This is a genomic window from Oxalicibacterium sp., assembly GCF_035565035.1.
Classification (GTDB): Bacteria; Pseudomonadota; Gammaproteobacteria; order Burkholderiales; family Burkholderiaceae_D; genus Oxalicibacterium.
The window spans coordinates 1-40,846 of sequence record NZ_DATMTD010000091.1 but is presented as its reverse complement, the minus strand read 5'-3'; the positions used below and the strand labels follow the sequence as shown (position 1 = coordinate 40,846).

Here is a 40,846-nt window from a genome sequence, read left to right as displayed (position 1 = left end):
ATCGGCTAGCGCTAATTTTTCCGAGGATACCAAAACTGAAGTGCTAGAGTTGATTGAAGCCAGCAAGGATGAAGCCACACAAACATCGCCTCGGTCGACAATTCTGAAAACTTTTCTGGGCGGGTTGTGCTCAACGTTGTCGTTTGCTGCTGATGTTTTGCCAGCTATTGAATCCCTTAAGGCTGCGGCTGTTTTATTAGGGATAAAGCTAGCTTAATTCAAGAGCGCGCGAAGTCGGTACGATGATGAAGAGCCGCTTCCATGGGCAAATCGTAGTTCGCGGACAAGGCATTTGATAAAATCCTCCAAATAAGAATATTCGGGGAGTGGCTGAATGAAGGTCTTAGCGTTCGCTTTGTTTTTCGCAGCTGCTTCTGCGTCGGCGCAAGTGAAGGTATGTATCGGCGCTGACGGTAAAAAAGTCTATACCGATTATCAGTGCGAAAAAATCGGCATGAAGTCAGCCGATGTTATTCAAGACATCAACATCACGCCGAAGCAATGTCCGGCCATTATCGATTCAATTGATAACTCGAAACGGGCGCTAGCTCGGCATGATGCTGAAGTCGTTAATCATGTTTTTCCGGGTGCTGCGATCATGCGTAACGCCTTGGTTCAAGGTCTGGAAGCGAATCAGACTCGCTATTATCGGGAATGCGTTCGATAGGTTGCTTTTTGTCGAACTGAATAAGAGTGCCTTTTACGGTGCCTAGTCGTTCCCGATATCCATCAATTCCATTTGTCGGAACTTCAATTGTGCTTCCATGTGACGTAGGCGAACAATTCTGGTACCCAAAACGGAATTTTTCTGCCGCCGTTCATCCATTCAGACACGGATTTTTCAGACCGTCGAAGCTGCTTGGCGACTTCCTTAACCATCAATCCTTGGTGTAATAATGCAATTCAGTGCGGTTGCCGTAACGAGTATTCGGATAACGCATTTTTCTGTTTCTCTGAAAGAAAAAGGCCCCGAAGCGTGTACCGAGCCTCTTAGTTTTGCCTCTCATGTCAACAATCGTTTGCGGTCATTAATTCGTATAATTTATATTATGTCAAATGCGATTGAGAAGAATGTGGCGCACATGCAAGGCATGGCTGGCCTCGTTTTGGGACCCGACACCCCCGCCTGCAACACACATGCTAGATAGTCGAGAACCTCTCTTTTCGAAACACCTGTCATTTGCAGGCTTTTTCTATGTTCGCTACCGATAGACTTGCTCACGTTCGCGAACCATCATTCGGCCGACAAGTCACACAAGCACTACGTCGTGGGCCCATCGTGATATTTCTACAAGCGCATCGATTCCCAGACGCAATTCAATGAGGAGACTGACATGCTGAACAGCAAGGAAGCGATCACGATGGTCGCAGTCAAGGACGTAAAGGTTGCCGCGACGTTTTACGAAGCCACACTCGGCTTGCAGAAGGAATCGGTTGAAGGCGATGAAGTGGTTACCTATCGCAGCGGCAACACGAAAATCACCGTTTACCAGTCCCAATATGCCGGCACCAATAAGGCGACGACACTGATGTGGAATGTTGGCGACGAGATAGACATCATTGCCCGCACGCTAAAGGACAAGGGTGTCGTCTTCGAGCATTACGATCTGCCGGGATTGACGCTCGAAGGAGATATTCATGTCGGTGGCGACATGAAGGTCGCGTGGTTCAAGGATCCGGATGGAAACATACTTAGCCTCGTTTCCGGCTAATTCGTATTGGGAACGACAGGTCTGCCCGACAATCACGTCCGTCTGAAGGCCTCGCATTTGGGGCATCGTCCCCCCGCTTTGCTATTCAAATCGGAGCGTCATCGGTCCGCTGAGCTCTTGCAGCAAAACCGTATTGCCGTTTTGCCGAACCTGGCTTTCGCCTGCGCTGCTCGAAGCAAGATGCCAGCCGTTTGGAATCTGCAGAACGAGCCCGTTTATTTTTTGCTTGGCATTCAGCTCCACAACGAATCGCTGCCCTTCTTTTTTTACATCCAGTGAAACAGCATCACGTGCCGTCCACCAACTCCCAAGCTGGCTCAGGGTACCGAACCACGCGTTCATGGCTTTCGCCCGTGTGACGAACTCTTTCAGAAAAGCCATTTTGTCATCGAATACGTCGGGGTGAATCAGTACGACGCATACGCCGCCATACGTTTTCAGTTGCTGAAGAATGCGAACCGCCTGGTCTAGCCGACCGGTCATGGGGCGTTGCAGCTCGTCTTCAATCGTGATCGGGAATTCAAAAATACCGGTTTCGGCGTGATTCTCGCGACGGTAGTTGAGCTTGAACGGCAGATGCGTGAGCGCCGTACCGCTGCTGATCGACGAGCTGAATCGATATCCGGTCGACTGCATCGCTTCCGGCAGGGAGAACGGATATTCCAGATGACCGGGACGGAAGCTGACAACCGACGCGCCGGGAACCGCTTTCTCAAGCAGGTAACGACTGACCCGCAGCTCGCCAAGAATGGTGCCGTCTTTGGTTTCGGTTTTGCTTTTCACGAACGGGACATAATCCGGGTAATGCTCCTTGCCGGACCCTATCGGAAACCGCGCAAAGGAGAGCGAATGAGAGACAGAATGGCTGGCAATTTCCATCCCTTTGTCGGCAAGCTTGCGCATCAGCGCCGTACCCTGCTCATTGAAGAAAATGTCGTCATTCCAGTCGCGTACATACTTGGTTTGCACGAAGTACGTCGCGGCGATGCCTTGCGACTGTTCGTAGTCGGCATATTCGACAGCATTGACAATGGAGCGTGTGTAGTCGATATCGTGCGTGATCACAACCGATACGGACTTCCCGTCCGGCACGGTCCCCAATGTCACCGCCAGTGGCTCGGACGATCGATAGATATGGCGAATCAACCTCAGCAAGGTGTCGACAGCGGGCTCATAAGCGTTGACATAGCTGCGGCCCAGTTGCTGCCTGCCGTTGTAGGCTTTTGCGATATAGGCGCCGATATCGATACCAATCGCGTAGGTGGTGCCGGCGCCGACACTGCGGCGTACGATGGCGGTCTGGCCATTTTCATAGTGCGCCACGGCTTGGCCGGTGCTGGACATGAATGACTGGGCCGGGACGTTGCCGGATGAACCGGCCAGCGGAATGCTCGCTTCGATGGATGGCTCGGACAGAAATGTCTTTGCAAGTTCGTCATCCAGTTTGAGCAATGCGTGCTCCCTGGTTGCGCTTGTTTCGGTGAATCCGAATGTCTCGTTCAACCCTCCCCCCAGCACCTCGAAACCGATCAGAGTTCCCCCATTGCGAGGATGAGCCGCCAGTGCCTGCAGCGCTTCCTTGTTCAGAAGACGCCCGGAAATAGTCGGATAAACCATGGCGACCTTGTGTTCGAGTGCTTCCTCATAATGCTCTGTGATGACAAACGGTACGCCGATGGTTTTGAGTCCGTGTGCCAAACCGAGCCAGTCGGAATCGGGATCGGTGACCAGAATCGCCAGCCGGCTTGCGCCGCCCTGCGCATAGGAAGCGATGGAAGTTCGGCTGTTTGCAGGCAATATGCTTGCTTCGCTTGGCCCCTCCCATCCGTCAAAGCGATAGATCGACTTATGTGTGGAGGCGGTATAAATGCCGGCAATCACAAGCAAAATCAGGAAAACAGGGAGGGCACGGCGAAGGAAAGATTTCATCGGCAACTTTTTGGAAGCATCAATATGGTTTGAACGGTTTTTCCCATGAATACGCTTTTGTTGCAACCGTTTGATGTGTCATTACAGAGATAGCGCATTCTTTTTTGCAGTCCGGTCGCGTTAAGCAACACGTTAAGCAACATGATCATGTTTGAACTGACGGATACGTCGCAGCCATTCAATGGAGCGCAAAGTCTCGGAAAGGTACAATGGCTCCCTCCGGGGCAAGCCGGCTTGATGCCGATCCTGCTCCAATAACGATGGAAAAAGAAGATGATCGACTCCGGGAACTTGATCGGCTGATATTTTCCTCGGCAGCGCCCGGATTGCCGAACAGCGTCCAGATCCATCCGCTTCCAAGTCACGATATAGTTTCGGCTTGCCTTCTCGTGAACATGCATAGCCGATGACTTCTCCCATTGATCCTGCGTTCTTTGATCTGCTGTCCGCCAGTTACCAACACTTCTTTAACCAACGACTTGTCCCCTTCCCGGTCGAGGATTCCGTCGACGCTGCTCGCTGGCTTTATGCAGATGCACCTTTCGCCGTGCTTGCGCACAATACGAATGCCGACCCGATGTTCGTGTACGGGAATCTGGCGGCACAGCGACGTTTCGGCTATTCATGGGACGAGATTACGAACCTGCATTCGCGTCTTTCGGCTGAGTTGCCGAATCGCGAAGAACGCCAGCAGTTGCTCGATCGTGTAAAACGGGATGGCTTTGCAAGGGATTATCGCGGGGTACGCATCTCGAAATCCGGGGAGAAATTCCTGATCGAAGACGCAGTCCTCTGGCAGTTGATCGATGCGCAAGGCAGCGTGCGAGGACAGGCGGTCAAGATCATGAAGACGCGCGACTATCCGTAAAATTGGCGTGAGTACGTGCAGGCTGCCAATATAATCAACAGCATCAATGTCCCGCATACAACCTCGTCAGGAAGACCATGAAAACCACGATGGCCACGATGATCGCGGCCTTTCTCCTGTGTGCACAAACGGCGAAGGCTGGCGATCAAATCAGGAAATGCCTCGCTAACGGGAAAACGACCTTCACGAATGTCGATTGTGGCGATATTGACAAGGTGATGGTCCCACCTACCGAAGCCGTTATTCCAACCGAAATAAAGCGTGTCGGGAAAAACGGAGAAGTTCTGGCTCCCGAAAAACGGGAAACAAGCGTCGAAACATCCCGCCGGCTTTGAATCGACTCGATGATTCCGGTCCCATGGATTTGACGGTAATGCAGTTCTGCCAGCAGAAAAATGCAATTATCGGGGATAATGCATCCCCATGAAGTACCCCGCCATACTCCCCTTTTCCGATCTCCTGCCTCAGCTCGAACAGTTCGATGCCATCATCGATGTTCGCAGCCCGTCGGAATTTGCCGAAGACCATCTTCCCGGCGCGATCAATTGCCCGGTGCTGGACGATACACAACGCGTACAGGTTGGTACGCTCTACAAGACCGTCAGTGCGTTCGAGGCGAAGAAAGTAGGCGCGGCACTGGTTGCCAAAAATATCGCGCAGCACATCGAAAGCAGGTTTCTCGATCGACCGCATGACTGGAAGCCGCTGGTTTACTGCTGGCGTGGCGGCAATCGCAGCGGTGCGATGGCACATATTTTTGCCAGAATCGGCTGGCCGGTCTCGCAACTCGATGGCGGCTACAAGTCGTTTCGCACACATGTAAATAACGATCTGGCCGTGCTGCCGCAGACATTGCGTTATCACGTATTGTGCGGTCCGACCGGCAGCGGCAAGAGCCGTCTGCTGCAAACATTGGCGACACAAGGCGCGCAGGTCCTGGATCTGGAAAAACTCGCCGCTCACCGCGGCTCGGTGCTGGGCGACCTGCCTGCTGCGCCGCAGCCTTCGCAGAAAATGTTCGAGAGCAGCGTATGGCAATTGCTGCGCCACTTCGATCCGGCGCAACCGGTTTTTGTCGAGGCAGAAAGCAAGAAGGTCGGCAAGCTGCGCGTGCCGGATGCGCTGATGGACGCAATGCGTGCGTCGCCCTGCACGACGGTCGAATTATCGATGCCGAACCGTGTGCAATTGCTGATGGATGAATATGCGCACTTTGTCACCGATCCGGAAAGTCTGAATGCACAACTCGGCTTTCTGACCCAATTGCATGGGCGCGAAAAAATCGCGCACTGGCATCAGCTTGCGCGCGACGGGCGCATGAGTGAACTGGTGGAGGAGCTGCTGCAAAAGCATTACGACCCGGCCTATCTGCAATCGATTCGGCGCAATTTCGGGCAGTTCGATCAGGCACGAATCGAGGCATTGCCGGACATTTCGGACGACGCTTTTCATCGAGCGGCTTTGCAGCTGCGGGGTTGTGCCACACACCACGCATCAGTTTGATGCTCTACCCTATACATATTGCATCTACAAAAGAGAACTTTTCAATGACCGAATCCTCATCACTCAGGCTGACCAGCTTTTCGCACGGCGGCGGCTGCGGCTGCAAGATCGCGCCGGGCGTGCTGTCTCAGATTCTGAAAAACGGCGGCGGTTTTCCATTGCCGAAGGAACTGTTGGTCGGTATCGAAACATCCGACGACGCTGCCGTCTACAAGTTGAATGACGAACAGGCATTGATCGCGACGACAGACTTCTTCATGCCGATCGTCGACGATCCGTTCGATTTCGGCCGCATTGCCGCGACCAATGCGATTTCCGATGTCTACGCGATGGGTGGCACGCCGATCATGGCGCTGGCATTGGTCGGCATGCCGGTCGGCAAACTGCCGCTGGATGTCATCGCGAAGATTCTGCAAGGCGGAGAATCGGTATGCGCAAAAGCCGGCATCCCGATTGCCGGTGGCCACACGATCGATTCGGTGGAGCCGATTTACGGACTGGTTGCGCTGGGTCTGGTGCATCCGTCGAAGATCAAGCGCAATGCCGATGCACGCGCCGGCGACAAACTGATTCTCGGCAAACCGCTGGGTGTCGGCATTCTGTCTGCGGCATTGAAAAAGAACGTGCTGGATGCCGCCGGCTATGCATCGATGATCGACAACACGACACGGCTCAATACGCCGGGCAAGAAGCTGGCATTGCTGGACGGGGTTCATGCGCTGACCGATGTCACCGGTTTCGGCCTGCTCGGCCATCTGCTGGAAATCGCGCGTGGCTCCGGACTGACTGCACGTCTGGATGCCGCATCGATTCCCTTGCTGCCGCAAGTACAGCAACTGGCGGCGCAGGGTTGCATCACTGGCGCGTCCGGCCGCAACTGGGAAGGCTACGGCCACGAAGTCACACTGGCGCCGTCGATCGATCCCGTGCAACGCGCATTGCTGACAGATCCGCAAACGTCAGGCGGCCTGCTGGTGTCGTGCGCTCCAGATGCGGTCGAACAGGTGCTCGCCGTATTCCGGGAAGAAGGTTTTGCCGATGCGGCGGTCATCGGCGAGATGCAGGCCGGTTCGTCGGGCGTGAGCGTGGCCTAATTTCGGCACTTTTCCAGTGTTATTCGATGTCAATCGGCATCGTCTTTCCTGATTTCAGCACATACAGTAGTAAGATGCAGCCTGTCCGAATCGGACAGGCAATTCCTTCCATATTCCCCATTTTCACCGACAAGCGAGTGCACATGATTCGTTCTTCCCTATTGAAACTCCCTGCCCTGGCGGCAACCCTTCTGGCCACACTGGTCATGACCATGCCGGTGCATGCGCAGCAGGTATTGCGCGTTTCCGCGATTCCTGACGAAGCGCCGACCGAGCTGCAGCGCAAGTTCAAGCCGCTGGGTGAATATCTGGAGAAGAAATTGGGCATGAAGGTCGAGTTCACGCCCGTGACCGACTACGCGGCGTCGGTCGAAGGCCTGATCAATCACAAGTTGGACATGGTGTGGTTTGGCGGATTCACGTTTGTGCAGGCGAACGTGCGCAGCGGCGGCAAGATCATTCCGCTGGTGCAGCGCGAAGAGGATGAAAAATTCCAGTCCGTCTTCATCACCACCGACAAATCCATCAACTCGCTGGCCGACCTGAAGGGCAAGACCTTCACCTTCGGTTCCGAATCGTCGACCTCCGGCCATCTGATGCCGCGCTCCTATCTATTGGCAGCGAAGATCAATCCGGATACCGACATGAAGCGCGTGGCGTTCTCCGGCGCACATGATGCGACTGTGGCAGCCGTTTCCGGCGGCAAGGTCGATGCCGGTGCACTGAACATCTCCGTCTGGGAAAAACTGGTCGCGGCCGACAAGGTCGATACGAAAACGGTACGCGTGTTCTACACGACGCCTGGTTATTTCGATTACAACTGGAGCGTGCGTTCCGACATGAATCCTGTCGTGCGCAAGAAACTCAGCGATGCGTTCCTGGCATTGAACAAGGATAATCCGCAGGACAAGGAAATCCTCGACCTGCAGCGCGCAACGCGCTTCATCCCGACCAAGCCTGAGAACTACGCAGCCATCGAATCAGCCGCGCGCAATGCCGGTCTGCTGAAATAAGTCCGGCCGGCGTCTCTCCATTACAAACGAGAGACGCCGATCGAAACGATCATCGATTCATCCGAATGACCTTTCTTCTCCAACATCTTCATGCGCGGCACAACGGTGCAGCTGCGTCCTCGTTCGCCCTGCGAGATGTGTCGCTGTCGATTGCGCAGGGTGAACAGATCGCATTGATCGGTCCTTCCGGCGCCGGCAAGACCAGCCTGCTGCATACGCTAGCCTGCGCATTGAAACCGGATTCCGGCAGCATCGATGTGTTCGGCAACGATCCGTGGCAACGCACGACGGCCGAACGTCATGCGATGCGCGCACGGTTGTTCCTCGCGCCCCAAACGCCGCCATTGCCGCCGCGTCAACGTGTCGTCAACGCCGTGCTGGCCGGTCGCTTGCCGCAATGGAGCGTGTGGCAGGCCGTGCGTTCGCTGATTTATCCATCCGATCCTGTTGCGGCGTTCGACGCCCTCGCGCGTTTCAACCTGCAGGACAAGCTGTATGCGCGTGTCGATCGCCTGTCGGGCGGTGAACGGCAGCGTTGCGGCATGGCGCGTGCGCTGGTGTCGAATGCAGAAGCTTTCCTCGTCGATGAACCGTTGTCCGCACTGGACCCGACGCTGTCCGTACAAACGCTGACAGTTCTGCAACAGGAAGCGCAAGCGCGCAAGGCGACACTGATCTGCAGTCTGCATCAGGTCGAACTGGCGCGTGCCTGCTTCCCGCGCATCATCGCCCTGCGCGATGGCCAGGTCGTGTTCGATGCCGCGTCCGCCGACATCAGTGACGCGATGATCGATGTGCTATACCGCAACAGCGACCATGCGGAACAGCCAACAACGCACTCCGCACCGATCGACCACGTGGTCGTGCCGCGCTGCTGATTATACGAACGATGTTGTCCTCTTCCTTCCACGACCGTCGTCTGGCGCAACGCGATCCCGCATGGCGTGGCCGCCTCATTGGAACAATCGTTGTATTGCTGGTCTTGTGGCCGATGCTGGTGCAGGCCGAATTCAAGCCGTGGATTCTGTTCGATGCACAAAGTTTGAAAGCAACCGGCCAGTTTCTGGCGAGCTTTTTCCCGCCTGAACATTCATTCGAATTTCTGAAAATGGTGGCGCAGGCAAGCTGGGAAACCGTCGCGATGGCAACAGCCGGCATGACGCTGGCGATGCTTGGCGCGATTCCGCTGACGCTGCTGGCCAACGAGCGGCTATCGATTTCGCGCGTTGGCAGCGGTCGCGTTTCTCCGCTTTCTGCCGCCTTACGTCGCGTCGTGCGCTGGTTCCTGGTTGTGTTGCGCAGCGTGCCGGAACTGGTATGGGCCTTGCTGCTGGTACGCATCGTCGGCCTCGGCCCGACTGCCGGCGTGATCGCAATTGCGTTGACGTATTGCGGCATGCTCGGCAAGGTGTATGCGGAAATTCTCGAATCGTCGGATGCCTCGGCCTCCAACGCCTTGCTGCAGAACGGCAGCGGTCGTCTCGCCGCATTGCTGTACGGCGCATTGCCGGAAGCTGCTTCCGAACTGGTGTCCTACACCGTCTATCGATGGGAATGCGCAATTCGCGGCTCGGTCGTGATGGGATTCGTCGGCGCCGGCGGACTTGGGCAGCGCATGGACGAGTCGATGAAAATGCTGGCCGGCGGCGAGCTGTCGACGATGCTGATGGTGTTCATCCTGCTGGTTGCTGCTGCTGACGGCGTATCGGCCATGCTGCGCAGGAGGCTTGAATGAAACCTGCGATGACATCCTCATCCATTTCCCAATTGCCGCAACCGCCTCGCGTGCACTGGTCGACGGTCGCGTTGCTGGCCGGGTTGGTCCTTCTGGTGCTGGCAAGCTTCATTTCACTGCCTTTGAAATGGCGCGATTTTTTCACCGCCGACGCGATACGCACCAGCATCGAATTCCTGCGCGGATTTTCTCCGCCTGAACTGGCGCCGGGCTTCCTGAATAAAACGCTCGTCGCCACCTTCGAAACGTTCTCCATGTCGGCAATCGGCACCTTGATTGCCGTCGTGTTCGGCATGGTGCTGGGATTGCCGGCAAGCGGACGTTTCGGTCCGTCCCTACGTTTGCTGACGCGTGCCGCATTGAACGTCTTGCGTTCAATTCCCGAACTGGTGTGGGCATTGATCTTGTTGATTGCAGCCGGACTCGGACCGTTTGCCGGCACGCTGGCGCTGGCGCTGCACACGGTCGGCGTGCTCGGTCGCCTGTTTGCCGATGCGTTCGAAAACTGCCCGCCACTACCGGAAGAAACACTGCGCGGCAACGGCGTACATCCGGTTGCCGCATTCCTTTATTCGACGCTGCCGCAAAGCGGCCCGCAACTGATGTCGTACACGCTGTACCGCTGGGAAAACAATATCCGCGCTGCGGCGATTCTCGGTGTGGTCGGTGCCGGCGGACTCGGACAGATGCTGAAATACCACCTGTCGCTGTTTCAGATGCAGCAAGCCGCAACCGTGATCATTGCGATGCTGCTGATGGTGGGCGCAGTCGATGCGTTGAGCTATCTGCTGCGGCGCATGATGACGAAGTAAAACCTTATCTGGCAATCAGCCAGGTCAAGCCGCACAGGATGGAAGATGCTGCGGCAAACTTGCCGCCGACCATGACGCGGTGCGGTGCGTAACTCAACAGCAGCACAAACAGCAACGCGCCCGCCGTCATGATTCCCAGACAAAGAACCGTGCCGATGGTCCAGCCTTCCAGCGCCACGCTGATGGCAAACACCGCCAGCAACGCCAGCGAACCGGCAATTCGAAACAGTCGACGCGTGCCGGCATCAGGTTCCTTGCCACGTCCGTGCACATCGGCGTAATGTCGATCCATCGCCAGACTCAATGCAATCCATCCGCTGCAAGCCAGCATCAATGCAGTCATGAAGCCGAACGCGCTCATGTGGCCTCCGGCATGGCTTGCTTGTCATTGTTGGACGCAACGCTTTGCGCCGCAGTTTTCGCAACCATTGCCTTGATGGCGGGAGATTTTCCTCTCATTTTCCACGAAGTATAGGCAAGGCAGCACCCCAGCGATAACACAATCAGATCGAATCCGGCGTACACCAATGGCCCATTGAACAGCGTGACGCCCAGATGCGTGTCGGTAGTCAATGCATTCAGTATCGGCAACGCCATGAACAGAAATCCACCAACGCCCAGTTGCCACTGCCACATGCGGCGGGTCGGGCGAACATGCGCCACGATCATCGCGATTGCCCATGCAATGAAGAAGTAACGGATCTCGGTCTCCGGACGATTCTCCATGACGACCGGCAGCAGACGATTGGCCCAGAAGTACGTCGCAAATGCGATAGGCAAGCCGGCAATCGTGCCGATGTTCATGCCATCCACCAGCCGCAGACCGAAACCGATACGGCCGCCGTTTGCCAGTACCTTCGCATAATTCTGGCGCTTCTTGACCGCCCACAGCAGTGCGCCGGTCGCCACCATCGCGCATCCCGCCAGGCCGCAGATGAAGAACAGCATGCGCAATAACGGATTGGAAAAATGCCCCATGTGCAAGCCGTACAGGACGCCGCGCGTTTCTGCCGCGCCATTGACTTCGTCGCCCGAACTCGAGATCAATGCACCATTCACACCATTGAATCGCATCGATGGCCGCAGATAAGACAAGCGTTTTTCATACTGACGCGTGACGACGATGGTCGCGTTGGCATCGCCCGGATGATTGACCGTGATGCGATCTGCCTGGCCGCCATTCCAGTGTTGCGCGGCTTGCGCCAGCAACGGTGCAATTGCTGTCAGCGACGCGGGTTTTCCAGCAGCTGGAGTTTCTTTCGATGAAGGGAACACATCGGCGATGAGCGCCTTCTGGTCGCCGTTATAGACCGCCTGATAACCGGCCGGCATGTACAAAAACATCAGTGTGATCAAACCGGTATAGGTGATCATCAGGTGATACGGCAATGCCAGCACAGCCAATGCGTTGTGCGCATCCAGCCACGAACGCTGCCCTTTCTTGCGACGGAACGTGAAGAAGTCCTTGAAGATGCGCTTGTGCGTAATTACGCCGCTGATGATTGCCACCAGCATAAACATCGCGCAGAAACCGACGATCCAGCGCGCCCACAAGGCCGGCATGTAATGCAGGTCGTAATGCAATCGATACAGAAATTCGCCACCGCGCGTTTCGCGCACGGTCGCCATTTTCTCACCGGTTGCCGAATCGAGAATTTCATTCTGGAAGCGAGCAGCTTTTTCTCCCGGCGCTTTCGGCGGCTGCCATGCAATGCGCATCGTCGGCGCACGATCATCCGGCAAGGTGACAAACCAGCGTGTGGCGTCAGGCGCCTTCTGCTGCAAGGCGCGCAGCGCGTTTTCTGCAGCCCGCGTCGGCGTGACATTGGCCGCAATCGTTGCGTGCAACTCCGGCTTCATCCACAGCGAAATCTCGTCGCGAAAATAGGAGGCGGTGCCGCCTGCAAAAACCAGAAACAAGACCCAGCAAACCAGCAGGCCGGACCAGGTATGCAACCACGCCATCGACTGGCGAAATCCGTCCTTCATGCGGCTCCCCTGGAAGCGAGCAGGCCGAAACCGAGTAATACGCCAGGCATTACAAGACCGATCCACGCATGCCATGCCGTACGAGCGGCGAATACCCAGATCACGGCACAGGTGTACACGGCGAACGACAGCATCGTTGCACTCATGACGGCATCAGCAGGTGCCATTGGTAATAGCGACGCCAGTAACGCCGTCGACAGTGCCGCCACGACATAGCCGCCACCGATCGCAGCAACTGCACGTGAAAAGACACTCAATCGATATTTCATTTCCATCGTTCAGGTCATTTGTTCGGCGTTTTGGCAGAAGGAGCCGGAAAAGCCTTTACGCCTTCTGGCTGCACCATCGACAGCGTGGTCACGAAACTCGCAATATCGTACGGCTTGCCATCGCGTTCACCTGGTGTTTTATCCGTGTGATGTACTTCCAATACGTACGTCCCCTGCCACGGCAGGTCGAAGGAGACCAAGCCCTGTTCATCCGAGGTCGCCTCTTTCATCCAGCCTGACTGGACGATGATGCCGACCTTGGCTTTTTGCAGCGGCTGGTTCTTGTAGAAAACCTTGAACTCGCCTGTGTTACCAGTCGGAACGACATCGAGTGTCAGTTTCGGATCCTGCGCCGCATTCGAAACGATCAGGCGCGCAGCCGGGGTCCGGACGGTGCGTGTGACGGTTTCGCCATTCTTGCGCTCGATTGGTAGAAAGTTCACTTCTTCTGCAACGATCGATTCATTTTTTTTTGCAATGGATGACAATACGAACGCATTGCTGGTTTTTTCCAGCGTCAATGCCTGTTCGTTCTTGTTATTTACCAGCATTGCCGTCGGCTTGATGAACTTGTCCAGCAAACCAGGTGATGTTTCACGCAGGTTTTCGCCAAATTCACCGAAATACAATTGCGCCGCCTTCGGCGTCTGTTCCAGCCATATTTGGTGCGCATTGGCTGCGCCGACGAACATCAATGCAGACACGAAAGGAAGGGCAAAACGGTAATTCATGACATCACCTTGCAATAATGAGAATGGTTATCGTTTTCATTGTAATAAAAAATAGCGCAGTCAGCAATGAAAAGCTGATTTGCATGACTGTCGTCCTCTTTGATCATCTATTCCGTCCATAACAGAGAAAAAAACGGCTGCATCGCTGCAGCCGTTCCTTATTTAGATCAATAATTCAACGCCTTGACCGGCCTCCTCCGATAGCACTTTCCATTTTCGAATGATCAGTAGCCTTTTTGGATCAGGTTTTGATAAACCGTCGCCAGCGTCGTCGTCCCCTTCCGCGATCCGGCCTGGCCCGACTCGAACTCGATCCAGCCTTCGTTGAAGCCGTCGATCATCTGGATGCGCGGCATCGGATTCTCCATTCCCTGCGATTCGAACAAACCTTGCCATGTCTCACGCGGCACGATTTCCATGCGAACGGGCTTGCCGAGCAGTTTTGAAAAAGTGGCGCCGATTTCCTTTGGCGTCACGCGCCACGGTCCTTCCAGATCGACGATGCGCACGCCCTCTCCTGCCTGCTGTAACAATTCCGCCGCGACACGACCGACATCAGCGGTGGCGACCATCGGTACCGGCTTGTCCAGTGGTTGCAAAAAGGTGTGGATTACGCCGGTTTCTCGTGCGGAAGCGACATCCCACGCGGCGTTTTCCATGAACCAGCCCGGACGCAGGAACGTGACCGGCATCGGCAGCGTGCGCAATTCCTTTTCCAGCATGCCGAGTTGATTCAGCAAATTGGGCTGCGTTGCATTGGCACCGATCGTGGACAGACAAACGACACGCGCCGGCCGGGCCGCTTCCAGTGCGTTGCGGATACTAGCGATGGTGCGACGCGCTTCGGCAAAATCCGGCGATGGATCGAAGGTCGGCGGCAGCAGGATGAATACCGCTTCCGCACCGGTAAATGCTTTCTGCAAGGCGACGGTATCGTCCATTTCCGCCAGCGCCACTTCACATCCCTGAGCGGCCCAGGCCTTGCCTTTTTCCGCATTGCGAACAATCGCGCGCACTTCCTTGCCGTCTGCAAGTAATGTGCGGGCGACAACGCCACCGACCTGACCCGTCACGGCAGTAATTGCATACATGAAAATCTCCTCAAAAAGTACGGCGAGTGCCGCGTTGGGAGAATTTTCTGCGCAATCGATACATTTCGCGATAGCATGACAGTCATTTCATAAATGACGTAATGGCATGAATCATGAATTTCGATGAACGCATTCTGAATGGCATGGGCGTGCTGTCGGCCATCATCGACAGCGGCAGCTTTGCCGGTGCCGGTGAAATACTCGACATGTCTCAATCCGGTGTCAGCCGCGCGGTTGCACGACTGGAGGCGCGACTCGGCATCCGCTTGTTCGACCGCACTACGCGTTCGGTCACGCTGACCGATGAAGGTCGTCGCTTCTATGAACAGATCGCACCCTTGCTGGCCGGTCTGGAAGAAGCCGCCACCAACGCGGCGCAGGGAACGGTTGCCGTACGCGGGAGATTACGCGTCAACGTCGATCCCTTCTTTTCACGCATCGTGCTGGGGCCGCGTCTGGGTGCTTTTCTCGATGCGCATCCGGATCTGCAACTGGAACTGCAAACGCGCGACCAGCTTGGCGACATGATTGCGGACGGTTTCGATCTTGCGGTACGTTTCGGCCAGCCACCGTCTTCCACGCTGGTGGCGCGCAAGCTATTGGAAACGCGCGTGCTGACCGTCGCCACGCCGTCCTACATCAAGCGCAACCGCAAGCCCGCTACACCCCAGGAACTGGCGGACAGCCACCACACCTGCCTGCAGTTCCGCAATCCGCAAAACGGTCGCGCATTCGAGTGGGAATTCCATCGTGGCAGAAAGAAGATCACGATCGAGCCGAAAGGTCGCATGCTGGTCAACGACGCAGGCACCTTGCTCAGTGTCTGCCTGTCGGGTCATGCGATTGCGCAGATTTTCGAACTCGGCAGCGAACATCTGGTGGCAGACAAGCGGCTGGTCGATCTCTTTCCCGACTGGCCGGATGAGCGCTATCCGCTGTACGCGCTCTATCCGTCCCGCCATCATGTGCCCGCGAAGACGCGCGCCTTTCTCGATTTCATCTCGTCACTCAGCGCGCAAACATAAACGTCACATTTGAGGCGCATCGTTCCTGTCGCGATAGGCGAGCTGATACAGCAGCGGCAACACCAGCAACGTCAACGCGGTCGATGACAAAATGCCGCCGATCACCACCGTCGCCAATGGCCGCTGCACTTCCGCACCGGTACCGACCGCCAGTGCCATCGGGATGAAACCGAGCGAAGCCACCAACGCGGTCATCAATACCGGCCGCAAACGCGTCAACGCGCCTTCATTGATCGCATCGTCCAGCGAGCGTCCTTCTTCGCGCAACGTTCGGATGAAGGAAATCATGACCAGCCCGTTCAGTACCGCCACGCCGGATAGCGCAATGAAACCGACGCCGGCCGAAATCGATAACGGAATATCGCGCAGCCACAACGCGATGACGCCGCCGGTCAATGCAAACGGGATGCCGCTGAACACCAGCATGCCGTCCTTCACATTGCCGAACATGGCGAACAGCAGCATGAATACCAGCAGCAACGCCACCGGCACCACGATCTGCAGACGCTGCGCTGCGGATTTCAATTGCTCGAACTGGCCGCCCCATGCAATCCAGTAACCGGATGGAATCTGCACCTGCTGCCGGATTTTTCGTTCAGCTTCGCCGACGAAAGAGCCGATATCGCGATCACGTACGTTGGCGCTGACAACGATGCGACGCTTGCCGTCTTCGCGGCTGACCTGATTCGGCCCCGGAGCAAGATCGAGCGTCGCGACCTCGCCCAGCGGGATGTAACTGGTGCGCGCTTCACTGAACGATGCACCGGAAGATGTGCGCGGCAATGCAATCGGCAATCGGCGAATCGCGTCCGGATCGCTGCGGATTGCCTCCGGCAGGCGCACGACAATATCGAAACGCCGGTCGCCATCGAACAGGGTGCCGGCTACGGTGCCGCCGATCGCAGTCGCAATCGCCTGCTGCACGTCGGCGATGTTCAAGCCGTGACGCGCCGCCTTCTCGCGATCAATGTTGACCGTCAGCATTGGCAGGCCGGTGGTCTGTTCGATCTTGACCTCTTCCGCCCCATCGATGGTTTTCATGGCGTCTGCAATTCTTTCAGCCGTGCGATTCAGCGTGTCCATATCGTCGCCAAACAGTTTGACCGCGACATCGCTGCGCACACCGGAAATCAATTCATTGAAACGCAACTGGATCGGCTGCGAAAATTCGTAATTGCTGCCTGGCAGTGCCTCCACGGTTTTCCGCACTGTGGCCAGAAGTTCGTCGCGTGTCTTGCGTGGCTCCGGCCATTCCGCCAACGGCTTCAGCATGATGTACCCGTCGGAGATATTCGGCGGCATCGGGTCGGAGGCAATTTCTGCCGTGCCGGTCCGCGCGAAGACGCGCTCGATTTCCGGATGCTTCTGCATTAACGTGCTTTCCAGTTGCTTCTGCATTGCAACCGATTGTGTCAGGCTGGTGCCGGGAATGCGCAGGGCCTGAATCGCAAAATCACCCTCGTTCAGACTCGGCACGAATTCACTGCCCATGCGTGTGGCAAGCAGGCCGGACAATACGACCAGCACGGCGGCAAAGGTCAGCACGACCGGCTTGTTTTCCATTGCCGCATTCAATGCGGGAGCGTACCAGCCGCGCATCTTTTGCATCAGCCTGTTTTCCTTCTCCGCCACCTTGGCGCCGATGAACAGCGCAACTGCCGCGGGGACGAATGTGACCGACAGAATCATTGCGCCAAGCAAGGCGAACACGACGGTGAACGCCATCGGATGAAACATCTTTCCTTCAACGCCGGTCAGCGCAAAGATTGGCAAATAGACGGCCATGATGATCAACTGACCGTAGATCAACGGGCGCCGCGCCTCTTTCGCTGCGGCGAATACTTCATGGAAACGCTCCTTGCGTGTCAATGTCCGGCCATGATGCGCATGTGCGTGAGAAAGCCGCCGCACACAGTTTTCCACAATCACGACAGCGCCATCGACAATGATGCCGAAATCCAGTGCGCCCAGGCTCATCAGGTTGGCGCTGACGCGGTATGTCGCCATGCCGGTGAAAGTGAACAGCATCGACAGTGGAATCACCATTGCCGTAATCAGTGCTGCACGAAAATTACCAAGAAACAGGAACAGCACGGCAATCACCAGCATCGCACCTTCGAGCAGATTCTTTTTCACGGTCGCGATTGCCTTGTCGACCAGTACGGTGCGGTCATAGACAGTCACGGCCTTGACGCCCGACGGCAGGCTGCGGTTGATTTCCACCATCTTTGCATCGACTGCCTGCGATACCGCGCGGCTGTTCTGCCCGATCAGCATGAAGACAGTGCCGAGCACGACCTCTCGTCCGTTCTCGGTCGCAGCGCCGGTACGCAGTTCGCGGCCGATCAGGACATCACCTACATCGCGTATCCTGATTGGCACGCCATTGACGTTGCCGAGAATGACATCGCGCAAGTCATCCATCGATCTGACCTGCCCCGGCGCGCGGATCAGCAATTGTTCACCGCGCTTTTCGATATATCCGGCCCCGACATTGCCGTTGTTGCGTTCAAGTGCGTTGACGACGTCCTGCAGCGTCAGGCCGTAGGAGGCCAGCTTTTCCGGAACAGGGGCGACCTGGTATTCGCGCGCAAAGCCGCCGATCGAATTGATTTCCGTTACGCCGGCGACGTTGCGCAATTGCGGCTTGATGATCCAGTCCTGGATTTCGCGCAGATCGGTCGGCGTGTAGGGCGAACCATCCGACTTCCTTGCACCCTCTTCCGTTTCCACCGTCCATAGATAAATTTCGCCTAGACCGGTTGAGATCGGTCCCATCGCCGGCGTCACGCCCGGCGGCAGATTCTGCCGCGCTTCCTGAATGCGTTCGCTGACCAACTGGCGTGCAAAATAGAGATCGGTGCCATCCTTGAAGATCACCGTCACCTGTGACAGTCCGTAACGCGACAGCGAGCGCGTCTGTTCCAGGTTCGGCAGGCCTGCCATGACCGTTTCAATGGGATAGGTAATGCGCTGTTCGGTTTCCAGCGGTGAATAGCCGGCAGCGGATGTGTTGATCTGTACCTGAACATTGGTGATGTCCGGCACGGCGTCGATCGGCAGCTTTTGATAGTGATAAATGCCGACGGCTGCCATGAAGGCGACCGCGATCATGACAAGCCAGCGCTGCTCGATCGCAAAACGTATCAGACGTTCAAACATGATTGCCTTTCGCTTCTTTCATTTTCTCGATCAGTGGCTGTGTTCGGCACCGGCCTTGCCGAGTTCCGACTTGATGATGAAGCTGCCGGTCGCGGCATAGGAATCGCCCGCTTTCAGGCCATCAAGAATTTCAATGAAGCGGCCATCGCTGCGGCCGGTCCTGACAGCCCGTGCCGTGAATCCCTTGTCGGTGCGAACAAAGACGATCGTTTTGCCGTCGATTTCCTGCACGGCGTCGGTGACGACTGCGACCGGTACTTGTGCTTCGTGCGTGGCGATATCGATGTTGACAATCAGACCCGGGCGCCAGCTTCCCTGCGGATTGGGCAGGACCACGCGCGCCAGCGCAGTTCGCGTCTGTTCGCCCAGCAACGCGCCGACATAAGAGATCGTGCCGGTCGCCGAGGCATCGAATGCCGATGCACGCACCATCACCTGTTCTCCGACGCGCACGGCATTCAGGTCCTTTGCCGTGACCGCGATCTCCGCCCACACCGATGCCAGGTCAGACACGGTAAACACATTGGCGTCTTCCTTCACCGCCTCGCCCGGTGCGATATGTTTTTCGACGACGATGCCATCGAACGGAGCGCGGATGTCATAACGATTCAAATGCCCTTGCGTGCCGGCATCGGCACCGAGCGCCTGCAGTTTCTGTCGTGCGTTCTGTACGGCGATATCGGCTTCCTGCAAGGTTTGCTGCGCCTGCAGATAATCCTGTTCCGCGGATATTTTCTCTTGCCACAGCTGCTTTTCCCGCTCATAGGTATGACTCGCGAGCGCGCGACGTTTTTGCGCGGCCAGCAACGCGCTTCGCTGCTCGGACAGATCGGTGCTGGCGATTACGGCGAGTACATCGCCCTTCTTTACCTGCTGACCGAGCGCGGCCGGCAATCCCTGCACCACGCCGCCCAGCCGCGGCACGACGTGCGCGGTGCGATCCTGGTTGAAGCGAATTTCGCCGGGCAACGTCAGCGTGTTGCGAATGACGGCAGCATCTGCTACAAGGAGCGCGACGCCGCTTGCGGCGATCTGTTCCTTACTCATGACGACGACGGAAGACTCTTTTTCCACCTTGCGTCCCTCTTGTTTTTCAGCCCGCTCGTCGTGTGCGTGCTCATCCCCGCTCGCCGCTTGGCGGTCGGTCAGCAGGATCAATCCGCCCAGCAGAATGCCGACAACGACGATCGCGATAATGGCTCTGGTTTGCTTTTTGTTCAGGTCGATATGCATGGTGGCATCCGGTTATTTGATGACGACTTGTGATTCGCCGAGGATGCGATCCATCTCGGCAGCGGCACGATGGGCTTCGGAGAGTGTCTGCAGATAGCGCGAGCGCGCTTCAAGCAAGGTGCGTTGCGCGTCCAGCACGTCGATGAAACCGAACTTGCCAAATGCGAATCCTTTGCTGGCCGCGTCGTAGGCGCTTTGTGCGCCGGGAAGAATCTCGCGCTGCAGGACTTCGACCTCCTGCCGCGCATTGGCGAGTTGCTGCCAGGCCTGCGACAGTTCGCCGTCCAGACGTATCTCGGCCGCTGCCAGTTCGTCGCGTGCCTTGTCGGTACGACGCAGGGCTTCCAGCATGTTGCCTTGATTGCGGTCGAAGAATGGAAACGGAATCGATACGCCGATTACCGCTTGATTCCGGCCCGCTTCTTCCTCACGCTTGACGCCCATGCTGACGGTGACGTCCGGTGTACGGCGGCTGGTTTCCACACGGAGCATCGCATCGCGACGCGCCACTTCATGTCGTGCGCGAGTCAATGACGGAGATTGCTGCAGCCGTTGTTCGAGTGTCGGCCAGTCCGGCAAAACAGGAAGCTGTTCCAGCTCACCGACAGCATGCTCGAAACGTGGGTGAGGATTGCCCCAGATTGCGGCGAGACGTTTGCGCGCCTGTGCCAGTTCGCTGTTTGCCTGATTCAATGCAAGCCGGATATTCGCGCTGGCGACACGCGAGCGCGTTTCCTCCACCGGCGAGATCTTGCCGGCGACGACACGTTTGGCGACGGTCTCGGTCGCGTGCTGCGCCAGTGCCAGCGATGCTTCCGCCAGACGGCATTTTTCCTGCGCATTCAGGACATCGAAGAAAACCGCAGTCACGGTTGCGCGCGTTGTGGCACGTACGGCCAGCAGATCCGCACGCGCGGCATCGTGCGCACGACTGGCAGCCTTCACACGCGCATCGCGTTTGCCGCCAAGTTCGATCGGCTGGTTGAACAGGACAGTCGTGGTGCGTGTTTCCCGTCGCGTGTCTTCGACCAGCAGCGAGACGTCCGGATTCGGCAGCACATTCGCCTGCGTGATCGATGCGTTCACCGCATCAGCCTCATTGCGCGCTGCCGACAGTTCGGCATTGGCATCGAGCGCCAAAGCCAGCGCCTGATCAAGCGTGATCGGCCCGGCCGGTTCGATCGCCGCGTTGGTGCGCGTCGTTTGCGCCCATGCAGACGCACATAATCCGCCCGCAAACGCGAGCGCCAGAAAATACCTGTACATCGAATTCTCCTGGAGAAAAGGAAAAAATCCGACGAGACGTCAGGTCAATACTGATTGGAAATAAGCGGTCGTCCCGTCGAGTCAGGCGACGGGATGCCGGTCGGGCCGTCTGGGGCCGTCCGGTATGTGGGATGAAAAGGAAACGGCCTGCGATGCAATCTGCAGCGAACCGGAAGACATTATTGCCGATGACGGCGACGTGAAGAAGAAGGCCGGGCTGGCCGCGTGGCAATAACCGCAATCGTTATGCACCTGCGACAGCTTGTCCTTGTGGTCAGGCTGATCCGCGTTGCCCTGATGCTGATGACCGTGATGGCCGAAGTGCTGCGCCGACACGCCTTGTTCGTGCTGGCAATAGACGGCCGCCGTCGCCCAAGAGAACTGGAACGGCAACACCAGCAGCATCAGAATGATCAGCAGTTTTTTCACGGGGCAAATCTTAACATTGAAATTTCAGTTTGCACGCGATGAACGCAGCAGGCGCAGTCCATTGAACACAACGATCAGGCTGGCACCCATGTCGGCAAACACTGCCATCCACAGCGTTGCTTCACCCGCCAGCGCCAGCACTAGGAATATCGCCTTTATGCCGAGCGCCAGAACGATGTTCTGCGCAAGGATGGCATGTGTACGTTTGCTCAATCGCACGAAAGCGGCGAGCTTGCCGAGTTCGTCATCCATCAGGGCGACGTCAGCCGTTTCCAGCGCGGTATCGGTGCCGGCTGCGCCCATTGCGAAACCGATGTCGGCCTTGGCCAGCGCGGGCGCATCGTTGATGCCATCGCCAACCATGCCAACGTAACAGTAACGTGTTTTCAGTTCATCGACCGCCGTCAGCTTGTCTTCCGGCAGCAGATTGCCGTGCACATCGACCACGCCAACATTGCCGCCGATGGCCGCCGCCGTATGCGCGTTGTCGCCGGTCAGGATCGTTATATTGATCCCCAGCGATTGCAGATCGGCGATTGCCGCAGCACTGCCGGCACGCACGGTATCGGCGACGGCGACGATCAGTAACGGCTTCTGTGCAGTTGCGAACACGACGACTGTCTTGCCGTCTTTTTCCAGGGCATCGAGACGTGCTTCCAGTTCTGCGTCGCATATGCCGAGTTCGTGAATCAACCTGTGATTGCCAAGATAATATGACTCGCCGGCAATACGTCCCTTTACACCGCGACCGGTCAGCGCTTCAAAATCGGCAACGTCGAACAAGGCGTCGGCGCCCTTCGCCCAATGCGCGGCAACGGCGACGGAAACCGGATGATCGGAACGACGTGCGAGACTGGTCGCCCGTTGCAGCAACTGGTCCTCGTCCCCATGCACTGCAATCACATCCGTCACGGCAGGTTTGCCGGATGTGATCGTGCCGGTCTTGTCGATGGCAATCGCCTTCAGCCTGCGGCCCTGTTCCAGATAAATGCCGCCCTTGATCAACATGCCGCTTCGCGCCGCTGCAGCCAGTCCGCTGACAACGGTCACCGGGGTCGAAATGACAAGCGCACATGGACAGGCGATCACCAGCAACACTAGTGCCTTGTACAGCCACGGCTGGAACGGCTGTGACATCAGCAATGGCGGTAATACGGCAACCAGAATCGCGAGAATGACCACGACCGGAATGTAATAACGCGCGAACTGATCGACGAAGCGCTGCGTCGGCGCACGTTCGCCCTGCACCTGTTGCACGCTGCGCACGATGCGTGACAAGGTCGAATCGGACTGCAATGCCGTCACGCGATAATCGAATCCTCCGCGTTCGTTGATGGTGCCGGCAAACACGCTATCGCCAGTCTGCTTGTCGACCGGCATGCTTTCACCAGTGATCGGTGCCTGATTGATCGTGCTCTGGCCGCTGACGATCACGCCGTCCAGCGGTACACGCTCGCCCGGTTTGACTCGCACGACGGTATCGAGCGCAACTCTGGCAGCTGCGACTGATTGCCACACACCGTCGATCAGCACCGTTGCCGTATCCGGCGTCATCGCCATCAGTCCCTTGATCGCATTGCGCGCACGATCGAGCGACAGCGCCTCGATCATTTCCGCCGCGGCGAACAGGAAGATGACAACTGCCGCTTCCGGCCATTGTCCGATGGCGACCGCGCCAATGACCGCCAGCGACATCAGGAAGTTCATGTTCAGCGACAGATGGCGTAGCGCGATCCAGCCCTTCTTCAGCGTATCCAGGCCACCGGTCAGGATGGCGATCAATGCCAGCGCAATAACGGGCCAGGAGTTTTCCACGCCAGTGGTCCATGCGACGAGTTCGGATGCAATGGCGGTCGTGCCGGAAATACCCATCAGCATCCACGTCAATGGCGAGATCCGGTAATCGCCGGACAAATCGTGATGATCGGCAGCATCGGCGCGCGCCATGTCGAGCGAATCGGATTTGACGAGCGGATCGAGGCCGAGTTTTTCCAGTCCCTGCACGATGCCGTCGACCGACATGAGATTGTGCTGCACGGTCAATTCACGTTGCATCAGATTGAATTGCAGACCGAGAATGCCGTCCATGTTCTGGAAACGGTCGCGAATCAGCTTTTCCTCGGTCGGGCAATCCATCTTGCGAATCAACAGCACAAGCCGGGCCGCGCCGTCCGGTACAAGCGCATCCGTCCCAGCCACACTCGATTGCGCAGACGGCGTCACGCCGCCGGCGCAGGGTTTATCCGGGCCACAACAATCCATCGTTATCTCCTTGCTGCCAGATTTGACATCACGCTTGTAATTAGAGACTCTGTAGCCACTATAGAGTCAAGCGTCGCAACGCGTTTTCCTGCAACTTGCCAACAGGTAATCAAATGACATCGTCGTTACTGAAAATCGGCGAACTCGCCAGCCGCACCGGATCGTCGGTCGAGACGATCCGTTATTACGAGCAGCAAAGCCTGCTGCCGCAACCGCAACGTTCATCCGGCAATTACCGCCTGTACGGCGATGCCCACGTCAAACGTCTGCAGTTCATCCGCCATTGCCGTTCGCTGGATATGACGCTGGACGAGATTCGTGCGCTGCTCGATTTTCGCGACCGGCCGGAAGAGGATTGTGCCGGGGTGAACACCTTGCTGGATAAACACATCGGTCACGTGGCGCACCGCATCGAGGAATTGAAGGTGTTGCAAACGCAACTGGAAGAGCTGCGCGGCCGTTGCCGCACCGTACAGTCGACCGAGGCCTGCGGCATCCTGCAAAGCCTTGCCGATGAAGACATTGCCGAACCGGCCAATCTCGGCTCGCATGCGGGCGGTTGCCACTGACAACCTGCATCTTTGTCCCCTGCGCCCCTTTTATCATCAGACACGGCAACTGCCCAACGACAACATGAATCACCACGTTCGCAGGTTGCCGCATGGCGGTGATCTGTTAAAACGATCCGGACAATGCGCGGAACCTCGGGCCGCACTACGGACTCTACCGAGACCTTTACTTATTTCAGGAGTGACTCATGGACCATACGGGATCGGCAGCATGGAGCGGTGGCATCAAGGATGGCATCGGCAGCATTTCTGTACAAACCGGCGTACTGAAAGATGCACCTTACGGATTCAAGGCGCGTTTTGAAGACGGTCCCGGCACCAATCCTGAAGAACTGATTGGTGCGGCTCATGCGAGCTGTTTTACGATGGCTTTATCGGGCGAACTCGGGAAGGCTGGATTGACGGCAGACAGTTTGAAGACAACTGCCACGGTTACCCTAGACAAGGTTCCAGGCGGCTTCGCCATTACGAAAATTCATCTCGATCTGGTTGGCAAGGTGCCCGGTACGGATCAAGCCGGATTCGAAAAAATTGCGAACGATGCCAAGGTCGGTTGCCCGGTTTCCAAACTGTTCAATGGCAATGCGGACATTACGCTGACAGCAAAGCTGCAATCCTGAACTGAATAGTCTGGTAAATTTTTGTCTGAAGCAAAGCCCATCGCAGTTGATGGGCTTTTTCATGACCAGGTGGATATGGCACGGGAAAACGAAATCGATCGCATGAACAAATTCACAATATTGGTCACGTAATGACCAGACTTGCCATCCTTCGTTATCCCGATGAACGACTGCACACGGTTGCGCAACCGGTAACCGAAGTCAATGACGATATCCACAGGCTTGCCGCTGACATGGCGCAGACAATGTACGCCGGCGGCGGCATCGGACTGGCGGCAACGCAAGTCGATGTACACCTGCGCGTGATTGTGGTTGATGTCGAGAAAAAGCGAGACGGGCTGCTGACGCTGATCAATCCGCAAATCATCAAGGCCGGCGGCCGCTCGGATTTCGAGGAAGGTTGCCTGTCCGTTCCCGGCATTCATGAAAAGGTGAAGCGTGCCGGCTGGATACGCGTGCGCGCACTGGACCTGAACGGCAAGCCGTTTGAGCTTTCGGCTGACGGCTGGCTCGCGGTGTGCATCCAGCATGAAATCGATCATCTGCAAGGACTGGTGTTTGTCGAATACCTGTCTTTGGCGCAGCAGGTACGCATCAACCAGACGCTGGCTGCACCCCGCACCCGACACTTCCCGCAGGACAAGAAAAACAGGCTGGCGGGACAGCGCAACGCCAAATCACATCGCTGACACGCTTGCTGTTTTACCCGGACCTATCCCGCCGCTTGTCCGATCCCCGGCTTGCGTGAAGAGCAATCGACAGATTTGCCATTTCGCCAATCAATACGCGCGTCGACACGCGACATTTGTTAAAGAACGTTAATCCTGTGATGTTCGTCCCACACTTCGGCGCGTGTGCTTATTTCGGACCGGCTTTCGCATGTAAGATCGCTGCTGCCTTTCCATGAGGCAATTTCCTTACAGCCTCCGAAGACCGTTATGTCCATCGCTGTCCGACTACCTGTTCGCCTCCGGCTGACCGTCCTATCGCTCGCCACTCTCGTCACGTGCCATGCGCGCGCCGATGCTGACGGCGATTTGCTGACATTGCCGCTCGAAGCGCTGCTGAATCTCGAGGTGTCGACTGCATCCAAATTTTCACAGGATGCAGCGGATGCGCCGTCGGCCGTGACTGTCGCCACTGCCTCCGACATCAAGGCATATGGCTGGCGCACGCTCGCCGATATTCTTGCCAACATGCCGGGACTGTATGTCACCAACGACGGTAACTACAGTTATCTGGGCGGCCGCGGATTTGCACGGCCTGGCGACTACAACACACGTTTTCTGTTACTGGTGGACGGCGTACGCAGCAACGATGCGTTGTACGACCAGGCATCCATCGGACGCGAGTTCATCGTTGACGTCGACATGATCGCACGCGTTGAATATGCGCCGGGATCGGGCTCGTCGATCTATGGGTCGAACGCCTTCTTTGGGGTGATCAATGTCATTACCAAGAGCGCGGCACAAGCCGGGCGTCCGCAGGGCGCGATCGAAATCGGTTCGCAAGGCGAACGCAAGGCCAGCGCCAGTGTTGCGGTACGTGATAAAGGCGGTGCGCAATTGCTGCTGTCCGCCACCCGCTTCACGCGCGGAGGTGAAGATCAGTATTACCCGGAATTCGATACGCCCGGCACCAATGGCGGCGTCGCGCATGATCTCGACTACGAACGCGGGGGCAATGTCTTCGTCAAGGGAACCATGGGACCGTTCACCGTTGCGCTCGCGCACGTTGAACGCGAACGCGGCATCCCGACGGCGTCGTTCGTACAGACTTTCAATGACCCGCGCGCACGGACCAAGGACACGCAAACCAATGCCGCCCTGACCTATCGCACCGATCTTGCCGACCAGACTGCGTTAATGGCACGTGCTTTCTGGGGCGAGCTGCGATACGACGGTGTCTATGCGTACGAAGACCAGCTCAATCTCGACCACAGCCATTCGGCCTGGGTCGGTACCGAGATCAGTCTGTTGACCACACGCTGGAAAAATCACAAGCTGCTCGGCGGGATAGAAATCCAGCGCGACTATCAACGTCAGCAGCAGAATGCCGATGAGTATCCGGCTGGATCCCTTGCGGCGCCGACCTATAGCGATGAGGTCCAGCGCGTTTCATTGCTGGATTCGGATCGACCAGGCAGCCGCGTCGGGATTTATCTGCAGGATGAAATCACGCTCTCCGATACGCTGTTGCTGAACGTTGGAGGCCGGCATGACTACAACAGTGAAGTACCAGGGGCATTCAGCCCGCGGCTGGCGCTGATTTACAAACCACGCAGCGGCACGACACTGAAGGCTATCGCAGGCAGCGCATTTCGCGCACCAAACGCATACGAGATGTACTACAGCGTCGATACCGACGGCGGACAAAAGGCCAATACCGACCTCAAGTCGGAACGCATTCATTCGCGCGAACTGGTGCTGGAGCATCAATTCAATCACGACACGCGCGTTGTGATGTCGGCGTTCCGTAACAAGGTAACCGACCTGATCTCGCAGACGGAGGATACGGATGGCCGACTGGTGTTCCGCAATCTGGAAGGAGCGACGGCGAAGGGACTAGAAGTACAGCTGGAACACGGTTGGCAGAACGGTATCAAGCTGCGCGCAAGCCAAAGCTGGCAGAAAACGACCGACGCCGCGACGGGCGAACGTCTCGTGAATTCGCCGACGCAGTTGAGCAAGTTCAACCTGCTGCTGCCGGTCAGCAACAACATGGCGACCGTCGGCATCGAAGCCCGTTACATCGGCGCGCGCGAGACGCTGAACGGGTCAACCGACGGCTACTGGGTCGCCAATGCCACACTGTTCTCGGCAAAACTGATCGAACAGGTAGAAGTGTCATTCAGCATTTACAACATGTTCGACAAGCAGTACGGCGACCCCGGCGGAGAAGAACTTCGGCAAAACACGATCCCGCAGCCGGGCCGCGCTTATCGGCTGCGCGTCAGCAAATCGTTCTGATGCAGGGGGCGTTCTTCATGCGGTGCCGAATGGTCATCTGCGCAGCGCTGTTCGGACTGTCTGCAAGCGCGCTGCATGCGCAGACGGTGGGTGAGGCGCAGCTGAAAGTTGCGCTGATCTATAACTTCATCATGTTCACCGAGTGGCCGGCCGACGCGTTCACGAACAACAAGCTTTCCATATGTGCAATGAAGAACAGCGCATTGCTGGATGCCTTGTTGACTCTTGAAGTGCGTGCGATTCGCAGTCGCCCGCTGCAGATCGTGCAACTGACCGAGGCAGCTGACTATTCAGGCTGTGCGGTACTGGTCATCGATCGTATCGACCGTCTGCAACTGCCGTCGATACGCAAAACAATTGCGAGCAGAAGCGTATTGACCATCCTGGATGGCGACGACGTTGACAACGATGGCGCGATCATTGCAATGTCCGTCGTCAACGGACGCATGGTCTTCGACATCAATACGCAGTCGGCACAAAATGCACGGCTGATATTCAGCTCGAAATTATTGCGGCTCGCGCGAAAGGTTCAGTGATGCAGAATCGGCAGCAACCTAACGAACTCGGTAAAAAGTCGGCCAAGGCCAGTTTGCTGACCATCAGTGTCGCGCTGATTTTTGCATCGATCCTTCTGGTGTCCTATCAGTTCGTATCGTTGCGCAATGCGATCATCGAGGACGTGACCGTGCAATCCCGCATCATTGCAGAAAACACCGTCGCTGCCGTCATGTTCAACGATGAAAAAGCCGGCGACGAAATTCTCGGTTCACTGCGCGCCTCTCCTGCCGTATGTTCCGCCGTGATTTTCAACGCACACGGAAAGCTGCTGGCCGAATACCTGCACCACGGCCAGCACATGGATAATCCGGATGCCGAATTGCTGCAACAAGGCTATGTGATCGACACGCACCATCTGACGGTGGCACAAAACGTCATGGCAGATGGCGAGGTGGTCGGTACGGTTTCGGTCCGCGTCGATCTCGATCAGATGTATGAACGGTTGCTGACATCCGCGTTGATCACGCTGTCGATCGTGATCGCCTCACTGGGTTTCGCCTATCTGCTGGTCACGCGGATGCGCCGCGTCGTGTCCGAAACCGAAGCCCACCTCACCTACCTCGCCCATGTCGATTCGGTCACCGGCCTGCCGAATCGTCACGCGTTCAATGAACACCTCGCGTATGCACTGCCGAAGATCAAACGTTTCGGCGGCTCGATCGAATTGCTGTTGCTCGATCTCGATAACTTCAAGGTCGTCAACGACACGCTCGGCCACAACAACGGCGACCAACTGCTGAAGGCCGTCGCCGATCGGCTCACGACCACGCTGCGCGACACCGATGTCATCGCCAGGATTGGCGGCGACGAGTTTGCCGTCATCCTTGAATCACGTTATCCAAAAGCACGCGGTGCCCGGGTCGCAACCAAAATCGTATCTGCATTGTCGGCGCCGTACATCGTCGGTCAGCACGAAATTTATGTGACCGGCAGCGTCGGCATCGCCAGCTACCCTGCCGATGGTGTCGACCTGCCGACCCTGACACGCAATGCGGATACCGCAATGTATCAAGCGAAGGCACGCGGAAAGAATACCTTTGCCGAATTCGAGCAGGCCATGGATCACAACGCACAGAAGCGCCTGCTGCTGGAAAACAACCTGCGTAGAGCCCTCGAACGCGATGGCCTGTCACTGCATTACCAGCCGAAACTGAATCTGAAGGACGGCAACGTGACCGGTTTTGAAGCACTGTTGCGATGGACAGACCCTGAACTCGGCGTGATCAGCCCGGCAGAATTCATCCCCGTTGCCGAGGAATGCGGGCTGATTGTACAAATCGGTCACTGGGTATTGAACACCGCATGTCGGGACATGGCCGCGTTGCGCGAACTCGGGCTCGGACGTGTGAAGGTCGCCGTCAACCTGTCGGTACGCCAGACACGCAGCGAACGACTGTTGAGCGACATACTGGCGCTGTTGCAGGAGTGGCACGTGCTTCCCGAACAGCTCGGACTGGAAATCACGGAATCGGTGCTGATGGAAAACATCGAAAGCAACGTGTCCTTGCTCAACCAGTTGCGTGCGCATGGCATCCGCCTTTCCATCGACGATTTCGGCACCGGCTACTCATCGATGGCATACCTGAAACGCTTCCACATCGACGAGCTGAAAATCGATCGTGCTTTTGTCAAGGATATCCCGGGCGACGGCGAAGACGAGGCGATCGTGACCGCAATACTCGCACTGGCGCACAGTCTTGGGTTATCGGTGGTTGCGGAAGGTGTGGAGACCGCCGAGCAGCAGGCGTTTCTGCATTCGGCTGGTTGCGAACAGATTCAGGGATATCACTTTGCACGGCCGATGCCGGTACAGGACATTCCGGCTTTTCTCGCGAGCCTGTCGTCAAGGGAAGTTTTACCTGCCTAGGCGGTGAACCGGATCGGTGTCAGCGGCTGTGCCGGATGGCATGCGCAGACGCTTTGGAACGCTAGATTCCCGGTTTGATCGCGACAAGATTGATCAGGGTCTCTTCCCGCTTTTCCGGTGGTCGTATGCCGAGCAAACGTTCACATGCGCCGAGATCTTCACGGCTCCACCACAGGAATGGATACGAAACCGATTTCTCGGGCACATTGAAACCGGCACTGCGTACCAGCGCCAGATATTCTTCTGCCGTTTTCTGAACATTCATCGGATGACGAAACAGCAACCGGATAATCCATGAATGAATGTAGCGGCGCGTCGATTCTGCAAACAGCAGAATTCCGCCCGGCTTCAGCACACGGAAGAATTCGGCGATCGCCTGTTCCTGCTCGATCAGATGATGAAACGTTTGATGGCAGAAAAGCAAATCAACACTGTTGTCCGGTAAATCAATGCGCGAACTGGAACAGTTGATTAATTCGGCAGGCAAGTTCGCCGCAGCCAATTCCCGACTGGAATGGCTCAGCATTTCGGGATCGATGTCCATGCCGATCAACCGTTGCGGATTAAATTGCGCATGCAGCCTCGGCAAAGATCGGCCGAAACCGCAACCGACATCGGCAATCACCGCATAACTGTTTTTCCGGTCGGGAATCAGGCCAACCAGATCCGCGATCGCCCGCTCCAGAACGTGGACCGTCCAGGTTTCCGTTTGCAGAAACCATTTGCCAAAACGTGTTTCCGGAACGTGAGGGTCCAGCGGTGCGTCAAAAGTGGAAATGTCCATGTCTATTTGTAAATGACGAATGTTCGTTTGCCGGGGCAATTTCAGATTCAAAATCCGTCCCGATTGAATTCATGATTGTCAGGCCGGCCTCATCGCCAGGCGTGCCGTCACCGGATGCATCACGCCGGTTGCCGGATGACGCAGCTTGCTGATGCGTCCGACCAGCACTTCGTCCAACTGCTCCCGGGATAACAGGTTTTTCTGCAGGAATGCGTCGTCGACATCGATTTCCGCCTTCACCAGTCCCTGCTCTTCCAGAATTTCCACATGGCTGACGCGTCCGAACAAATCAATCTGCAAGCCGGTGCGCGGACTGCGGATGTCGATCAGCCTCGGTTCGATTGCGTTGATGAACTGCTGCACGTCGAGCGCACGCAATGCCGGGAAACAGCCAACTATTTCTACAAGGGTTTTCATCGAGAGTATTAAAAATCGTCGTGATTCTGGAGTGCCGTAATAGACAGGCATGCGGCACCGTATTATCGCTATCCTTTGCATGTTGGCAAGTCATTCGCGTAAATGGCTTGTATCCAAAGGGGGGCGAACAACTGCAACAGAAGAAAAACGCAGGGTTTAACAATCCGTAACGTTTCCTTTTAACAATAAACGTTAATTCGGGAAGAACGCTTGATATAGAATCGACGATTGTCCTAGTCAGGCCGACTTTCCATCCATCAATGACCAAGCGCGCGCCCACCATTCGCTCCAAGCTTGTCTTGCTCGTCACGGCATGTGTCTTGCCGGCGTCGCTGATGGCGGTCGTCCTGATTACCCATGATTACCAGCGCACGCGCGAATTGTTGCTGAATAATCTGTTGGGCACCGCGCGCGCCATGGTTTCTGTCGTCGATCGCGACATGACCAGTATCGAATCGTCTCTGGTTGCGCTCGGCACGTCACCGCATCTGACAAACCACAATTACCGCGCCTTCTATCATCAGGCGCAAAGCGTATTGAAAATCCAGGCCGATCAGGGCGACATCAATATTGCGTTGCTCGACCGCTCCGGCAAGCAATACATCAATACGCGCCGTCCGTTCGGCACGCCGTTGCCGTCAAGCAGCCGCTTCAAGGGAATCGAGGCTGTTTTCGACACAGGCAAACCGGTCATTTCCGAACTGTTCGTCGGAGAAGTCACGCGTCGTCCGTTGCTGGTCATCGGCGTTCCCATTTCGCTGCAGGGCACCAAAGTCGATTACAGCCTGAATGCAGGCATCTTCCCCGAACGTTTTCAAAAACTGCTGTTACAGCAAAAACTGCCTGAAGGCTGGATTGCCGCCATTTTCGACGGTAACGGCAACATCATCGCGCGCACGCGGGACATGCAGCGTTATGTCGGCAAACCGGGCACACCGGAAATGCGCCAGCGCATGTCGTCGGCCAATGAAGACACCTTCGTCAGCACCACCTATGACGGCGTGCGCGTACATACGGTATTCAGCCGCTCGTCGATTTCCAACTGGTCCCTGGCGATCGGCATTCCGACGCAAAGCATCAGTGACGAATTGCGCTATACCTTGTTCTGGCTGGTCTTCGCCACGCTCGCCCTGCTGGCCAGCAGCCTGACTGCTGCGTGGCTGATCGGCGGCCGCATCGCCGAATCGATTCGCGGCTTGACCGGTCCTGCGCTGGCGCTTGGCTCTGGCGAAGTCGTCGTTGTGCCGCCGCTGCACCTGCGCGAAGCGGATGAAGTCGGCGGCTCGCTGGTCAAGGTTTCCGAGATGCTGCATCGTGCACAGCATCAGGCCAATCACGACGTGCTGACGGGACTCGCCAATCGCGCGCTGTTCAACGAAATCGTCAACCAGCAGTTGCTGCTATGCGAGCGTAACCTTACGACGCTGGCGATTCTTTATATCGACCTTGATGGATTCAAGGCGATCAATGATTGTCACGGTCACGAAACCGGTGACAAGCTTTTGTGCAACGTCGCTGCGAGGCTGAAAGGCGGCAGTCGGAACTCCGACGTGGTCGCGCGACTGGGCGGCGATGAATTTGCGGTGGTGATGGTTGGTGCGTCGATGCACGATGGAGTGCTGGTCGGCGAAAAACTGGTCGAGAGCGTCTCCGCTCCCTATCTGATTGACGGTCTGGAACTGAATGTCTCCGCCAGCATTGGCGTATCAGCCTATCCGGATTCCGGCGTGACCAGCGATGCACTGCTGAGCCGTGCGGATGTTGCGATGTACCGCGCAAAGGAAATGGGCCGAAGCCGCGTTGCCGCCGCGACCTGACATCCTCTTATCTCTTCCCGGCAAATCCGGCGCGTTTTGACTGATCAACGCGTGACTGCATCACCAAATGCGTGACGCAGCCATTGCCGCCAGAATTGACGTGCGCCGTTTTCCAGTTTTGGCGCATACATCCTGCTTTCCTCACGCAACCTGGACACATCGATCTTCGCCTGCGACAGTTCGCATGCATGACCGACATACCAGCGCTCCAGTCCGTCCGCCTTTACTTCAGGATGGAACTGCAATGCCAGAGCGTGATTGCCGACGGCAAAAGCCTGATGTGCATACTGCGAAGTCTGCGCAAGATGAATCGCACCATCCGGCAAATCGAATGTATCGCCATGCCAGTGCAGCACATGCAAAGAGGGGGCAAGCAACGCAGCGAACCAGTCCTGCCCGGCGGAGCCCGGCGCTGCGCCTAATGCAGACCAGCCGATTTCCTTGCCATTGGTTCCGGTATAGACGCGCGCACCGAGCGCTGCCGCCATCAATTGCGATCCGAGGCAGATCCCCAGCGTCGGGCGTTGCGCGGCCAGCCTCGTCTTCAACAAGGCGATTTCATCCGTGATGAATGGATAGGCGTCCTGCTCATATACGCCAACAGGACCGCCGAGCACGACCACCAGATCAGGCGCGACCGCATCGATGGCAGACAGGTTCGCCATACTCGCATCGATCTGCGTGACGGCAAATTCCGCATCGGTCAGTTCATCGCCCAGCGTTCCCGCATCTTCGAATGGAACGTGATTGATGATCAAAGCCGTACGCATGTCGTTTCTCCTGTCGTTTCGTCAAAATTGCCGCACATTCATGCAACAGAGGGTTGCAATCTAGCCGCGATAGAGTTCGTCCATCCGGCGTTTTTCGATTTCTTCCGGCGTAGCCGGTGCAGAAGGTGTCCCCGCCGGAGCAGATTCCTGCGGCCCCGGCGTGAACAGTTTCTCCCAGAACGATTTCTGATCCTCGACATCCAGCGTACGTACGGCGTTGTTGCCATCCACATATTCGTTGTACATCCAGTCGCCGTCGGCTTGCGTCACACCCGGCGGCACCACCGGGGCGAAAGGTTCCTTGCCCTTCAATGCGACACGCATGTAATCGGTCCAGATCGGCAGTGCCAGCGTGCTGCCGAATTCACGACTGCCCAGCGTTCGCGGCTTGTCATATCCCATCCATGCGACAGCGACGATATTGCGTCCGTAACCTGCAAACCAGCCGTCCATCGAATCATTGGTAGTGCCCGTTTTGCCCGCCAGATCGCTGCGCCCAAGACGTTGCCCAGCCAGGTAACCGGTGCCGGAGCGCACGACATCCCGCAGCATCGAATCCATGATGAACGCATTGCGCGGCGACAGCGTGCGCGCGGTTTCGTCGCCAGCCTGCGGGTGATTGGCTTCCAGCAGCATCTTGCCGCGCGCATCGACCACCTTCTGAATCAGATAAGGCGAAAGCTTGAAGCCGCCGTTGGCGAATACTGCATAGGCGCCCGCCATCTGCATCGGCGTGACGGAACCGGTACCCAGTGTCAGCGTCAGGTTCTCCGGCTGGCGCGCCGGATCGAAGCCGAATCGCGTCAGATGCTCTTTCGCAAATGGCGGCGTAATCTTGCGCAACACACGAACCGCGATCATGTTCTTCGATTTCTTCAGGCCGGTTCGCATCGTGACCGGGCCATCGTATTGATCGTCGTCGTTACCCGGGCTCCAGAACTTGCCGCCCTGCTCCGGCAAATCGCCCGGTGCAAATTGTGCATCGTTGATCAACGTGCCTGGTGAAAATCCCCGTTCGAGCGCCGCCGAGTAAATGAAAGGCTTGATCGTCGATCCTGGCTGGCGCCATGCCTGCGTGACATGGTCGAACTGGTTCTTCGCGAAATCGAAACCGCCGACCAGCGCACGAATCGAGCCATCCTGTCCGTTGATCGCGACAAATGCCGCTTCCACTTCCGGCAATTGCGAGATCGACCATTTTTCCTTTTTGCCCTGCACCACGCGGATGACGGAGCCCGGCTTGATCTTCTTCTGTTCCGACGCCTTGCTCGCCAGGCCGGCAGCAGCAAAACGCAGGCCGTCGCCACTGATTTCCAGCGTCTCGCCGGACAACAAGACGGCACGTACAAGTTTCGGCGTCGCATCAAGGACTACGGCAGCCTGCAGATCGTCGCTGTCCGGATGCTTGACCAAGGCATCTTCGATTTCCTGCTGGCGATCTTCTTCGTCCTTCGGCAACGAAATCTGGCCTTCCGGTCCGCGATAGCCATGGCGGCGATCGTAATCGAGCACACCGCGCCGCACCGCATCGTAAGCCGCATCCTGATCGGCCTTGGCCAGCGTTGTGTAGACGCTGAAGCCGCTGGTATAAGTCTCATCCTTGTATTGCGCGTACATAAACTGGCGCACCGATTCTGCAGCGTATTCGGCATGGGTGCGGAAACTGTTGCCGTCTTCCAGTACGTGCAGTTTTTCTGCCGCGGCCTGATCGTACTGCTTCTGTGTGATGAACTTCAGATCGTGCATGCGCTTGAGAATGTACTGCTGGCGTTCGGTCGCACGTTTCGGATTGACGACTGGGTTGGCGCTGGCCGGCGCTTTTGGCAGGCCTGCCAGCATTGCCGATTCTGCGATCGTCAGGTCCTGGATCGGCTTGCCGAAATAGATGCGTGCCGCGCTGCCGAAACCGTAGGCACGCTGTCCCAGATAAATCTGGTTCATGTACAGCTCGAGAATCTGGTCTTTTGTCAGATTGCGTTCGATCTGATAGGACAGCAGGATTTCCTGCAGCTTGCGGCTGTAGGTTTTCTTGCGCGTCAGCAGGAAGGTTCGCGCCACCTGCATCGTGATGGTCGACGCGCCCTGCGAGCGACTGTGAATCATGTTTGCCAGGCCTGCGCGCACGATGCCAAGAAAATCGACGCCGCCATGTTCGTAGAAATTATTGTCTTCGATCGCGATGATCGCGTGCTTCAGGCTGTCCGGTACATTCGCAATCGGCACGAAGTCGCGGCGCTCTTCGCCGTACTCGCCGATCAGAACATTGTCTGCCGTGTAAACGCGCAGCGGAATCTTTGGCTTGTAATCGGTCAGCGCATCGATCGATGGCAGGTTCGGGATGATGAACAGCGCGGTAAAGAGAATTGCCAGAAAGGTGGCTGCCACGAAACCGATCGCACCAACGATGGCAGCCTGCCGCAGCTTGATGTCGGTCGGACGTTCCGACCACGCGACGATGGCTGAAGAAATAGTCGAAAAAAACCGCAATGCGATCCCCTGTGAAGTCTGGTTTGCGCCGCAACTTTAACAGGCATTGCACGACCGAGTTGAAACGAATTGTTATCTTGCAAAAATTACATGAAAAATTGTGTTTCGCATTTTTTACCAATGCGGTGACTTCTCAAACTGCACTCCGCGCTGAGTACGTCGTGATCAATCAGTGTCCGCAAGCTCTCCGAACGCCCAGCCGGAGACGACAACGTTCATCACCGCGTCTTCATACAGCTTGTGCCCCGAATCGCTTCCTGCGGCGCCAGCTGCAACCATCAAAGGCAACAGATGATCGGGATACGGCTGCGTCAGCTTCGCATCCGGTGCCGCCTGCCATTGGCGCAACAATGTCTCACGTTGTGTTACCGGCGCCGAGATGGCGGCGTCGAGCCAATGGTCAAATCGTTGCGACGCGTCATGAAAAGCGGTACTGAATCCACGCATGTTATGGAAACTCATGCCGCTGCCGACAATCAGCACGCCTTCATCACGCAACGGCTGCAATGCTCGACCTGCGGCCAGATGTTCCTCCGGGTCATAACCGATTTTCATCGATAACTGCACCACGGGAATATCGGCATCCGGATAGATCAGTTTGAAGGGAATAAACACACCATGATCGTAACCGCGCTGTGCGTCGGTACCGGCTTCGATGCCTGCGACCTCCAGCAAGGCGACAATGCGCTGTGCGAGTTCCGGCGAACCCGCTGCGGGATAGGTCAGTTCATAGGTGTGCGGGGGGAAGCCGTGGTAATCGTAAAGCAGCGGCGGCTGTTCGCCCGTCATCACGGTAAAGCGGTCTTCGGTCCAGTGACCGGAAATGACGACGATTGCTTTCGGACGAGCCCCGACATGGTGCGGCAGCTTGCGCAGAAATTCTGCCATGCGGTCCCACATGTGCGGATCGCCCGGCCAATCCATGAAGAAGCAAGGCCCACCGCCATGCGGAATGTAAAAAGCAGGAAGACGTGAAGTCATGAAAGCCTCGTCATTGAATAGGTACACATCGTGATGCATTGTGCACGCCTCTTCCAAATGGTGCCGGCTCCATGAATTTCAAACACGTTTCATCCGGATGACAAATGCCGGCGTAACCTAACGCAACGCAAACGACTTCGGATGACAGGCTTAACGTTATCTTTATATAGCTGTCTCTTTTAGCGCACGCTTCCATATTTTTCACCCGAACGCTGCTGACACCATTGCCATCACGGGCTTATCGTAGCCCCTCGATCCACGCGGCGCTGTTGTTGTGCCGCTCGCATCCTGCGAGATCAAACAGGAGATGACATTGAAAAAGCCTTTTTATCGAATTTTGTATGTGCAGGTCCTGATTGCCGTCGCCATCGGCATTCTGCTCGGTCATTTTTATCCGTCGCTGGGCGTCGACATGAAGCCGCTGGGCGATGCCTTCATCAAACTGATCCGCATGCTGATTGGGCCGATCATTTTCTGCACCGTCGTGATCGGTATCGCCGGCATGCAGGATTTGCGCAAGGTCGGCCGCGTTGGCGGCAAGGCGCTGATCTATTTTGAAATCATGTCAACCTTTGCGCTGATCATCGGCCTGTTCGCTTCGCATCTGCTGCAGCCGGGTGCCGGCTTCAATGTCGATCCTTCCACACTCGATACGAAGAGCATCGCTACCTATGCGACGCAGGCGAAGGAACAAAGCATTGCGGACTTCCTGTTGCACATCATCCCGAACACGATCACCGATGCGTTCGCCAAGGGAGATATCCTGCAAATCCTGTTTGCGGCGCTGCTGTTCGGCGGTGCCTTGTCGATGATCGGAGCGAAAGGTGACATCGTTACCGGCCTGGTCGGCCAGATTTCCAAGGTATTCTTCCGCATGGTGCATATCGTGACCAAGGTTGCCCCAATCGGCGCATTCGGTGCGATGGCCTTCACGATCGGCAAGTACGGTCTGGTTTCGCTGCTGCCGCTGTTGAAACTGATCGCCTGCTTTTATCTGACGGCCTTCGTGTTCGTATTCGCCGCGCTGGGTATTGTCGCCAAATTGACCGGATTCAATATCTTTCGCTTCGTTGCCTACATCAAGGAAGAACTGGTCATCGTGCTCGGCACCAGTTCGTCCGAAGCGGCATTGCCGCAACTGATGGAGAAGATGGAACGCCTCGGTTGCTCGCGCTCCGTCGTCGGCCTTGTGATCCCGACCGGTTACTCGTTCAATCTGGACGGCACCAACATCTACATGACGATGGCCGTGATCTTCATCGCGCAGGCATTGAACATCGACCTGAGCTGGCAGCAGCAGGCCGTCATCCTTGGTGTTGCGATGCTGACTTCCAAAGGCGCCAGCGGTGTGACCGGTGCCGGCTTCATTACGCTTGCAGCAACACTGGCTGTCGTGCCGACGCTGCCGGTCGCCGGCATGGTGCTGATTCTCGGCATCGACCGCTTCATGAGCGAATGTCGCGCCCTGACCAACATCGTCGGCAACGGCGTCGCATGCGTGGTTGTTTCCGCCTGGGAACGTGAACTGGATCGCGACAAGCTGAACCGCGTGATGGCAGGTGAAGAAGCTGAAGCAATTGCCTGATCCAGTCGCTCTCAAAGAATCCACGCAAATAAAAAGGGACGCTTCGGCGTCCCTTTTTTACATCGATCAATGAATCAGCTACCCAGACCAATCATTCATGCGGCCGGCACGTAGACTTTCTGCCGCATCCATTTGGTAGCCGCCCATTTCTCTCCCTGCAATACACGTCCGCCGGCATGTAACGATTTACCGTCCAGCTGATTCATCTCGTTGCAGTATTCGAAGTAAAGCGCACTTCCCTTTTTCGGTACAACCGTCAGCCCCGCTTCCGGGAAAAAAGTCCCACCGCCATCATCCACATCGTTCAAGTACATCACCATCGTGCTGACGCGCTGACCGCTGCGTGCAATCGACGCATTGTTTTCCGCATTGCCCGGCATCAGGAAATCGAAATGCGGTGTACTTTCCGCACCCGGCTTGTAATTCAGAATCTGTAATCCTTCGCCGTTTTCGACCGGCATGACGATCAGATCGGCAATGCGGTGTTCGATGCGTTCGATCAAGGCATTCTCGCCAGGACGAAAGAACATGCCGTTGCTGCTGCGATTTTCCGATACCACGGTTTTTCCGCTGACCGGATCGGTAATCGTCGACGGCATCAGTCGCGGCTTTGCCATCTCGACCAGTTGATCGCACTCTTGCATCGACAGAAAATCGTCGAGCACGATCAATGCCGGGCTAGCTACACGCATGGCGACCTTGACCGTGCGATCGCCGGCCTGCAGCAAGTTGCCGGACGCAAGTTTCTTCGCGTTGAATCCACCATACTCGTTGGCATTCGACACCGGGTCCTCGATCTCGATCGAATCCGCGGGAAACGGCTTGCCGCCCTGCGCCGCCGATACGAATGCATTAACCAGCGCGGTCGCGATACCCGGATTGAATCCCTGCTGCTTCATCGCATCGATCAACGGTGCAGCCGTCGCACCGCGCCTGATGTTGTGCGTCAACCAGTCTTTCAGATCCGGCGGAAAGTGAACAATGGCGCCCATGTTGAGTGCTCCTTACAGATCGACGGATTTCCAGCCTTCTTGCGTCAGCACAAAGCCTTCTTTCAATTGCACCTTTCTTCCGCCATTCACGACATAGTCCACCATCGGGAAAACTTTCTGGAGCTCCGGTTTCTTCGCCCACTCTGTCGCATCGATGTTGTAGGTGTAGGTCACAACCGTGTGTTTCTTGCCATCGACCTCCTTCACCGGTTTCCAGCTAACGACCTTGTCCAACGTCATCCTGCCTGCACAAAAATCGCCCGGAATTTCTTTCAGGATGCCGTTAGCATCTTTGCGTACAGGCTGG

37 protein-coding genes and 1 pseudogene are annotated in these 40,846 nt (G+C 56.7%); 20 read left to right on the top strand and 18 right to left on the bottom strand.

Annotation, left to right across the window (positions count from 1 at the left end; all coding sequences use genetic code 11):
* The 3 genes from VN114_RS08375 to VN114_RS08365 all read left to right on the top strand — a co-directional run.
* Positions 1 to 217, top strand: a 217-nt coding sequence (locus tag VN114_RS08375) for a hypothetical protein (RefSeq protein WP_325513855.1), incomplete at its 5' end; no start/stop codon positions are given.
* Positions 218 to 334: 117 nt separating this feature from the next.
* The gene (locus tag VN114_RS08370) at positions 335 to 667 is read left to right on the top strand and encodes a hypothetical protein (RefSeq protein ID WP_325513853.1); all 333 of its coding nucleotides are present in this window, start codon (positions 335 to 337) and stop codon (positions 665 to 667) included.
* A gap of 667 nt (positions 668 to 1,334) precedes the next feature.
* Positions 1,335 to 1,712, top strand: a complete 378-nt coding sequence (locus VN114_RS08365; RefSeq protein WP_325513851.1) for a VOC family protein — start codon at positions 1,335 to 1,337, stop codon at positions 1,710 to 1,712.
* 81 nt (positions 1,713 to 1,793) lie between these two features.
* Here VN114_RS08365 and VN114_RS08360 read toward each other — a convergent pair whose 3' ends face one another.
* The gene (locus VN114_RS08360) at positions 1,794 to 3,509 is read right to left on the bottom strand and encodes a polysaccharide deacetylase family protein (RefSeq protein WP_325513849.1); all 1,716 of its coding nucleotides are present in this window, start codon (positions 3,507 to 3,509) and stop codon (positions 1,794 to 1,796) included.
* Positions 3,510 to 4,047: 538 nt separating this feature from the next.
* Here VN114_RS08360 and VN114_RS08355 point away from each other — a divergent pair.
* The 8 genes from VN114_RS08355 to phnE all read left to right on the top strand — a co-directional run bounded on the left by VN114_RS08355 (position 4,048) and on the right by phnE (position 10,666).
* Complete coding sequence (locus VN114_RS08355; RefSeq protein ID WP_325513848.1) at positions 4,048 to 4,509, top strand: MEKHLA domain-containing protein; 462 nt, start codon at positions 4,048 to 4,050, stop codon at positions 4,507 to 4,509.
* A gap of 77 nt (positions 4,510 to 4,586) precedes the next feature.
* On the top strand, positions 4,587 to 4,844 hold the full coding sequence (locus VN114_RS08350) for a hypothetical protein (protein WP_325513846.1): 258 nt from the start codon (positions 4,587 to 4,589) through the stop codon (positions 4,842 to 4,844).
* Between the two features lie 88 nt (positions 4,845 to 4,932).
* Positions 4,933 to 6,012 (top strand): tRNA 2-selenouridine(34) synthase MnmH, encoded by a 1,080-nt coding sequence (gene mnmH / locus VN114_RS08345; RefSeq protein WP_325513844.1) that lies wholly within the window; start codon positions 4,933 to 4,935, stop codon positions 6,010 to 6,012.
* 44 nt (positions 6,013 to 6,056) lie between these two features.
* The gene (gene selD, locus VN114_RS08340; RefSeq protein WP_325513843.1) at positions 6,057 to 7,106 is read left to right on the top strand and encodes a selenide, water dikinase SelD; all 1,050 of its coding nucleotides are present in this window, start codon (positions 6,057 to 6,059) and stop codon (positions 7,104 to 7,106) included.
* Between the two features lie 143 nt (positions 7,107 to 7,249).
* Positions 7,250 to 8,119 carry a putative selenate ABC transporter substrate-binding protein gene (locus tag VN114_RS08335; RefSeq protein ID WP_325513841.1) on the top strand — a complete coding sequence of 290 codons (870 nt, stop codon included), beginning with the start codon at positions 7,250 to 7,252 and terminating at the stop codon, positions 8,117 to 8,119.
* 65 nt (positions 8,120 to 8,184) lie between these two features.
* A complete protein-coding gene (locus VN114_RS08330) occupies positions 8,185 to 8,997 on the top strand; it encodes a phosphonate ABC transporter ATP-binding protein (RefSeq protein ID WP_325513839.1) in 813 nt (270 codons plus the stop codon).
* Positions 8,998 to 9,008: 11 nt separating this feature from the next.
* Positions 9,009 to 9,854, top strand: coding sequence for an ABC transporter permease (locus VN114_RS08325; RefSeq protein WP_325513837.1), 846 nt, complete (start codon positions 9,009 to 9,011; stop codon positions 9,852 to 9,854).
* A gap of 8 nt (positions 9,855 to 9,862) precedes the next feature.
* Positions 9,863 to 10,666: a phosphonate ABC transporter, permease protein PhnE gene (gene phnE, locus VN114_RS08320; protein WP_325513836.1), complete on the top strand. Its 804-nt coding sequence runs from the start codon at positions 9,863 to 9,865 to the stop codon at positions 10,664 to 10,666.
* 4 nt (positions 10,667 to 10,670) lie between these two features.
* Here phnE and VN114_RS08315 read toward each other — a convergent pair whose 3' ends face one another.
* The 5 genes from VN114_RS08315 to VN114_RS08295 form a co-directional block, all read right to left on the bottom strand.
* A complete protein-coding gene (locus VN114_RS08315) occupies positions 10,671 to 11,027 on the bottom strand; it encodes a DUF3325 domain-containing protein (RefSeq protein WP_325513834.1) in 357 nt (118 codons plus the stop codon).
* The gene (locus tag VN114_RS08310; protein WP_325513832.1) at positions 11,024 to 12,655 is read right to left on the bottom strand and encodes a PepSY-associated TM helix domain-containing protein; all 1,632 of its coding nucleotides are present in this window, start codon (positions 12,653 to 12,655) and stop codon (positions 11,024 to 11,026) included. Before VN114_RS08310 ends, VN114_RS08315 begins: the two co-directional genes overlap by 4 nt.
* Positions 12,652 to 12,912, bottom strand: coding sequence for a DUF3649 domain-containing protein (locus tag VN114_RS08305; protein ID WP_414694211.1), 261 nt, complete (start codon positions 12,910 to 12,912; stop codon positions 12,652 to 12,654). Before VN114_RS08305 ends, VN114_RS08310 begins: the two co-directional genes overlap by 4 nt.
* 26 nt (positions 12,913 to 12,938) lie before the next feature.
* The gene (locus VN114_RS08300) at positions 12,939 to 13,655 is read right to left on the bottom strand and encodes a DUF4198 domain-containing protein (protein WP_325513828.1); all 717 of its coding nucleotides are present in this window, start codon (positions 13,653 to 13,655) and stop codon (positions 12,939 to 12,941) included.
* A gap of 224 nt (positions 13,656 to 13,879) precedes the next feature.
* Entirely contained in the window at positions 13,880 to 14,746 is an 867-nt protein-coding gene (locus tag VN114_RS08295) for an NmrA family NAD(P)-binding protein (protein WP_325513826.1), read from the bottom strand.
* A 113-nt stretch (positions 14,747 to 14,859) separates the two neighbouring features.
* Between VN114_RS08295 and VN114_RS08290 the strand changes: the two genes are divergently transcribed.
* Positions 14,860 to 15,771, top strand: coding sequence for a LysR family transcriptional regulator (locus VN114_RS08290; RefSeq protein WP_325513825.1), 912 nt, complete (start codon positions 14,860 to 14,862; stop codon positions 15,769 to 15,771).
* A 3-nt stretch (positions 15,772 to 15,774) separates the two neighbouring features.
* On the opposite strand, the gene VN114_RS08285 is transcribed toward VN114_RS08290, so the two are convergent.
* The 5 genes from VN114_RS08285 to VN114_RS08265 form a co-directional block, all read right to left on the bottom strand.
* Positions 15,775 to 18,933 carry a CusA/CzcA family heavy metal efflux RND transporter gene (locus VN114_RS08285; RefSeq protein ID WP_325513823.1) on the bottom strand — a complete coding sequence of 1,053 codons (3,159 nt, stop codon included), beginning with the start codon at positions 18,931 to 18,933 and terminating at the stop codon, positions 15,775 to 15,777.
* Between the two features lie 30 nt (positions 18,934 to 18,963).
* The gene (locus VN114_RS08280) at positions 18,964 to 20,166 is read right to left on the bottom strand and encodes an efflux RND transporter periplasmic adaptor subunit (protein ID WP_325513822.1); all 1,203 of its coding nucleotides are present in this window, start codon (positions 20,164 to 20,166) and stop codon (positions 18,964 to 18,966) included.
* A gap of 12 nt (positions 20,167 to 20,178) precedes the next feature.
* Entirely contained in the window at positions 20,179 to 21,432 is a 1,254-nt protein-coding gene (locus tag VN114_RS08275; RefSeq protein WP_325513820.1) for a TolC family protein, read from the bottom strand.
* 81 nt (positions 21,433 to 21,513) lie between these two features.
* The gene (gene czcI, locus VN114_RS08270) at positions 21,514 to 21,861 is read right to left on the bottom strand and encodes a cation efflux protein, CzcI family (RefSeq protein ID WP_325513819.1); all 348 of its coding nucleotides are present in this window, start codon (positions 21,859 to 21,861) and stop codon (positions 21,514 to 21,516) included.
* Between the two features lie 24 nt (positions 21,862 to 21,885).
* Positions 21,886 to 24,123: a heavy metal translocating P-type ATPase gene (locus tag VN114_RS08265; RefSeq protein ID WP_325513818.1), complete on the bottom strand. Its 2,238-nt coding sequence runs from the start codon at positions 24,121 to 24,123 to the stop codon at positions 21,886 to 21,888.
* Positions 24,124 to 24,236: 113 nt separating this feature from the next.
* On the opposite strand from VN114_RS08265, the gene cadR reads away from it, so the two are divergent.
* The 6 genes from cadR (at position 24,237) to VN114_RS08235 (ending at position 30,706) form a co-directional block, all read left to right on the top strand.
* Positions 24,237 to 24,692: a Cd(II)/Pb(II)-responsive transcriptional regulator gene (gene cadR, locus VN114_RS08260; protein WP_325513816.1), complete on the top strand. Its 456-nt coding sequence runs from the start codon at positions 24,237 to 24,239 to the stop codon at positions 24,690 to 24,692.
* Positions 24,693 to 24,880: 188 nt separating this feature from the next.
* Positions 24,881 to 25,312: an OsmC family protein gene (locus VN114_RS08255; RefSeq protein ID WP_325513815.1), complete on the top strand. Its 432-nt coding sequence runs from the start codon at positions 24,881 to 24,883 to the stop codon at positions 25,310 to 25,312.
* Positions 25,313 to 25,443: 131 nt separating this feature from the next.
* The gene (gene def, locus VN114_RS08250) at positions 25,444 to 26,001 is read left to right on the top strand and encodes a peptide deformylase (RefSeq protein ID WP_325513813.1); all 558 of its coding nucleotides are present in this window, start codon (positions 25,444 to 25,446) and stop codon (positions 25,999 to 26,001) included.
* Between the two features lie 249 nt (positions 26,002 to 26,250).
* Positions 26,251 to 28,281 (top strand): TonB-dependent receptor plug domain-containing protein, encoded by a 2,031-nt coding sequence (locus VN114_RS08245; protein ID WP_325513812.1) that lies wholly within the window; start codon positions 26,251 to 26,253, stop codon positions 28,279 to 28,281.
* 29 nt (positions 28,282 to 28,310) lie between these two features.
* On the top strand, positions 28,311 to 28,817 hold the full coding sequence (locus VN114_RS08240; protein ID WP_325513810.1) for a YfiR family protein: 507 nt from the start codon (positions 28,311 to 28,313) through the stop codon (positions 28,815 to 28,817).
* Positions 28,817 to 30,706, top strand: coding sequence for a putative bifunctional diguanylate cyclase/phosphodiesterase (locus VN114_RS08235; RefSeq protein ID WP_325513808.1), 1,890 nt, complete (start codon positions 28,817 to 28,819; stop codon positions 30,704 to 30,706). The genes VN114_RS08240 and VN114_RS08235 overlap by 1 nt, the downstream gene beginning before the upstream one ends.
* Positions 30,707 to 30,767: 61 nt before the next feature.
* Here the strand turns inward: VN114_RS08235 and VN114_RS08230 are convergent, their stop codons facing one another.
* Both VN114_RS08230 and VN114_RS08225 read right to left on the bottom strand, forming a co-directional pair.
* Positions 30,768 to 31,490 carry a class I SAM-dependent methyltransferase gene (locus VN114_RS08230; RefSeq protein WP_325513806.1) on the bottom strand — a complete coding sequence of 241 codons (723 nt, stop codon included), beginning with the start codon at positions 31,488 to 31,490 and terminating at the stop codon, positions 30,768 to 30,770.
* Between the two features lie 78 nt (positions 31,491 to 31,568).
* Positions 31,569 to 31,907 (bottom strand): hypothetical protein, encoded by a 339-nt coding sequence (locus VN114_RS08225; protein ID WP_325513804.1) that lies wholly within the window; start codon positions 31,905 to 31,907, stop codon positions 31,569 to 31,571.
* A gap of 260 nt (positions 31,908 to 32,167) precedes the next feature.
* On the opposite strand from VN114_RS08225, the gene VN114_RS08220 reads away from it, so the two are divergent.
* Entirely contained in the window at positions 32,168 to 33,724 is a 1,557-nt protein-coding gene (locus VN114_RS08220; RefSeq protein ID WP_325513802.1) for a sensor domain-containing diguanylate cyclase, read from the top strand.
* Positions 33,725 to 33,768: 44 nt separating this feature from the next.
* On the opposite strand, the gene VN114_RS08215 is transcribed toward VN114_RS08220, so the two are convergent.
* The 3 genes from VN114_RS08215 to VN114_RS08205 all read right to left on the bottom strand — a co-directional run bounded on the left by VN114_RS08215 (position 33,769) and on the right by VN114_RS08205 (position 37,962).
* Positions 33,769 to 34,494, bottom strand: a complete 726-nt coding sequence (locus tag VN114_RS08215; protein ID WP_325513800.1) for a glutamine amidotransferase — start codon at positions 34,492 to 34,494, stop codon at positions 33,769 to 33,771.
* A gap of 60 nt (positions 34,495 to 34,554) precedes the next feature.
* Positions 34,555 to 36,951: a penicillin-binding protein 1A gene (locus VN114_RS08210; protein ID WP_414694212.1), complete on the bottom strand. Its 2,397-nt coding sequence runs from the start codon at positions 36,949 to 36,951 to the stop codon at positions 34,555 to 34,557.
* Between the two features lie 195 nt (positions 36,952 to 37,146).
* Positions 37,147 to 37,962: a class III extradiol ring-cleavage dioxygenase gene (locus VN114_RS08205; RefSeq protein WP_325513796.1), complete on the bottom strand. Its 816-nt coding sequence runs from the start codon at positions 37,960 to 37,962 to the stop codon at positions 37,147 to 37,149.
* 313 nt (positions 37,963 to 38,275) lie between these two features.
* Here VN114_RS08205 and VN114_RS08200 point away from each other — a divergent pair, with 313 nt between their 5' ends.
* Positions 38,276 to 39,547: a dicarboxylate/amino acid:cation symporter gene (locus VN114_RS08200; protein ID WP_325513794.1), complete on the top strand. Its 1,272-nt coding sequence runs from the start codon at positions 38,276 to 38,278 to the stop codon at positions 39,545 to 39,547.
* Positions 39,548 to 39,642: 95 nt separating this feature from the next.
* On the opposite strand, the gene VN114_RS08195 is transcribed toward VN114_RS08200, so the two are convergent.
* Together VN114_RS08195 and VN114_RS08190 are read right to left on the bottom strand one after the other, a co-directional pair.
* Positions 39,643 to 40,539 (bottom strand): 2OG-Fe(II) oxygenase, encoded by an 897-nt coding sequence (locus VN114_RS08195; protein ID WP_325513792.1) that lies wholly within the window; start codon positions 40,537 to 40,539, stop codon positions 39,643 to 39,645.
* Between the two features lie 12 nt (positions 40,540 to 40,551).
* Positions 40,552 to 40,846, bottom strand: a pseudogene (locus VN114_RS08190) (hypothetical protein); the annotation flags it as partial.

What these genes read in the sequence shown, in the direction of transcription:
- VN114_RS08205 (WP_325513796.1), bottom strand. Translation starts at nt 37,962, where the DNA reads ATGACTTCACGTCTTCCTGCTTTTTACATTCCGCATGGCGGTGGGCCT.
- mnmH (WP_325513844.1), top strand. Translation starts at nt 4,933, where the DNA reads ATGAAGTACCCCGCCATACTCCCCTTTTCCGATCTCCTGCCTCAGCTC.
- VN114_RS08335 (WP_325513841.1), top strand. Translation starts at nt 7,250, where the DNA reads ATGATTCGTTCTTCCCTATTGAAACTCCCTGCCCTGGCGGCAACCCTT.
- VN114_RS08325 (WP_325513837.1), top strand. Translation starts at nt 9,009, where the DNA reads ATGTTGTCCTCTTCCTTCCACGACCGTCGTCTGGCGCAACGCGATCCC.
- VN114_RS08310 (WP_325513832.1), bottom strand. Translation starts at nt 12,655, where the DNA reads ATGAAGGACGGATTTCGCCAGTCGATGGCGTGGTTGCATACCTGGTCC.
- VN114_RS08295 (WP_325513826.1), bottom strand. Translation starts at nt 14,746, where the DNA reads ATGTATGCAATTACTGCCGTGACGGGTCAGGTCGGTGGCGTTGTCGCC.
- def (WP_325513813.1), top strand. Translation starts at nt 25,444, where the DNA reads ATGACCAGACTTGCCATCCTTCGTTATCCCGATGAACGACTGCACACG.
- VN114_RS08280 (WP_325513822.1), bottom strand. Translation starts at nt 20,166, where the DNA reads ATGCATATCGACCTGAACAAAAAGCAAACCAGAGCCATTATCGCGATC.
- VN114_RS08275 (WP_325513820.1), bottom strand. Translation starts at nt 21,432, where the DNA reads ATGTACAGGTATTTTCTGGCGCTCGCGTTTGCGGGCGGATTATGTGCG.
- VN114_RS08235 (WP_325513808.1), top strand. Translation starts at nt 28,817, where the DNA reads ATGCAGAATCGGCAGCAACCTAACGAACTCGGTAAAAAGTCGGCCAAG.
- VN114_RS08285 (WP_325513823.1), bottom strand. Translation starts at nt 18,933, where the DNA reads ATGTTTGAACGTCTGATACGTTTTGCGATCGAGCAGCGCTGGCTTGTC.
- phnE (WP_325513836.1), top strand. Translation starts at nt 9,863, where the DNA reads ATGACATCCTCATCCATTTCCCAATTGCCGCAACCGCCTCGCGTGCAC.
- VN114_RS08195 (WP_325513792.1), bottom strand. Translation starts at nt 40,539, where the DNA reads ATGGGCGCCATTGTTCACTTTCCGCCGGATCTGAAAGACTGGTTGACG.
- VN114_RS08255 (WP_325513815.1), top strand. Translation starts at nt 24,881, where the DNA reads ATGGACCATACGGGATCGGCAGCATGGAGCGGTGGCATCAAGGATGGC.
- VN114_RS08355 (WP_325513848.1), top strand. Translation starts at nt 4,048, where the DNA reads ATGACTTCTCCCATTGATCCTGCGTTCTTTGATCTGCTGTCCGCCAGT.
- VN114_RS08230 (WP_325513806.1), bottom strand. Translation starts at nt 31,490, where the DNA reads ATGGACATTTCCACTTTTGACGCACCGCTGGACCCTCACGTTCCGGAA.
- VN114_RS08365 (WP_325513851.1), top strand. Translation starts at nt 1,335, where the DNA reads ATGCTGAACAGCAAGGAAGCGATCACGATGGTCGCAGTCAAGGACGTA.
- VN114_RS08265 (WP_325513818.1), bottom strand. Translation starts at nt 24,123, where the DNA reads ATGGATTGTTGTGGCCCGGATAAACCCTGCGCCGGCGGCGTGACGCCG.
- VN114_RS08350 (WP_325513846.1), top strand. Translation starts at nt 4,587, where the DNA reads ATGAAAACCACGATGGCCACGATGATCGCGGCCTTTCTCCTGTGTGCA.
- VN114_RS08290 (WP_325513825.1), top strand. Translation starts at nt 14,860, where the DNA reads ATGAATTTCGATGAACGCATTCTGAATGGCATGGGCGTGCTGTCGGCC.
- VN114_RS08215 (WP_325513800.1), bottom strand. Translation starts at nt 34,494, where the DNA reads ATGCGTACGGCTTTGATCATCAATCACGTTCCATTCGAAGATGCGGGA.
- VN114_RS08330 (WP_325513839.1), top strand. Translation starts at nt 8,185, where the DNA reads ATGACCTTTCTTCTCCAACATCTTCATGCGCGGCACAACGGTGCAGCT.
- selD (WP_325513843.1), top strand. Translation starts at nt 6,057, where the DNA reads ATGACCGAATCCTCATCACTCAGGCTGACCAGCTTTTCGCACGGCGGC.
- cadR (WP_325513816.1), top strand. Translation starts at nt 24,237, where the DNA reads ATGACATCGTCGTTACTGAAAATCGGCGAACTCGCCAGCCGCACCGGA.
- VN114_RS08240 (WP_325513810.1), top strand. Translation starts at nt 28,311, where the DNA reads ATGGTCATCTGCGCAGCGCTGTTCGGACTGTCTGCAAGCGCGCTGCAT.
- VN114_RS08300 (WP_325513828.1), bottom strand. Translation starts at nt 13,655, where the DNA reads ATGAATTACCGTTTTGCCCTTCCTTTCGTGTCTGCATTGATGTTCGTC.
- VN114_RS08315 (WP_325513834.1), bottom strand. Translation starts at nt 11,027, where the DNA reads ATGAGCGCGTTCGGCTTCATGACTGCATTGATGCTGGCTTGCAGCGGA.
- VN114_RS08370 (WP_325513853.1), top strand. Translation starts at nt 335, where the DNA reads ATGAAGGTCTTAGCGTTCGCTTTGTTTTTCGCAGCTGCTTCTGCGTCG.
- VN114_RS08245 (WP_325513812.1), top strand. Translation starts at nt 26,251, where the DNA reads ATGTCCATCGCTGTCCGACTACCTGTTCGCCTCCGGCTGACCGTCCTA.
- VN114_RS08220 (WP_325513802.1), top strand. Translation starts at nt 32,168, where the DNA reads ATGACCAAGCGCGCGCCCACCATTCGCTCCAAGCTTGTCTTGCTCGTC.
- VN114_RS08225 (WP_325513804.1), bottom strand. Translation starts at nt 31,907, where the DNA reads ATGAAAACCCTTGTAGAAATAGTTGGCTGTTTCCCGGCATTGCGTGCG.